The organism is Massilia sp. 9096, from assembly GCF_000745265.1.
Classification (GTDB): domain Bacteria; phylum Pseudomonadota; class Gammaproteobacteria; order Burkholderiales; family Burkholderiaceae_D; genus Telluria.
On the sequence record NZ_JQNN01000001.1, the window covers coordinates 1 to 55,846 of the forward strand.

Annotated in this window: 55 protein-coding genes and 2 pseudogenes (1 of these 57 cut by a window edge); 25 read left to right on the plus strand and 32 right to left on the minus strand. The window is 66.8% G+C overall.

The features are described from left to right. Together FA90_RS27050 and FA90_RS27055 are read right to left on the minus strand one after the other, a co-directional pair. A pseudogene (locus FA90_RS27050) lies at window positions 1-536 on the minus strand (hypothetical protein); the annotation flags it as partial. A gap of 64 nt (window positions 537-600) precedes the next feature. Continuing rightward, a pseudogene (locus tag FA90_RS27055) lies at window positions 601-858 on the minus strand (TonB-dependent receptor plug domain-containing protein); the annotation flags it as partial. Between the two features lie 655 nt (window positions 859-1,513). On the opposite strand from FA90_RS27055, the gene aroG reads away from it, so the two are divergent. The 17 genes from aroG (at window position 1,514) to FA90_RS00095 (ending at window position 23,822) form a co-directional block, all read left to right on the plus strand. Next, entirely contained in the window at window positions 1,514-2,575 is a 1,062-nt protein-coding gene (aroG, locus tag FA90_RS00015) for a 3-deoxy-7-phosphoheptulonate synthase AroG (RefSeq protein ID WP_036164518.1), read from the plus strand. A gap of 89 nt (window positions 2,576-2,664) precedes the next feature. Beyond that, on the plus strand, window positions 2,665-3,603 hold the full coding sequence (locus FA90_RS00020) for an ABC transporter permease (RefSeq protein WP_036164521.1): 939 nt from the start codon (window positions 2,665-2,667) through the stop codon (window positions 3,601-3,603). Continuing rightward, window positions 3,600-4,646 (plus strand): ABC transporter permease, encoded by a 1,047-nt coding sequence (locus tag FA90_RS00025; protein ID WP_239700456.1) that lies wholly within the window; start codon window positions 3,600-3,602, stop codon window positions 4,644-4,646. The genes FA90_RS00020 and FA90_RS00025 overlap by 4 nt, the downstream gene beginning before the upstream one ends. Window positions 4,647-4,653: 7 nt before the next feature. Next, the gene (locus FA90_RS00030; protein ID WP_036164524.1) at window positions 4,654-6,363 is read left to right on the plus strand and encodes an ABC transporter ATP-binding protein; all 1,710 of its coding nucleotides are present in this window, start codon (window positions 4,654-4,656) and stop codon (window positions 6,361-6,363) included. Window positions 6,364-6,452: 89 nt separating this feature from the next. Beyond that, window positions 6,453-7,691, plus strand: coding sequence for a Gfo/Idh/MocA family protein (locus FA90_RS00035; RefSeq protein WP_051971270.1), 1,239 nt, complete (start codon window positions 6,453-6,455; stop codon window positions 7,689-7,691). A 124-nt stretch (window positions 7,692-7,815) separates the two neighbouring features. Beyond that, a complete protein-coding gene (locus FA90_RS00040) occupies window positions 7,816-8,766 on the plus strand; it encodes a DedA family protein/thiosulfate sulfurtransferase GlpE (protein ID WP_036164528.1) in 951 nt (316 codons plus the stop codon). Between the two features lie 228 nt (window positions 8,767-8,994). After that, window positions 8,995-10,023 carry a glucokinase gene (locus FA90_RS00045; protein WP_036164531.1) on the plus strand — a complete coding sequence of 343 codons (1,029 nt, stop codon included), beginning with the start codon at window positions 8,995-8,997 and terminating at the stop codon, window positions 10,021-10,023. Window positions 10,024-10,483: 460 nt separating this feature from the next. Continuing rightward, window positions 10,484-11,164: an SMC-Scp complex subunit ScpB gene (gene scpB, locus FA90_RS00050; protein ID WP_051971271.1), complete on the plus strand. Its 681-nt coding sequence runs from the start codon at window positions 10,484-10,486 to the stop codon at window positions 11,162-11,164. A gap of 37 nt (window positions 11,165-11,201) precedes the next feature. After that, the gene (rluB, locus tag FA90_RS00055) at window positions 11,202-13,268 is read left to right on the plus strand and encodes a 23S rRNA pseudouridine(2605) synthase RluB (protein ID WP_036173424.1); all 2,067 of its coding nucleotides are present in this window, start codon (window positions 11,202-11,204) and stop codon (window positions 13,266-13,268) included. Between the two features lie 372 nt (window positions 13,269-13,640). Continuing rightward, window positions 13,641-14,129: a ribosome maturation factor RimP gene (gene rimP / locus FA90_RS00060; RefSeq protein ID WP_036164535.1), complete on the plus strand. Its 489-nt coding sequence runs from the start codon at window positions 13,641-13,643 to the stop codon at window positions 14,127-14,129. Then, window positions 14,126-15,691 carry a transcription termination factor NusA gene (gene nusA / locus FA90_RS00065; RefSeq protein ID WP_036164538.1) on the plus strand — a complete coding sequence of 522 codons (1,566 nt, stop codon included), beginning with the start codon at window positions 14,126-14,128 and terminating at the stop codon, window positions 15,689-15,691. Before rimP ends, nusA begins: the two co-directional genes overlap by 4 nt. Window positions 15,692-15,792: 101 nt before the next feature. Further along, complete coding sequence (gene infB, locus FA90_RS00070) at window positions 15,793-18,690, plus strand: translation initiation factor IF-2 (protein ID WP_036164541.1); 2,898 nt, start codon at window positions 15,793-15,795, stop codon at window positions 18,688-18,690. Between the two features lie 101 nt (window positions 18,691-18,791). Continuing rightward, window positions 18,792-19,247, plus strand: coding sequence for a 30S ribosome-binding factor RbfA (gene rbfA / locus FA90_RS00075; protein WP_051971272.1), 456 nt, complete (start codon window positions 18,792-18,794; stop codon window positions 19,245-19,247). Further along, complete coding sequence (gene truB / locus FA90_RS00080; protein ID WP_036164544.1) at window positions 19,244-20,170, plus strand: tRNA pseudouridine(55) synthase TruB; 927 nt, start codon at window positions 19,244-19,246, stop codon at window positions 20,168-20,170. The genes rbfA and truB overlap by 4 nt, the downstream gene beginning before the upstream one ends. A gap of 89 nt (window positions 20,171-20,259) precedes the next feature. Next, complete coding sequence (locus tag FA90_RS00085; protein WP_036164546.1) at window positions 20,260-20,823, plus strand: hypothetical protein; 564 nt, start codon at window positions 20,260-20,262, stop codon at window positions 20,821-20,823. A gap of 219 nt (window positions 20,824-21,042) precedes the next feature. After that, window positions 21,043-22,878, plus strand: a complete 1,836-nt coding sequence (gene typA, locus FA90_RS00090) for a translational GTPase TypA (protein WP_036164549.1) — start codon at window positions 21,043-21,045, stop codon at window positions 22,876-22,878. A 122-nt stretch (window positions 22,879-23,000) separates the two neighbouring features. Then, window positions 23,001-23,822, plus strand: coding sequence for a hypothetical protein (locus tag FA90_RS00095; RefSeq protein WP_156116520.1), 822 nt, complete (start codon window positions 23,001-23,003; stop codon window positions 23,820-23,822). Between the two features lie 10 nt (window positions 23,823-23,832). On the opposite strand, the gene FA90_RS00100 is transcribed toward FA90_RS00095, so the two are convergent. From FA90_RS00100 to flgB, 12 genes are all read right to left on the minus strand, one after another. Then, on the minus strand, window positions 23,833-24,918 hold the full coding sequence (locus tag FA90_RS00100) for a hypothetical protein (protein WP_036164554.1): 1,086 nt from the start codon (window positions 24,916-24,918) through the stop codon (window positions 23,833-23,835). A 17-nt stretch (window positions 24,919-24,935) separates the two neighbouring features. Further along, entirely contained in the window at window positions 24,936-25,847 is a 912-nt protein-coding gene (flgL, locus tag FA90_RS00105) for a flagellar hook-associated protein FlgL (protein ID WP_036164557.1), read from the minus strand. A 9-nt stretch (window positions 25,848-25,856) separates the two neighbouring features. Then, window positions 25,857-27,227, minus strand: a complete 1,371-nt coding sequence (gene flgK, locus FA90_RS00110) for a flagellar hook-associated protein FlgK (protein ID WP_036164560.1) — start codon at window positions 27,225-27,227, stop codon at window positions 25,857-25,859. A 101-nt stretch (window positions 27,228-27,328) separates the two neighbouring features. Continuing rightward, complete coding sequence (locus FA90_RS00115) at window positions 27,329-27,685, minus strand: rod-binding protein (RefSeq protein WP_239700458.1); 357 nt, start codon at window positions 27,683-27,685, stop codon at window positions 27,329-27,331. Next, window positions 27,685-28,728, minus strand: a complete 1,044-nt coding sequence (locus FA90_RS00120; RefSeq protein WP_239700956.1) for a flagellar basal body P-ring protein FlgI — start codon at window positions 28,726-28,728, stop codon at window positions 27,685-27,687. The genes FA90_RS00115 and FA90_RS00120 overlap by 1 nt, the downstream gene beginning before the upstream one ends. Before the next feature lie 154 nt (window positions 28,729-28,882). Continuing rightward, complete coding sequence (flgH, locus tag FA90_RS00125) at window positions 28,883-29,557, minus strand: flagellar basal body L-ring protein FlgH (protein WP_036164565.1); 675 nt, start codon at window positions 29,555-29,557, stop codon at window positions 28,883-28,885. Window positions 29,558-29,562: 5 nt separating this feature from the next. Then, entirely contained in the window at window positions 29,563-30,351 is a 789-nt protein-coding gene (gene flgG, locus FA90_RS00130; RefSeq protein WP_197065212.1) for a flagellar basal-body rod protein FlgG, read from the minus strand. A gap of 31 nt (window positions 30,352-30,382) precedes the next feature. Further along, window positions 30,383-31,111 (minus strand): flagellar basal body rod protein FlgF, encoded by a 729-nt coding sequence (locus tag FA90_RS00135; protein WP_036164570.1) that lies wholly within the window; start codon window positions 31,109-31,111, stop codon window positions 30,383-30,385. Continuing rightward, window positions 31,111-32,298, minus strand: coding sequence for a flagellar hook protein FlgE (locus FA90_RS00140; protein WP_036164572.1), 1,188 nt, complete (start codon window positions 32,296-32,298; stop codon window positions 31,111-31,113). Before FA90_RS00140 ends, FA90_RS00135 begins: the two co-directional genes overlap by 1 nt. A 61-nt stretch (window positions 32,299-32,359) precedes the next feature. Continuing rightward, window positions 32,360-33,055 carry a flagellar hook capping FlgD N-terminal domain-containing protein gene (locus tag FA90_RS00145; protein WP_036164574.1) on the minus strand — a complete coding sequence of 232 codons (696 nt, stop codon included), beginning with the start codon at window positions 33,053-33,055 and terminating at the stop codon, window positions 32,360-32,362. Window position 33,056: 1 nt separating this feature from the next. Further along, on the minus strand, window positions 33,057-33,461 hold the full coding sequence (gene flgC / locus FA90_RS00150; RefSeq protein WP_036164575.1) for a flagellar basal body rod protein FlgC: 405 nt from the start codon (window positions 33,459-33,461) through the stop codon (window positions 33,057-33,059). A 26-nt stretch (window positions 33,462-33,487) separates the two neighbouring features. Then, complete coding sequence (flgB, locus tag FA90_RS00155; protein WP_036164577.1) at window positions 33,488-33,865, minus strand: flagellar basal body rod protein FlgB; 378 nt, start codon at window positions 33,863-33,865, stop codon at window positions 33,488-33,490. A gap of 69 nt (window positions 33,866-33,934) precedes the next feature. On the opposite strand from flgB, the gene flgA reads away from it, so the two are divergent. Next, window positions 33,935-34,648 (plus strand): flagellar basal body P-ring formation chaperone FlgA, encoded by a 714-nt coding sequence (gene flgA / locus FA90_RS00160; protein ID WP_081933541.1) that lies wholly within the window; start codon window positions 33,935-33,937, stop codon window positions 34,646-34,648. Here flgA and FA90_RS00165 read toward each other — a convergent pair. From FA90_RS00165 to FA90_RS00245, 17 genes are read right to left on the minus strand one after another with little or no spacing between them, the layout of a single operon-like run. Next, on the minus strand, window positions 34,638-35,357 hold the full coding sequence (locus FA90_RS00165) for a glycoside hydrolase family 73 protein (protein WP_036164580.1): 720 nt from the start codon (window positions 35,355-35,357) through the stop codon (window positions 34,638-34,640). The genes flgA and FA90_RS00165 overlap by 11 nt on opposite strands. Continuing rightward, on the minus strand, window positions 35,344-35,772 hold the full coding sequence (gene flgN, locus FA90_RS00170; protein WP_036164582.1) for a flagellar export chaperone FlgN: 429 nt from the start codon (window positions 35,770-35,772) through the stop codon (window positions 35,344-35,346). Before flgN ends, FA90_RS00165 begins: the two co-directional genes overlap by 14 nt. A gap of 6 nt (window positions 35,773-35,778) precedes the next feature. Beyond that, window positions 35,779-36,075: a flagellar biosynthesis anti-sigma factor FlgM gene (gene flgM / locus FA90_RS00175; RefSeq protein ID WP_036164585.1), complete on the minus strand. Its 297-nt coding sequence runs from the start codon at window positions 36,073-36,075 to the stop codon at window positions 35,779-35,781. A gap of 29 nt (window positions 36,076-36,104) precedes the next feature. Next, on the minus strand, window positions 36,105-37,070 hold the full coding sequence (locus tag FA90_RS00180; RefSeq protein WP_036164588.1) for a flagellar motor protein MotB: 966 nt from the start codon (window positions 37,068-37,070) through the stop codon (window positions 36,105-36,107). 34 nt (window positions 37,071-37,104) lie between these two features. Beyond that, window positions 37,105-37,992, minus strand: coding sequence for a flagellar motor stator protein MotA (gene motA / locus FA90_RS00185; protein ID WP_036164591.1), 888 nt, complete (start codon window positions 37,990-37,992; stop codon window positions 37,105-37,107). Window positions 37,993-38,026: 34 nt separating this feature from the next. Beyond that, window positions 38,027-38,758 (minus strand): RNA polymerase sigma factor FliA, encoded by a 732-nt coding sequence (gene fliA / locus FA90_RS00190; protein ID WP_036164594.1) that lies wholly within the window; start codon window positions 38,756-38,758, stop codon window positions 38,027-38,029. Window positions 38,759-38,781: 23 nt separating this feature from the next. Continuing rightward, complete coding sequence (locus FA90_RS00195) at window positions 38,782-39,255, minus strand: flagellar basal body-associated FliL family protein (RefSeq protein WP_036164596.1); 474 nt, start codon at window positions 39,253-39,255, stop codon at window positions 38,782-38,784. Between the two features lie 10 nt (window positions 39,256-39,265). Beyond that, window positions 39,266-40,552 (minus strand): flagellar hook-length control protein FliK, encoded by a 1,287-nt coding sequence (locus tag FA90_RS24670; protein WP_051971275.1) that lies wholly within the window; start codon window positions 40,550-40,552, stop codon window positions 39,266-39,268. Continuing rightward, complete coding sequence (locus FA90_RS00205) at window positions 40,549-40,881, minus strand: hypothetical protein (RefSeq protein ID WP_239700460.1); 333 nt, start codon at window positions 40,879-40,881, stop codon at window positions 40,549-40,551. The genes FA90_RS24670 and FA90_RS00205 overlap by 4 nt, the downstream gene beginning before the upstream one ends. Continuing rightward, a complete protein-coding gene (gene fliS / locus FA90_RS00210) occupies window positions 40,874-41,263 on the minus strand; it encodes a flagellar export chaperone FliS (protein WP_036164599.1) in 390 nt (129 codons plus the stop codon). The genes FA90_RS00205 and fliS overlap by 8 nt, the downstream gene beginning before the upstream one ends. A gap of 13 nt (window positions 41,264-41,276) precedes the next feature. Further along, window positions 41,277-42,731: a flagellar filament capping protein FliD gene (fliD, locus tag FA90_RS00215; protein WP_036164603.1), complete on the minus strand. Its 1,455-nt coding sequence runs from the start codon at window positions 42,729-42,731 to the stop codon at window positions 41,277-41,279. A 1-nt stretch (window position 42,732) separates the two neighbouring features. Then, the gene (locus FA90_RS00220; RefSeq protein WP_156116522.1) at window positions 42,733-43,233 is read right to left on the minus strand and encodes a flagellar export protein FliJ; all 501 of its coding nucleotides are present in this window, start codon (window positions 43,231-43,233) and stop codon (window positions 42,733-42,735) included. 5 nt (window positions 43,234-43,238) lie between these two features. Further along, window positions 43,239-44,555 (minus strand): flagellar protein export ATPase FliI, encoded by a 1,317-nt coding sequence (fliI, locus tag FA90_RS00225; protein WP_036164607.1) that lies wholly within the window; start codon window positions 44,553-44,555, stop codon window positions 43,239-43,241. Beyond that, window positions 44,552-45,247: a flagellar assembly protein FliH gene (fliH, locus tag FA90_RS00230; RefSeq protein WP_036164609.1), complete on the minus strand. Its 696-nt coding sequence runs from the start codon at window positions 45,245-45,247 to the stop codon at window positions 44,552-44,554. Before fliH ends, fliI begins: the two co-directional genes overlap by 4 nt. Next, on the minus strand, window positions 45,244-46,266 hold the full coding sequence (locus FA90_RS00235; protein WP_036164610.1) for a FliG C-terminal domain-containing protein: 1,023 nt from the start codon (window positions 46,264-46,266) through the stop codon (window positions 45,244-45,246). Before FA90_RS00235 ends, fliH begins: the two co-directional genes overlap by 4 nt. Further along, window positions 46,247-47,989 (minus strand): flagellar basal-body MS-ring/collar protein FliF, encoded by a 1,743-nt coding sequence (gene fliF, locus FA90_RS00240; protein ID WP_036164611.1) that lies wholly within the window; start codon window positions 47,987-47,989, stop codon window positions 46,247-46,249. The genes FA90_RS00235 and fliF overlap by 20 nt, the downstream gene beginning before the upstream one ends. A gap of 15 nt (window positions 47,990-48,004) precedes the next feature. After that, window positions 48,005-48,349: a flagellar hook-basal body complex protein FliE gene (locus FA90_RS00245; RefSeq protein ID WP_036164613.1), complete on the minus strand. Its 345-nt coding sequence runs from the start codon at window positions 48,347-48,349 to the stop codon at window positions 48,005-48,007. Between the two features lie 376 nt (window positions 48,350-48,725). Between FA90_RS00245 and FA90_RS00250 the strand changes: the two genes are divergently transcribed. The 7 genes from FA90_RS00250 to FA90_RS00280 are packed head-to-tail and all read left to right on the plus strand — an operon-like array spanning window position 48,726 to window position 55,016. Further along, window positions 48,726-49,580 carry a flagellar motor switch protein FliM gene (locus FA90_RS00250; RefSeq protein ID WP_036164615.1) on the plus strand — a complete coding sequence of 285 codons (855 nt, stop codon included), beginning with the start codon at window positions 48,726-48,728 and terminating at the stop codon, window positions 49,578-49,580. Beyond that, on the plus strand, window positions 49,581-49,925 hold the full coding sequence (locus tag FA90_RS00255) for a FliM/FliN family flagellar motor switch protein (RefSeq protein ID WP_156116523.1): 345 nt from the start codon (window positions 49,581-49,583) through the stop codon (window positions 49,923-49,925). Between the two features lie 5 nt (window positions 49,926-49,930). After that, window positions 49,931-50,710: a flagellar type III secretion system pore protein FliP gene (gene fliP, locus FA90_RS00260; protein WP_051972059.1), complete on the plus strand. Its 780-nt coding sequence runs from the start codon at window positions 49,931-49,933 to the stop codon at window positions 50,708-50,710. Window positions 50,711-50,714: 4 nt separating this feature from the next. Continuing rightward, complete coding sequence (fliQ, locus tag FA90_RS00265) at window positions 50,715-50,987, plus strand: flagellar biosynthesis protein FliQ (protein WP_036164620.1); 273 nt, start codon at window positions 50,715-50,717, stop codon at window positions 50,985-50,987. Between the two features lie 13 nt (window positions 50,988-51,000). Then, complete coding sequence (gene fliR, locus FA90_RS00270; protein ID WP_036164623.1) at window positions 51,001-51,774, plus strand: flagellar biosynthetic protein FliR; 774 nt, start codon at window positions 51,001-51,003, stop codon at window positions 51,772-51,774. Between the two features lie 9 nt (window positions 51,775-51,783). Then, window positions 51,784-52,926: a flagellar type III secretion system protein FlhB gene (flhB, locus tag FA90_RS00275; protein ID WP_036164626.1), complete on the plus strand. Its 1,143-nt coding sequence runs from the start codon at window positions 51,784-51,786 to the stop codon at window positions 52,924-52,926. Further along, entirely contained in the window at window positions 52,923-55,016 is a 2,094-nt protein-coding gene (locus tag FA90_RS00280) for a flagellar biosynthesis protein FlhA (protein ID WP_036164629.1), read from the plus strand. The genes flhB and FA90_RS00280 overlap by 4 nt, the downstream gene beginning before the upstream one ends. Window positions 55,017-55,075: 59 nt before the next feature. On the opposite strand, the gene FA90_RS00285 is transcribed toward FA90_RS00280, so the two are convergent. Next, on the minus strand, window positions 55,076-55,846 hold the 3' portion of the coding sequence (locus FA90_RS00285; protein WP_036164632.1) for a hypothetical protein. 93 nt of this gene lie beyond the right edge of the window; only the last 771 of its 864 coding nucleotides appear in the window; its start codon lies beyond the right edge, outside the window; it ends in the stop codon at window positions 55,076-55,078.

The following is a 55,846-nucleotide window of genomic DNA, read 5'->3' on the forward strand; positions in this document are numbered from 1 at the left end:
GCAGCTTGAAGGTGGCGCGCCCGTACAGGCTGAGGTTTTCCTGCTTGGGCAGGACCTGGCCGTAGACCGAGGTGCTGTCGATGAGGCAGCCGCCGCCCGGGTCGCCCTGCGGGTGCCGGGTGAAGTTGGCGCAGGCCGCGCCGGGAAGAAGCGGGTGAAATTGACGCCGGCCGGGTCGGCGCGGTTGTAGTATTCGCTGGTGGCCGGATCGCGCACGTTGCCGTTGACGGCGCTGCCGGCCGTCGACTGGCCGCGCAGGATCGCACCGGTCCGCCCAGCGCCTCGTTGGCCGAGTAGCCCCAGGGACGCAGGTCGATCTTGCCGAGGTAGTCGCGGTCGGTGCGGTCGCGGTTCCAGATTTCGCGGAATTTCTTGTATTCGACCGAGAAGAAGGCGTTGCGGCCGTCGGTGTCCATGTCGCCGAAGCCTTTGGTGAACGCGAAGTTCCACTGCCGGCCGTCCCAGTTGCGGGCGATGCCGGTCTGGCCGCGGATCGTGGTGCCTTTGAAGTCGTGCCGCAGGATCACGTTGACCACGCCGGCCCACCGCATCCGAGCCGTAGATGGCGGAGGCGCCGTCGAGCAGGATCTCGATGCGGTCGACGGCGTCGGCGGGGATCACGTTCAGGTCGGTGAACTGCTTCTGGCCATCGTCGGCCAGGCCGTAGGGCGCGACGCGGCGGCCGTTGATCAGCACCAGGGTCGAGGCCACGCCCAGGCCGCGCAGCGAGACCCCCGAGGCGCCGGCCGCGAAGCCGTTGCCGAAGCTGGTCGGCACCGACCGGCATTGTCGACGCCAGCGTCTGCAGCAGCTCGGCCACGGTCTGGCGGCCGAACGTTCGATGTCGGCGCGGTTCACGGTGAGGACCGCGGCGCGGTCTCGCCTGGGAGCGGCGGATTTTGGAGCCGGTGTTTCGACGCGCGCGACCGGCGCCTGGGCAGGGCGGCTTCCTGGGCAAGCGTGGACCCCGGCGTGTCCTGGGCGCGGCCTCCTGGCATGGCCGGCGGCGCCATCAGCGCGATGCCGATGGCGCCGCCCCGGCGAACAGGCGGCGTATGGTTCGGGATATCGGTGTTTCAGTCATGTCCGGACTCCAGTGCGTAGATGGCTTCGATGGATTGCCTGGCCGACGCAGGGGCGCGGGTCGGCGGGCTTGCCATGACTGTTGCATCGGGAGCGGAGCAAGGCTGACATCTCTCAACCGGGATGGGTAGGCGAAACAGGCTGTCGGCTTCGCGCAACCGATTGTCTATAACGACGCTCGCACACGACGTATGACGCTTGGATAAAGCGCTTGCCAATCGCGCGGCATTGTTGTTATAGTCAGTCGGACACTTCGGAACCCACCATGCGCCAGATCGTTTTCTTCCACTTTTATTTTTGGTTCAGCCATTCCAGCCAACGGCGGTGGAGTAGCGGCAGGTTCACGCAACAACAGAACGAAGTCGACGCAAGATTCCAGAAAAACCGCCAGCGATGGCGGTTTTTTCATTTTCAAGAACGGAGAACAGCAATGCCCCGCACCGACGACCTACGCATCCGCGAAATGAAGGAACTCACGCCCCCGTCGCACCTGATCCGCGAGTTTCCGGTCACCGCGGCGGCCGAGCAGACCGCTTTCCAGGCGCGCGTGGCGCTGCATCGCATCCTGCACGGCCAGGACGACCGCCTGATGGTGGTGGTCGGTCCATGCTCGATCCATGATCCGAAGGCGGCGCTGGAGTACGCGCGCCGCCTGGTCGAGCAGCGCGATCGTTTCAAGGGCGAACTCGAAATCGTCATGCGCGTGTATTTCGAAAAGCCGCGCACCACGGTCGGCTGGAAGGGCATGATCAACGACCCGTACATGGACAACAGCTTCCGCATCAACGACGGCCTGCGCATGGCGCGCGAGCTGCTGCGCGACATCAACGAGCTGGGCCTGCCGGCCGGCACCGAGTTCCTCGACGTGATCAGCCCGCAGTACATCGCCGACCTGATCAGCTGGGGCGCGATCGGCGCCAGGACCACCGAGTCGCAGGTGCACCGCGAGCTGGCGTCCGGCCTGTCCTGCCCGGTCGGCTTCAAGAACGGCACCGACGGCAACATCAAGATCGCCGCCGACGCCATCAAGGCGGCTTCGCAGGCGCACCATTTCCTGTCGGTGACCAAGGGCGGCCATTCGGCGATCGTGTCGACCTCCGGCAACGAGGATTGCCACATCATCCTGCGCGGCGGCAAGGCCCCGAACTACGACGCCGCCAGCGTCGAGGAAGCCTGCAGGCAGCTGGCCGCCAACGGCCTGGCCAGCCGCCTGATGATCGACGCCTCGCACGCCAATAGCAGCAAGAATCCGCAGAACCAGATTCCGGTGTGCGCCGACATCGGCCGCCAGCTCGCGGCGGGCGACACCCGCATCGTCGGCGTGATGGTCGAGTCGCACCTGGTCGGTGGGCGCCAGGACCTGGTGCCGGGCCAGGCGCTGACCTACGGCCAGTCGGTCACCGACGGCTGCATCGAGTGGGACGCCAGCGTGGCCGTGCTGGAAGACCTGGCCGCGAGCGTGCGCCAGCGCCGCCTGCGCGAGGATAACTGAATGCAGCTTATGCCCTCATGACATCTTTTCCGGTCCGGCCCGGCCAATCTGGTCTATAGTCTCGACATTCCAGAATCCCGGGAAACTCGATGTTTGCTTATATCCTGCGGCGCCTGTGGCAGATGTTGCCCACCATGGCGGGCGTCGTCGTGCTGGTGTTCCTGCTGTTTAACTGGGTGGGCGGCGATCCGTCCTACCTGTTGGCGGGCAAGATGGCGGATGCGCACGCGATCGCCAGCATCCGCGCCCAGCTCGGGCTGGACCAGCCGTGGTACGTCCAGCTCGGTATTTTCGTGAAGCAGATCGTCACCTTCGATTTCGGCAACGCCTGGAGCACGGGCGAGCCGGTGTCGCACATCCTGACCAGCCGCCTGGGGCCCTCGCTGACGGTGCTGGTCCCGCTGACCGTGCTCGAAACCTTGGTCGGCATCGCGCTGGCGCTGGCCGTGGCCTTCATGCGCGGCTCGCTGACCGACCGAATCGTGATGATCGCCTGCACGGTCGGCATGTCGATCTCGATCCTGGTCTACATCATCGTGTTCCAGTATGGCCTGGCCTACAAACTCGGCCTGTTTCCGGTGCAGGGCTGGGGCGAGGGCTTCTGGGAAAACCTGCTGCGCTACGCGACGCTGCCGATCCTGATCGGCCTGGCCGTGTCGCTGGCGCCGACGCTGCGCCTGTTCCGCAGTTTCGTGCTGGACGAGGTCGGCCAGGATTACGTGCGCACCGCGCGCGCGAAGGGCTTGCCGGAGCGGCGCATCGTCTGGGTGCACGTGCTGCGCAACGCGGCGATCCCGATCATCACCTACGTCATGGCCAACCTCCCGGCGCTGCTGATCGGCGCCTTTTTGCTCGAGCGCTTCTTCGGCATCCCAGGCATCGGGCGCGAAGTCATCCTGGCGGTCGAGCGCAGCGATTTCCCGGTCATCAAGGCGATCACGGTGTACGTCGCGGCCGCCACGATGGTGTTCAATTTGCTGGCCGACCTGATGTACCAGGCGGTCGATCCGCGCGTGAAGCTGGCATGACGGACCGGACGATGGGTACCGACAGCGCGACCGCATTCCCGATGCAGGCCTCGCCCGGCCTGTGGACGCTGGCCTGGCGGCGCCTGCGCGCCGACCGCGTGGCGATGGCTTCGCTGGCCGTGGTGCTGCTGTTCCTGCTGTCGGTCGTGTTGTCGGCGACTGGGCTGGTCGCGGCCGACTGGGAAGACGAGGTCGCCGTCAACTACGCGCCGCCGAGCTTCATCGGCCCCGACCCGGCGCTGGCCGCGCTGGCACAGCCGCAACGGCCGGCCCCGCCGAACGCCTTCGATCCGCTGGCCGGCGACATCGCCGTGCTCAAGGCGCAATTGGCGCGAGAGGGGCGCGCGGTGCAAAAGCCCAAACGCACCACGCTGCCGTTCGGCGCCGACAAATGGGGCCACGACGTCATCAAGAAAACCATCAAGGGCGGCCAGACCTCGATCGTGGTCGGCCTGGTCGCGGCCTTCGTGGCGGTGGCGCTGGGCACCTTGTTCGGGGCGCTGTCCGGCTTTTACGGCGGGGTGGTCGACGATGCCTTCAACTGGTTCTACAGCGTGTTCACGTCGATCCCGTCGATCCTGATGATCCTGGCGGTGGCGGCGGTGCTGCAGACCCGGGGCGTGGCGAGCATCGTCCTGATCCTGGGCCTGACCGGCTGGACCGGACCGTACCGCCTGATCCGCGCCGAGTACATCAAGCACAAGGCGCGCGAATACGTGATGGCCGCCGACGCCATCGGCGCCTCGGACTGGCGCAAGATGTTCAGCCATATCCTGCCCAACGTCTCGCACGTGGCGCTGGTGCAGATGTCGATCCTGGTGGTCGGCTTCATCAAGGCCGAGGTGATCCTGTCGTTCCTCGGCTTTGGCGTGCCGGTCGGGACCGTCTCGTGGGGCAGCATGCTCAACGAGGCGCAGAACGAACTCATCCTCGGCAAGTGGTGGCAATTGACGGCCGCCGCCACTGCGATGGCGCTGCTGGTGACGGCCTTTTCCTTGTTTGCCGATGCACTGCGCGATGCGCTCGATCCCAAGTTGAAGTGAAAGCCGCATGAGCCAATCGACGATCCACGAGACGAATTTGCTAGAGGTGCGCGACCTGCGCATCTCGTTCAGGACCGACAAGAAAAACAAGGTCGAAGCGGTCAAGGGTATCTCCTTCCGCGTCCCGGCGGACAGCACGGTGGCGCTGGTGGGCGAATCGGGCAGCGGCAAGTCGGTCAGCTCGCTGGCCGTGATGGGCCTGCTCCCTGCTGAGACCACGATCATCGAGCCGGGTTCCTCGATCCGCTTCGAAGGGCGCGAGCTGCTTGCGTTGTCCCAAAAAGAGCGCCGGAACATCTGCGGCAAGGACGTCTCGATGATCTTCCAGGAACCGATGTCCTCGCTGAACCCGGTGTTCACGGTCGGTTTCCAGATCGGCGAAGTCCTGCGCCTGCACATGGGCATGGGCAAGCGCGAGGCGCGCGCGCGCACGCTGGCGCTGCTCGAGGAAGTCGGCATCCCCGACCCGGCCGCCAAGATCGACGCCTACCCGAGCCAGATGTCGGGCGGCCAGCAGCAGCGCGTGATGATCGCGATGGCGATCGCCTGCGAGCCCAAGCTCCTGATCGCCGACGAGCCCACCACCGCGCTCGACGTCACGATCCAGAAGCAGATCGTCGAGCTGATCGCGAAGCTGCAGCAGCGCCGGCGCATGGCGGTGCTGTTCATCACCCACGACCTCGGCCTGGTCGGCGAGATCGCCGACCGCGTGATCGTGATGCGCCACGGCGAAGTGCGCGAAGAGGGCTCGGCAAGCCAGGTGCTGCACGCGCCCGAGGACCCCTACACGCGCGCGCTGCTGGCCTGCCGCCCGACCCTGGACGCGCGGCCGCTGCGCCTGCCCACCATCGCCGACTTCCTCGGCCAAGGCGGCCCGGCCCAGGCGCGCGCGGACGCGCAGACGCAGCGCGTGCGGGGATACGCGCCCGGCGATGACAACGTGCTGGTCGTGAAGGGACTGTCGAAAAGCTTCTGGCTGCGCGAAGGCTGGTTCGGCAAGCGCGAGTTCCAGGCGGTGAAGGACGTTTCGTTCACGCTCGCGCGCGGCAAGACGCTGGGCGTGGTCGGCGAATCCGGCTCGGGCAAGACCACGGTCGGCCTGAGCCTGCTGCGCCTGCACCGCGCCAGCGGCGGCAGCGCGCTGTTCGACGGACGCGACCTGTTCGCCATGAGCGAGCGCGAGTTCCAGCCGTACAAACGGCGCATCCAGATCGTGTTCCAGAATCCGTACGCCTCGCTCAATCCGCGCTTCACGGTCGGCCAGATCCTGCTCGAGCCGATGCGCATCCACCGGATCGGCGCCAGCGACGCCGGGCGCATCGAGCATGCACAGTATCTGTTGCAGCGCGTCGGCCTGCCGGCCCAGGCCATCGGACGCTACCCGCACGAGTTTTCCGGCGGCCAGCGCCAGCGCATCGCGATCGCGCGCTGCCTGACCATGAAACCGGAGATCCTGGTGTGCGACGAATCGGTGTCGGCGCTGGACGTCTCGGTGCAGGCCCAGGTGCTGAACCTGCTGCAGGACCTGCAGGACGAGTACAAGATGAGCTACATCTTCATCTCGCACGACCTGTCGGTGGTGAAGTACATCTCGGACCGGGTGATGGTGATGCACCACGGCAGCGTGGTCGAGATGGCGGATTCGGACGAGCTGTACCGCAACCCCCGCCATCCCTACACGCAGGCGCTGCTGGCGGCGATTCCGCGCGCCGCTTGAGCCGGGCTCGAATTTTCCACAGGCAAGCTGGCGCTGCCGTTCCACGGCGCGTGCAAACATGAGCTTCCATCGAAAACAAAGGAAGCAGAATGAAGCATAGCCAGCCGCCGCGCCGGGATTTCCTGCGTTACATGGGAACCCTGGCCCTGTCCGCGCCCGCCGTCGCGGCCGCGAACGACCAGGACAAGGTAACGTTCCCGCCGATCTACGACAAGAGCGAGAAACCCGAGCAGACCGAACCGCCGGCCGACCCGTGGAACGAGCGCGTCGGTGTCGCCATCGTCGGCCTGGGCCGCATCTCCGTCAACGAGATGCTGCCGGCCTTCGCCCAGAGCAAGCACGCCAAGCCGGTCGCGCTGGTCACCGGCGACCGCGCCAAGGGCCTCAAGATCGCGCACCAGTACAACATTCCAGAAGCCAACGTGCTGGATTACCGCGACTTCGAAAAGCTGGCGCAGATTCCCGATGTGCAGGCGGTCTACATCGCGCTGCCCAACGGCATGCACGCCGAGTACACGACCCGCGCCGCGCGCGCCGGCAAGCACGTGCTGTGCGAAAAGCCGATGGCCAACAGCGTGGCCGAGTGCCAGCAGATGATCGACGCCTGCAAGAAGGCCGGCAAGAAGCTGATGATCGCCTACCGCAGCCAGTACGAGCCGATGGACCGCGCGCTGGCCAAGATGGTGCGCGAGAAGAAACTGGGCGCGCTCAAGGAATTCAGCTCGGTCAATTCGCAGGACATGGGCGACCCGCAGCACTGGCGCCTGAAACGCAAGCTGGCCGGCGGCGGGGCGCTGCCGGACGTCGGCCTGTACTGCCTGAACGCCGCGCGCTTCCTCAGCGGCGAGGAACCGAGCGAAGTCATCGGTAATACCTGGTCGACCCCGGGCGATCCGCGTTTCCGCGAAGTCGAGGAATCGTGCCAGTTCATCCTGCGCTTCCCGAGCGGCTTCATGGCCAGCTGCAGCACCAGCTACGCCGCCCACAAATCGCAGTTCTTCCGCCTGAACGGCGCCGAAGCCTGGGCCGAGATGGATCCGGCCTACGCCTACCACGGCTTGAAGCTGAAGGTGACCCGGGTGGTCGACGGCAAGGAGCAGGCCAGCGACATCCAGATCGAGGAAAAGAACCAGTTCGCGGCCGAGATGGACCATTTCGCCCAGTGCGTCAGGCAGGACAAGGAACCGCACACCCCGGGCGAGGAGGGACTGCAGGACCAGCGCATCATGGAAGCGATCTACGAATCGGCGCGCAAGGGGCGTCCGGTCAAGCTGAGCCCGCCTCAGCACACGCGCGGGCCCGAGCCGCAGGACCAGCAGGGCGGCTGATGTCGTGCGCCGGCGCGGCCGTGCGGCATGGCGGCTGTTGTGAAAACGCCATGCCGGCGGACGCGGTCGTGCATCGGCCGGCCAGGCGCCAGCCAGTCGGCTGCTTTTCCGCTAACATGGCGGGATGGCACAGCTCCCGCACCTGATTCAGACTTATGGCGTCCTGCTCGTGTTCGGCGTGGTTTTGCTCGAACAGATCGGATTGCCGATTCCCGCCTTCCCGATCCTCATCATCGCGGGAGCGCGCGCGGTCGACCAGGGCGACAACTGGCCGCTGTTCCTGGCCGCCAGCCTGCTGGCCTGCCTGATCAGCGATTATTTCTGGTTTCGCGCCGGCAAGTACTACGGCAAGCGCATCCTGCGCCTGCTGTGCAAGATCTCGCTGTCGCCGGATTCCTGTGTCAGCCAGACCGAAGACAATTTCATGCGCTTCGGTCCGAATTCCCTGGTCGTCGCCAAGTTCATCCCCGGTTTCAACACCATCGCGCCGCCGCTGGCCGGCGCGATGGGCACGGCGACCCCGCGCTTCCTGTGGCTGTCGGTAGCCGGCGCGCTGCTGTGGAGCGGCGTCGGGATGGGCCTGGGCGCCTGGTTCCACGGCAGCGTCGACGACGTCATCCATTGGTTCGAAACGCTCGGCAGCACCGCGCTGATGGTGGTCGCCGCCTTGCTGGCGCTGTTCGTGCTGCTCAAGTACATCGAGCGCCGCCGCAACCTGGGCGGGGCCGACCTGCCGCGCGTCAGTCCCGCGGAAGTGAAGGCGCTGCTCGAAGCCGGCCACGATCCGCTGATCGTCGACGCCCGCAGCGTCACCGCGCGCCAGCTGGAGGAGGGCATCCCGGGCGCGGTGTTCTACCGCGACAGCACGCCCGCGCGCCTGATGGCCACGCTCGACCGCGAGCGCCACATCGTGGTCTTCTGCAGCTGCCCGAACGACATTACCGCGGCCCAGGTCGCGAAGGAATTCGTCAGGAACGGCTTTCATCGCGCGCGCCCGCTGGGCGGCGGCCTGGACGCCTGGAACGCACATTGCGCGGACGAACCCGGGGCCGCGCTCAGGCCCAAGGCCGGCTGATCTTTCCGTCTTCTCGCGCGAGGCCGCGTCGCCGGCGCGCAGCTTTAGCGCGCCTGTCGAAAACGCTGCAATTTTCGCAGTCTTGGTAGCTCGACTACTTGGTCATCGACTGCAATTTTTGGTGAGATTATGGGCGTATGACCTGTTGATGTACCTAAACTACAATAAGCCCTTGCGTTAAAGCCAATAAATCCTTAAGCTTCGGGAATCTGCTTCCGATCCTGAGCCATGACCGCTTCGCCTTTCGCCACCGCTTTCCGACCTTCCGCATCCCGCCACGACAGCCCGCGCCTGCTCGCCGACATCGGCGGCACCAACGCCCGCTTCGGCCTCGAGATGGCCCCTGGCAGGATCGAATCGATCGACGTGCTGGGCTGCGCCAAGCACGCCACCCTGGCCGACGCCGCGCGCGCGTACCTGGCGTCGCCGGCGGTCGCGGCGGCCCTGGACGGGACGGTGCGCCACGCCGCCATCGCCATCGCCAATCCGGTGGTCGGCGACATGGTGCGCATGACCAATCACCATTGGGAATTCTCGATCGAAGCGCTGCGCGCCGAACTCGGCTTCGACACCTGTGTCGTGGTCAACGACTTCTCGGCGCTGGCGCGTTCGCTGCCGCACCTGGGCGCCGGCGACAAGTTCCAGGTTGGCGGCGGCACGCCGGCGGCCGATGCGCCGATCGGCCTGGTCGGCGCCGGCACCGGCCTGGGCGTTTCGGGCCTGGTGCCGGGCGCGGATGGCGGCTGGACCGCGCTGCGCAGCGAAGGCGGCCACGTCACGTTTGCCCCGGCCAACGAGCTGGAAGTGGCGATCCTGCAGTTCGCCTGGCGCGAGTTCGAGCACGTCTCGGCCGAGCGTTTCCTTTCCGGCGCCGGCGTCGAGCTGATCTACCGCGCGCTGGCGCACCACTTGAACCGCCCGGACGAAGGCCTGGGCGCGCCCGAGATCTCGCGCCGCGGCCTGTCCGGCGAATGCGATCTGTGCGACCTGGTCATCGACACTTTCTGCGGCATGCTCGGCACGGTCGCCGGCAACCTGGCGGTGACGCTGGGCGCGCAGGGCGGCGTGTACATCGGCGGCGGCATCGTTCCGCGCCTGGGCGAGCGCTTCGCGCGTTCGCCGTTCCGCGCGCGCTTCGAGCAAAAGGGTCGCTTCGCCGGCTACCTGGCCGAGGTGCCTACCTATGTGATCACGGCCGACTATCCGGCTTTCCTGGGTGTATCGGCAATCCTGCGCGAACGACTGGTCGGCGCGTGAGCGCTTGACTGTTTGCGCGGCATTCTGCATGCGACATGTTGTTTTCCCGGTTTTATCGGGTACAATGGCTTGCAGTTGGCAGAAACGCTGTCGTTCGTTTGCGCAGCGCGCGCTCCGGAGTCTACTCTCCCGCGTATTGCAGCCTGATTCGCAGTCTGCTTCGCAGCCAACTTTGCAGCCCCGTTTCGATTGCATCAACTCGTAGCAGTCCGCGTGCCGGCGGGCTTGCCGCCCGTTAAATAGCGGGCACGTGCGCGGGTCGAGCCCCGCACGCGGCGTCCGATGTCCGCATCGGACCGCTGTACGGCGCCGGGCCGCACGATGCGCAGCCGGGCCACGGAACCCCGCTTCAACGTTGCAGTCTCAAACGAGCATATGCGCTCGCGCTTACCGTTGAATCGGCTTGTGTTTGATATTTTCTTTGCATCCAGTTGCAAGATCCGCTGACGACGACATCGTGATGAATACGGATGAGGCCAAGAGGGTGCTCGAGACCGCCTTGTTGTGCGCGCGCGAGCCGCTGACCCTTCATGGTATGAAGAAGCTGTTCGCCGATGTGGACGGCAATGGCCGCCAGCTCGGTGTCGGCGTGGGTGCGGATACGATCAAGATTTTGCTCGAGGAATTGCGCCAGGACTGGCAGGGACGCGGCATCGAGATCGTCAGCCTGGCCTCGGGCTGGCGCTTCCAGAGCCGGCCGGAAATGAAGCCTTACCTGGACCGGGTCGCACCGGAAAAGCCGCCGAAGTATTCGCGGGCAACGCTGGAAACGCTGGCGATCATCGCCTACCGCCAGCCGGTCACGCGCGGCGACATCGAGGAAATCCGCGGCGTGGCGGTGAATTCGCAGACGATCAAGATGCTCGAGGACCGCGGCTGGATCGACGTGGTCGGCCACCGCGAAGTGCCGGGCCGGCCGGCCCTGCTGGGCACCACGCGCCAGTTCCTCGACGACCTCGGCCTGGCCGCGCTGTCGCAGCTGCCGCCGCTCGAGCAGGTGGGCGAGATGGGCGGCGGCCGTACGCTCGAGGCGCTCGAGGCGGCCCTGCAACAATTTGATGAACCTTCGACCGCTGAAGTCCCGACCGTTGAGGTCCCAATAAACACCAATCACGACCCCGCGCCCGTGTCCGACGCATGATAGCCGCGCCAGGTCAGCAAAAACAAAGAAACGAATGATGAATCCAACTGACAACAACGAGACGACCCCTGTCGAGGCAGGGCAGGAAGCGCCCGCCAAGCCCAAGCGCACGCGCGCCAAGGCGCAGGCCCAGACCGTGGGCGCGGATGCCGTGACTGAAAGCGCCCCGGCCGAGGCCGCGGCCAAGCCGAAGCGCACCCGCAAGCCGGCCGCCAAGCGCAACGAAGGCGGCGAGGGCGAGCAGGCCGCAGCCGCAGGCGCGTCCGCACCGGCCGCCGAGAGCATCGCCGCCGCCCCGGCCGATGCGCCCGCTCCCGCACGCAAGCCGCGCGCGCGCAAGCCCGCCGCCGATGGCGCCGCAGCGCCGGCGAGTGCACCGGTCGCCGCCCAGGCCGCACCCGCCGCAGCCCAGGGCGGCGCGCCGGCCGACGCGTCCGCGAATGCGCCGCGCCAGGACCAGGAACGTGGCCAGCGCAAGCCGCGCGGCCCGCGCCAGATGCGCGAGCAGCGCCAGCAGCGCGATGCGCGCCAGCACGAGCGCACCGACGGCGATGCGCCGGCCGCCGCCGCGGCGCCTGCAGCCGCTCAGGCAACCGACGCAAGCGAGACGGGCGCGCCAGGCGAGCAGCGCAGCGAGCGCCGCCGCGAACCGCGCGCCGGCCAGCAGCAAAAAGGCCAGCGCAAAGGTCAACCCCAGGCTCAGCCAGGCCAGCAGCCAGGCCAGCGCGCCCAGCAGGCGCAGGGCAAGAACGCCCGTGGCGCCAAAGGCAAGGGCGGCAACCCCGCCAAGGGCAGCGATGCCGACGCCGTATTCTCCTTCGTGACCTCGGACGCGTTCGACGCCAACGAGGGCGGCCGTGGGCAGGCCAAGCCGAAAGCGCGCCGCGACCTGACCGCCGACGACGATGCGCCGAAGCTGCACAAGGTGCTGGCCGAGGCCGGCCTGGGTTCGCGTCGCGACATGGAAGAACTGATCATCGCCGGCCGCGTGTCGGTCAACGGCGAGCCGGCCCACATCGGCCAGCGCATCCTGCCGACCGATGCCGTGCGCATCAACGGCAAGCTGATGCAGCGCCGCGTGAACAACAACAAGCCGCCGCGCGTGCTGGTCTACCACAAGCCGGCCGGTGAAATCGTCAGCTCGGACGATCCGGAAGGCCGTCCGTCGGTGTTCGACCGCCTGCCGGCCATGAAGACCGGTAAATGGCTGGCGGTCGGCCGCCTCGACTTCAATACCGAGGGCCTGCTGCTGTTTACCAATTCCGGCGACCTCGCCAACCGCCTGATGCACCCGCGCTACAACATCGACCGCGAGTACGCCGTGCGCACGCTGGGCGAGCTGGAAGAGGGCATGCGCCAGAAGCTGCTGGCCGGCGTCGACCTGGAAGACGGCAAGGCCGCCTTCAGCAAGATCGTCGATGGCGGCGGCGAAGGCGTCAACCGCTGGTACCGCGTGGTGATCGGCGAAGGCCGCAACCGCGAGGTGCGCCGCATGTTCGAGGAAGTCGGCCTGACCGTCTCGCGCCTGATCCGCACCCGCTATGGCGCGATGACGCTGCCGAGCGGCCTGAAGCGCGGCCGCTGGGAAGAGATGGAAGAAAACGACGTCCGCAACTTCATGACCGCCTTCGGCATCGAGAAGAAGGGCGACAAGGCCGGCGCCGACAAGGGCGGCAAGGGCCAGGGCGGCGGCAAGACGCAGCGCAATCACGACGACGAAGACGCGCGCTCGAACGGCAACCGCATCGACCGTGCCGACGCCAACCGCAACGTCGATCCGTTCGGCCCGCCGGTGGTGCGCGCCGGCGCGACGCGCGGTCCGGTCGGCATCCTGGGCGGTCCGGTGCCGGGTCGTGGCAATGGCGGCAACGGCGGCAATGGCGCTTACGGCGCCAAGGGCGGCGGCAAAGGCGGCAAGCCGGGCGGCGGCCAGGGCGGCCAGGGCGGCCAGGGACGCGGCGGCAAGGGCGGCGCACCGAAGGGCCCGCGCCAGCCGGATCCGCTGCAGACCACGTTCGGCTTCGCCGGCGCCGGCCAGGGCCGCCGCAGTCAGGGCCCGCGCGTCAGCGACAACGGCATGCCGCGGCGCGGGCGCCGCGGTTGATCGCAACCGATCTGCGAGCGCCGCACCGGCGCCCGCAGATCGGCGCTCGATAAGATGCCTGATACGGTGCTTGATACGGCGCCGATCGTCCTCATTTACGGGGAAGTCGGCAAAAATCCGGGCGTCGCAAGCGGCCCGGCCGTCAACGGAGTAAACTGTTGCATCCTTGTTCATTCCTCTGGGCGGCGATTGCGGCCGGCCCCGTATCGGGTTATAATTCGCAACCTGATCGCAGTTCTTACCGACGTTTTGTTTTCAGTTCGAGTCAGAACCTGCATCTGGTTGGGATACGGAAAGATGGGCAGTTGCCCATTTTTTTTTTGTTGAATCGTTTTAAGGGTCCGGCATCGGACCGTGAGCTGGAGAATATCCGTGCAGTTGTTTGATTTGATCGCCAAGACAGTCAGCGGACTGGGCTACGAACTCGTCGACATCGAGCGTGCCGAGCGAGGCATCCTGCGCGTGTTCATCGATTTCCCGGCGGCGGTGGCGGACGAAAAAGGACTGATCTCGGTCGAAGATTGCGCCACGGTGAGCCACCAGCTGTCGCACTTGTTGACGGTTGAAAATATCGACTACGAGCGCCTGGAAGTGTCGTCGCCCGGACTGGACCGTCCGGTGCGCACCCTGGCCGACTTCGAACGCTTTGCCGGCAGCGAATGCACGGTCAAGCTGCGCGTGGCCACACCCGGCAGCGCGAACCGCAAGACCTACACGGGCATCCTGCATGCCCCGCAAGGCGACAAGATCGGATTGGAATTTGAAAGCAAGGACGGCCTGGCGTTGTTGGAATTTACGCTGGCCGAACTCGATAAGGCACGGCTGGTGCCAAAGGTGGATTTTAGGAGTCGCAAAGCATGAGTCGCGAAATTTTGTTACTGGTTGATGCGCTTGCGCGCGAAAAGAATGTCGATAAAGAGGTCGTCTTTGGCGCCCTCGAGTTCGCGCTGGCGCAAGCCACCAAAAAACGCTACGAGGGCGAGGTCGACATCCGCGTGAGCATCGATCGCGACAGCGGCGAGTTCGAAACCTTCCGCCGTTGGCACGTCGTCCCCGACGAGGCCGGCCTGCAGCTGCCCGACCAGGAAATCCTGCACTTCGAAGCCAAGGAACAGATTCCGGACATCGAAGTCGACGAATACATCGAAGAACCGATCGAGTCGGTCGAATTCGGCCGCCGTTTTGCCCAGGACACCAAGCAGGTCGTGCTGCAGCGCGTGCGCGACGCCGAGCGCGAGCAGATCCTGCAGGACTTCCTGGAGCGCGGCGACGCGCTGGTCACCGGCACCATCAAGCGCATGGAGCGCGGCGATGCGATCGTCGAATCGGGCAAGATCGAAGCGCGCCTGCCGCGCGACCAGATGATCCCGAAGGAAAACCTGCGCATCGGCGACCGCGTCCGCGCCTATATCCTGCGCGTGGACCGCAATATGCGCGGCCCGCAGGTAATCCTGTCGCGTACCGCGCCGGAATTCATCATGAAGCTGTTCGAGCTGGAAGTGCCGGAAATCGAGCAAGGCCTGCTGCAGATCAAGTCGGCCGCCCGCGATGCCGGCGTGCGCGCCAAGATCGCCGTGTTCACGGCCGACAAGCGCATCGACCCGATCGGCACCTGCGTCGGCATGCGCGGTTCGCGCGTGCAGGCCGTGACCGGCGAGCTGGGCGGCGAGCGCGTGGACATCGTGCTGTGGTCGGAAGATCCGGCCCAGTTCGTGATCGGCGCGCTGGCCCCGGCCAACGTGTCGTCGATCATGGTCGACGAAGAAAAGCATGCGATGGACGTCGTGGTGGACGAGGAAAACCTGGCAATCGCGATCGGCCGTTCGGGCCAGAACGTGCGCCTGGCGTCCGATCTGACCGGCTGGAAGATCAACATCATGACGGCCGAGGAATCGGCCAACAAGTCGGCCCAGGAAGCCCAGGCCGTGCGTTCGCTGTTCATTGAAAAGCTGGACGTCGACGAGGAAGTGGCCAATATCCTGGTCGAGGAAGGCTTCTCGAGCCTTGAAGAAATCGCTTACGTGCCCATCTCCGAAATGCTGGAGATCGAATCGTTTGACGAAGACACCGTCAACGAGCTGCGCACCCGCGCACGCGACGCACTGGTGACCGAGGCGATCGCATCCGAGGAAGGCCTCGAGGGCATGGACGAATCGCTGGCCAACCTGGAAGGGATGGACCGCACCACCGCCGGCAAGCTTGGTCTCGCCGGCATCAAGACTCTGGAACAATTCGCGGGCCTGGCCTACGACGAGTTCGGCGCCATCCTGGCCTTGCCGAGCGATCGTGCCCGTGATCTGATCAAGAATGAATTTAATGATGTGACCGACGATGAGATGAAACTGGTCGATTCGAAATACGACGACCGGGCCAAGGCCTTGCAGGCGAAAGCCTGGAGCCAGGTGGAAACGGCCAAGGCATAAATAATCCGCGAAAAGACCGGGAAATAAGATTCCGGTCTTTCGCGCTTTATTAAGCAAGCAAATTTCTTTATCATCTCGCGACACATAGAAAAGAGGACTGAATGGCGAGTAACAACGTAGCCCAATTTGCCACCGAACTGAAGATGCCCGCAGATCTGCTGCTGACGCAGCTGCGTTCCGCCGGCGTCGACAAAAGTTCGACGTCAGATCCCTTGTCCAAAGATGATAAGGATAAGCTGCTGAACCATCTGCGCCGTACCCACGGCGCCGCGGACCAGGGTGAAAAGAAAAAGATCACGGTGACCCGCAAGGAAACCTCCGAGATCAAGCAGGCTGACGCCAGCGGCAAATCGCGCACGATCCAGGTCGAAGTACGCAAGAAGCGCACCTTCGTGCAGCGTGACGACCTGGTGACGACCAAACCGGCCGCAAGCGCGCCGGTGATCGACGCTGCCGAACAGGCACGCCGCGAGGAAGAGGCACGCCGTCAGCAGGAGCTGCTGGCGCGCCAGGAAGCGGAACTGCGCGAGAAGCAGGAACGCCTGGCCCGTCTCGAGTCCGAGAAAGCGGCCCAGGCCAAGGCGGCCGAAGAGCAGGCCCAGCGCGACGCGCAGGAGCGCGAAGAGCGCGCCCGCAAGGAAGCGGCAGCTGCGGCCCAGGCCGCCGCTGAAGCGACCGCCGGCGCCTCGGCCGGCGCCGCCAGCGCCGCCGAAGACGGCAAGCGTGCCGCCGCGGAGGAAGCCAAGAAGGCTGCCGCCGAGGAAGCCAAGCGCAAGGCCGACGAAGCCGCCAAGGAAGCTGCCGAACGCGCTGCCGCCACCGAGCGCGCACGCAAGGCCGTGGCCGACGAAGTGGCCCAGATCAAGGCCATGATGGCCCAGCCGCGCCGCGTCATCAAGGCGCCGGAACCCGCGCCGGCCAAGCCGAAAGCGGCGGAACCGGCAACGCTGCACAAGCCGGCCGACAAAAAGCCGGCCGAAGCGCGCGCAGGCGCGGCGGCCCCGAGCACCGACGCCAACGGCCGCGCCAAGCCGGGCGACAAGAAATCGATCAAGTCGGCCAACGTGGCCTCGACCTGGTCGGACGACAAGAAGCGCGGCGCACCGGGCGGCGGCATGAAGGGCCGTGGCCCGGCTGCGACCACCGGCGGCCGTGACGGCTGGCGGGCAGGCGGCGGCCGTGGCGGCCGTCGTAGCGGCCACGACGATCGCGAATCGAACTTCCAGGCCCCGACCGAGGCGATCGTGCGCGAGGTCTACGTGCCGGAAACCATCACCGTGGCCGAACTGGCGCACAAGATGGCGGTCAAGGCGTCGGAAGTCATCAAGCAGCTGATGAAGCTGGGCCAGATGTGCACCATCAACCAGGTGCTGGACCAGGAAACCGCGATGATCGTGGTGGAAGAGATGGGCCACAAGGCCTTCCCGGCCGCCGTCGACGATCCGGAAGCGCTGCTGACCGATCCAGCCGATCATCACGAGTTCGAGGCCAAGCCGCGTGCGCCGGTCGTGACCGTCATGGGTCACGTCGACCACGGCAAGACCTCGCTGCTGGACTACATCCGTCGCGCCAAGGTCGCAGCGGGCGAGGCCGGCGGCATCACGCAGCACATCGGCGCCTACCACGTCGATACGCCGCGCGGCATGGTCACCTTCCTGGATACCCCGGGTCACGAAGCCTTTACCGCGATGCGTGCCCGTGGTGCGAAAGCCACCGACATCGTCATCCTGGTGGTGGCGGCCGACGACGGCGTGATGCCGCAAACGAAGGAAGCGATCGCCCACGCGAAAGCGGCCGGCGTGCCCCTGGTCGTGGCGATCAACAAGATCGACAAGCCGGGCGGCAACGTCGACCGCGTGACGCAGGAACTGGTCGCCGAAGGCGTGGTGCCGGAAGAATACGGCGGCGAGTCGCCGTTCGTCCCGGTGTCGGCCAAGACCGGCCAGGGTATCGACGACCTGCTGGAAAACGTGCTGCTGCAAGCCGAAGTGCTGGAACTGAAGGCGCCGGTCGAATCGATGGCGCGTGGCCTGGTGGTCGAAGCCCGTCTGGACAAGGGCCGCGGCCCGGTCGCGACCATCCTGGTGCAGTCGGGTACCCTGAAGCGCGGCGACGTCGTGCTGGCCGGTTCGTCGTTCGGCCGCGTCCGTGCGATGCTGGACGAAAACGGCAAATCGGTGACCGAAGCCGGTCCGTCGATCCCGGTCGAGATCCAGGGCTTGACCGAAGTGCCGAGTGCCGGCGAAGAAGTCATGGTCATGGGCGACGAGCGCAAGGCGCGTGAAATCGCACTGTTCCGTCAAGGTAAGTTCCGCGACGTGAAACTGGCCAAGCAGCAGGCAGCGAAGCTGGAAAACATGTTCGACCAGATGGCCGAAGGCGAAGTCAAGAACCTGCCGCTCATCGTCAAGACGGACGTGCAGGGTTCGCAGGAAGCGCTGGTCGGTTCGCTGCAGAAGCTGTCGACCTCGGAAGTGCGGGTGCAGATCGTGCACGCGGCCGTGGGCGGCATCACCGAGTCGGACGTCAACCTGGCGACCGCGTCGAAGGCAGTCATCATCGGCTTCAACGCCCGTGCCGACGCCCAGGCGCGCAAGCTGGCCGAGACGAACGGCGTCGACATCCGTTACTACAGCATCATTTACGATGCGATCGACGAGATCAAGACGGCGATGTCGGGCATGCTTGCGCCGGAAAAGCGCGAGCACGTCACCGGCCAGGTCGAAATCCGCCAGGTCATCCTGGTGTCGAAGGTGGGCGCGATTGCCGGCTGTCTGGTCACCGACGGCGTCGTCAAGCGCACCTCTTCGGTTCGCCTGCTGCGCAACAACATCGTGGTCTGGACCGGCGAGATCGATTCGCTCAAGCGCTTCAAGGACGACGCCAAGGAAGTGCGCGCCGGCCTCGAGTGCGGCCTGTCGCTGAAGAACTACAACGAGATCCAGGTCGGCGACGTTCTGGAAGTGTTCGAAGTGCAGGAAGTGGCGCGTACGCTGTAATTACCGCGCTTCGCCAATCGGAGTAGCATCGAGGGGCCAGGAGCTCGCGCCACGGCGCAGGGCGACTGGCCCCAATTTTTTTGGCAGTAGAAAACAACAACATGGCAAAACACAGCAAAAGCATTCCCCAGCGCGGCCTGCGCGTGGCCGACCAGATCCAGAAGGACCTGTCGGAACTGATCGCCTTCGAGCTGAAGGATCCGCGCGTCGGCATGGTCACCATCAGCGAAGTCAAGCTGACCCCGGACTACGCGCATGCGAAGGTGTATTTCACTCTGCTCAAGGACGGCCCGAACGAGGTCAAGCAGACCCTGGAAGGCCTGAGCAAGGCGGCCGGCTACCTGCGCAACCTGCTCGGCAAGCGCCTGCATATCCACACGCTGCCGCAGCTGCACTTCGTGCACGACACGTCGACCAGCCGCGGCCTGGCGATGTCGGCCCTGATCGACCAGGCCAACGCCACCCGCGCGCTGGACGATGAGGAGACCCGCGCCCAGGTCGAAGGCAAGGGCGATACCGAAGCCGACGCGGCCGGTAACGGCGTAGACGCCGAGTGAACGCGCGGCCCCCGAAAAAGCCCCGTGACCTGGTCGACGGGGTGCTGTTGATCGACAAGCCGGTCGGCCTGTCCTCGAACGATGCGCTGATCAAGGTCAAACGCATCGTCAATGCCAAGAAGGCCGGCCACACCGGCACGCTCGACCCGTTCGCCACCGGCCTGCTGCCGCTGTGCTTCGGCGAAGCGACCAAGTTCTCGCAAGACCTGCTGGAAGCCGACAAGACCTACCTGGCCAAGGTGCACCTGGGCGTGACCACGACCACCGGCGACACCGAAGGCGAGACCGTCGCCACCCACCCGGTCGAGGTCACGGTCGAACAGATCGAAGCCGCGCTGGCAAAATTCCGCGGCCCGATCATGCAGATCCCGCCGATGTATTCGGCTCTCAAGCGCGACGGCAAGGCGTTGTACGAGTACGCGCGCGAGGGCGTCACGCTCGAGCGCGAGGCGCGCCCGGTGACGATCCACGCGCTCGAGATGCTCGACTACGAGGCGCCGTTCCTGACCATCCGCGTGACCTGCAGCAAAGGCACCTACATCCGCGTGCTGGGCGAAGACATCGGCGCCGCGCTCGCTTGCGGCGCGCACCTGAACCAGCTGCGCCGCATCGGCGTCGGCAGCCTGAGCATCACCGGCATGGTGACGCTGGAACAGCTGCAGGCGCACGACAATCCGCTGTCGCTGCTGGCGCCGGTCGACGCATTGCTCTCGAGCTTCCCGCGACTGGAACTCACGCCCGAGCTGGCCAAACGCTTCCAGAACGGCCAGCGCCTGGCCCTGAACCGCGAACCGGTGGCGCTGCCTGACCAGCAGGGCAGGGTGCGCGTCTATCTGGAAAACAAACTGCTCGGCACCGCCATCCTGCAGGAGTGGGGCGTGCTGCAGCCGGAGCGGCTGATCGCCAATGCGCCGCCGGCTTGACGCCACACGCCACGCATAAAAAGATTGCCCATCCGCACGGCCTGAGCCAGAATCGGAACAGTTATCCTCACGTCAACAGGAGCCGCTCCATGCAAGCGATGCAGTTCACGAAGGCCGATGCGCGGCTGGGCAACCGGGGCACCGGCGCCATGTTTTTCTCGGTATTCGGCGCCGTCTGGCTGTTCGGCTGGGCCAGCGGCGTGCATGCGGGCGCGGGGTGGTTCGCGGCGATCGTCATCGTCGCGGCGATCCTGTTTGCCGTAGCCATGCAGCGCTACCGCCGCGATGCGCCGGAGGCTGCGCGGTTCAAGGATTCACCGGAGCGGCGCCGCGCCGGCCGCGTCTTCAACATCGTGAACTCGGCACAATGGATCGCCATCGTCGGGCTCGGCCTTGTGCTGGGCAATACCGGCCATGGCGCCTGGATCATCCCGATGGCGATCGGCATCGTCGGCCTGCATTTCTATCCGCTCGCCGTCGTGTTCCGCAACCCGATGCATTACTTCACCGGCAGCGCGATGGTGGCGCTGGCGATCGGGTATCCGCTGCTGGCCGGGCCGCGCTCGCCGGTCGGCTTTTTGGGCGCCGGCCTGATCCTGTGGCTGAGCGCTGCCTGGGCGCTGCGGCCGCATGCTGTGCAAGTGGCCTCTTGAAACCGGCGGGAAACGTCCCATATTGCCGTGGAAGATGATCCGCGGCGGTCATCAAGCTTCAACATTTCGCCGCTAAGCTTGGCAAATCGTTGAAATCTCAAGACTTTTCCTTCCGCTGCAAAGCAGCATGCGAAACAAGCGTGCTATACTAGCGGGTTCCGGCATTCGGCGAGGCCGACGTCGCCGACCATCACGCAACATTCTCTGTTGAATACGCATATGTCAAACACCAAACGCGCGATTCGTAATATCGCAATCATCGCCCACGTTGACCACGGCAAAACCACTCTCGTGGACCAGCTGCTGCGTCAATCCGGCACCTTCCGTGAAAACCAGGCGGTGGACACCCGCGTGATGGACTCGAACGACCTCGAAAAGGAACGTGGCATCACGATTCTGTCGAAGAACTGCGCAGTCGAGTACGAAGGCACCCACATCAACATCGTCGACACCCCGGGCCACGCCGACTTCGGCGGCGAGGTCGAGCGCGTCCTGTCGATGGTCGACTCGGTGCTGCTGCTGGTCGACGCCCAGGAAGGCCCGATGCCGCAGACCCGCTTCGTGACCCGCAAGGCGCTGGCCCTGGGCCTCAAGCCGATCGTGGTCGTCAACAAGGTCGACCGTCCGGGCGCGCGCGCCGACTGGGCGATCAACCAGACCTTCGAACTGTTCGACAAGCTGGGCGCCAACGACGAGCAGCTGGACTTCCCGATCGTCTACGCTTCGGGCCTGAACGGCTATGCCGGCCTGACCGAAGACGTGCGCAGCGGCGACATGAAGCCCTTGTTCGACGCCATCCTGAAATACGTGCCGGTGCGTGACGACAACCCGGACGGTCCGCTGCAGATGCAGATCACCTCGCTGGACTACTCGTCCTACGTGGGCAAGATCGGTATCGGCCGTGTCAACCGTGGCCGCGTCAAGACCGGCCAGGATGTGGTCGTCCTGAACGGACCTGATTCGACCCCGATCAAGGGCCGCATCAACCAGGTGCTGAACTTCAAGGGCCTGGAGCGCGTGCTGGTCGACGAGGCCGTCGCCGGCGACATCTGCCTGATCAACGGTATCGAAGAAATCGGCATCGGTTCGACCGTTTGCGCTGCCGACACCCCGGAAGCGCTGCCGATGCTGACCGTCGACGAGCCGACCCTGACCATGAACTTCATGGTCAACAACTCGCCGCTGGCCGGCCGCGAAGGCAAGTTCGTCACCAGCCGCCAGCTGCGCGAGCGTCTCGAGCGCGAACTGAAGGCCAACGTGGCGCTGCGCGTGCTGCCGACCCCGGACGATACCGTGTTCGAAGTGTCGGGCCGCGGCGAGCTGCACCTGACCATCCTGCTGGAAAACATGCGCCGTGAAGGCTTCGAGCTGGCCGTGTCGCGTCCGCGCGTGGTTTTCAAGATGGTCGATGGCGTCCGTCACGAGCCGTATGAAAACCTGACCGTCGACGTCGAAGAAGCCAACCAGGGCGGCGTGATGGAAGAACTGGGCCGCCGCCGTGGCGACCTGCAGAACATGGAATCGGACGGCAAGGGCCGTGTCCGTCTGGAATACCTGATCCCGGCCCGTGGCCTGATCGGTTTCCAGGGCGAATTCATGACCCTGACCCGCGGTACCGGCCTGATGAGCCACGTGTTCCACGAATACGCACCGGTCGACAACAGCAAGGGCGAACTCGCCGGCCGCCGTAACGGCGTGCTGATCTCGCAGGACGACGGCGCCGCCGTGGCCTACGCGATCTGGAAGCTGCAGGACCGCGGCCGCATGTTCGTCGAGCACAACACGCCGGTGTACGAGGGCATGATCATCGGTATCCACTCGCGCGACAACGACCTGGTCGTCAACCCGATCAAGGGCAAGCAGCTGACCAACGTGCGCTCGTCGGGTACCGACGAAGCCGTGCGCCTGGTGCCGCCGATCCAGATGTCGCTGGAATACGCCGTGGAATTCATCGAGGACGACGAACTGGTCGAGATCACCCCGAAGAGCATCCGCCTGCGCAAGCGTCACCTGAAAGAGCACGAGCGCAAGAAGGCCAGCCGCGAAGCCGCATAAGCTTCGCCGGCATCCCGCCTGCGCCACGAAAAACCGCCGCCTGCGATACGCAGGCCGGCGGTTTTTTTTCGACCCGATCGGTGGGACAATGAGCAGGTTCAAGCAGCGAAACGGAAATGCAGATGAATTCGAATGACCGGACCCCGGACAAGACCCGGCTCGGCCGCCTGCTGGTCGAGAAGCAGCTGATCTCGCACGCCCAGCTCGAGGCCGCGATCCTGGCCCAGGGGCAAAGCGGGCGCCGGCTGGGCGAGATCCTGGCCGACATGAAACTGATCACCCAGGCGCAGGTGCGCGGCGCGATCCGGCGCCAGCGCAGGCTGCGCATGGCGGCGGCGCTGGCCACGACCCTGCTGGGGCCGCTGCACGCCTGCGCGGCGGCGGCCGGCGCGCCGGCGGTGTCGGCGTCCACGTCGGCGTCAGTGTCGGCGCGCGGATTCGGCGCGCAGCCATTGTCGGAACAGGCGTTGGGTGCGGTCACGGCCCAGAGGCGGCCGGACGAAGCGCCGGGGGCCGGCGCGGCGGGGGCGGCCGACGCCGCGATGACCAACGCGCTGCGCGAGCAGGCGCGCCAAGCCGAGCTGCGCCTGCAGGCGCTGGACGTGATCTCGGCGAGGGAGGCGCAGGCCGCCAGCCAGGCGGCGGTCCGGCATGGCTTGCCGGACGGCGGGGTGAAGGTGCTGGGCGACCTGGCCCAGGTATTGAATCCATTGACGCTGCTGCTGTCGGCCGACATCTCGGTCGGCAACGTCAGCTACGACGCCGGGAACTCGGTGGCGAGCGTCGGCAAGGACGGCGCGGTGACGCTCAAGGTGCCCAGTTCGATCGGCGAGATCAGCTTCCACAACATCCGCGTCGGCAGCCAGCCGGGACCGGGCTTCGGCAGCGCCGCGATCCGCGACATCGACCTGCGCGCGGCGACGCTGACGATCAAGCCGCGTTGAGCGGCATGGTCTAGCGCAGGCCCAGCAGCGCGACCACGCGCTCGCGGCTGACGCCGACCAGCGCCGAGGTCAGCGCCAGCAGCGAGTCGTAGTCGGTGTTCGATGCCGCGCTGGCGAAGTCCTGGGCGGCCAGTTCGACTTGCGGCGGCGGGGTCTCGGACGACGCCACCTCGACCGTGGCGGCGGCCAGCGCATTGCTGGCGGCGGCCTGCGACTGGCGCACGCGTTCCAGCGCCTGCACCACCTCGCGCAGGTTCTGGCGCAGCGCGTCGGTATTCGCGGTGCTCCACTGCTGCGGCGCCGGGCTGGCCGGGACTTCGTCGGCGGTGACCTTGCCGCGGCCGCTGACGGCGATGCTGTCCTTGACCGCCGGCCAGTTCGATTCGGGCGTCGAGAACACCAGCGCGCCACGCTCGTCGACGCCGGCGCGCACGCCCATCGGCGCCAGCGCGCGGTCGATCGCGCGCGCCGCCTCGTCGCTCGACTGGTCGGGCTGGATCGTCACCGAGGTCTGCGGGCCGCCGACGCCGCCGACCGAGAAAGCCAACGTCTGCGGCGCGTTCTGCTGCAGGCTGTCGAGGTCGAGCTCGCGGATGCGGAACTTCTGCACGGCCGGCTCGGGGGTGTAGCTCAGGTTGGCGTCGACGCTGCCGCCGGCGGTCTGCTTGCGCGCGTTCAGGGTCGCCGTCAGCTGGCGCACCTGGGTCTCGAGCTGCTGGCGCACATTGGAGGCCGAGGCGGAGGCGGATGCCGCGGCGGAAGCGGAGCCGGTCTGCATTGCGCTGCGGGCGCCGGTCAGCTTGGCGGTCAGCTCGCCCTTGAGCGACTCGAGCTGGCTGGCGATGCGGTTCAGGTAATCCACCGCCTGCTGGGCGCGCGCGACCTGGTCCTGCAGGCCGCCGTCGACCGAGGTGGCCTTGCTGCGCAGCGGCGCCGCCTGGGCCGCGTTGGCGGGCGATGCGGCGGACGCATTGTCCGGCGCGTTGCTGGCCGGTTGCGCCGCGGCCGGGCGCGCGGGCGCTTTGGTGGCGACGGCGGGGCCGATCGTGGCGCCGGACAAGCCGGCGCTGGTATTGGGGCGAAGTGTGGTTTCCATCGAATCGAGGGCAGCGTTCAGAGCGCTGCGAACAGGGACAGGTTGCCGATCTTGCTGTAGGCCTTGTAGCTGGCCTGCAGCGCCGTCTGGTAGCCGTTCAATTCGATCGCGGCGGCGCCGACATCGAGCTGGCCGATGTCGTTGATCGCCGTCTTGTTCGACAGGCTGACGTTTTCGTGATTCGAATCGATCGTATCCAGGATGTTTTGCTGACCGCCCAGGACCGCGACTTTGCCCGACAACAGGTTCATCGCGCTGTCGAAGCCGTTCAGGGCGTTGCCGACCACGCTGCGCACGGCCGGGTCGTTCGGGTTGACGTTCGGCTTGGACAGCGCATCGATGGTCTGGTCGAGCTGGTTGAGCAGCTTTTCCATGCCTTGCACGTTCTGGTTCGCGGTCTGGGTGATGCCGTTGCCGACCACCACGGTCTGGCTGTTGGCGTTGCCGGCATAGCTGTAGCGCGTGCCGAGCGCGGCGTTCTTGTCGTAGGCGATCGGCGCGGTTGCGGTCGCGGTACCGGAAAACGTGTAGCGGCCTTCCTGGTCGAGCGTGTTGGAGGTGTACAGCAGGCTGTCGCGCAGCGACGACAGCGAGGTCACCATCGAATTCAGGTCCTGCGGCGTGTTCGAGCCGTCGGCGGCCCAGACCAGCAGGTCGCGGCCCGAATTCATGTCGTCGACCATGTTCTGCAGGTAGCCTTCGTCTTTCGACATGCGCTGCTTGACCGCGCTGATGTTGCTGCGGTACTGGTCGATCGCGGTTTCTTCGCGCTTCAGGCGCGACAGGCGCACGCTGTCGACCGGGTCGTCGGACGGCAGCTGGATACGGTTGCCGTTGGCCATCTGCTGGGTGACGTAAGTAATGCGCTCCTGGTTCTGCGCGAGCGACTGGGTCATCAGTGCCTGGTATTGGCTGGACGAGATTCGCATGGTGATTCCTTAACCCATCATTTGCAAGGTGGCGTCGAACAGCGCATTCGCCACCGACATCACTTTCATATTGGCTTGATACATGTTCTGGTATTCGACCAGGTTGACCGCTTCCTCGTCCTGGTTGACGCCGCTGGTCGACTGCCAGTCGCTGGTGGCCTGGTCGCGCATCGATTGCGCGGTGTCCAGCGCCGCCTTGTTCTGCTGGCTGTCGACGGCCAGCTTGCCGACCAGCTGGGTGTCGGCGTCGCTGACCAGCACGTTGCCCAGGCCGGTCACGCTCAGGGTCTGGCCCTTGATCGCGACCAGCTGTTGCAGGTTGCCGGTGTCGCCCGGGGTGCCGTCGCTGGAGAAGGCCAGGTCGCCGGCCTGGAAGCCGTCGGCGACCTGCAGCATGTTCGAGGTGCTGCCCGGGTTGAACACGAACAGTGGTTTGCCGGGCTGGCCGTCCATGGTCTTGCCGGCGCCGAGCTGCGTGTTGATCTTGGCGGCCATCTGCTGGGCCATGTCGGTCACGCCCTGCTGCAGCGGCTGCAGGGTGCCCTGCAGGTAGGTCGACAGGCCGCCGAGCTGGCCGCCGGCCTTGGTCGGGTCGATGTCGAAGCTGGTGCCGGCGAAGGTCATGCTGAAGCTCTGGCTGCTGCCGCCGGTGACCGACAGCTTGGCCGCGACGCCGCCCAGCACCAGCGCCTGGCCGCCCTTGAGCGAGACGTCGCGGGTGCCGTCCGGCTGGTTGCTGACTTCCAGCGACATCTGGCTCGACAGGCTGTCGATCGCCTGGTCGCGCGCGTCCATCAGGCTCGAGGCGTTGCTGCCGGTGGCGTTGGCGTTGGCGATCTGGGTGTTGAGCGAAGCGATCGTCGCGATCGAGGCGTTGGCCTGGTCGACCAGCGAGGCGCGCTGCTGGCTGATCGACTGGATCTGGGCGCCGAACACGTTGTTCAGGCTGTTGAAGCGCTGGGCCATCAGGTTGCCGGCAGTGACCACCTGCTGGCGCAGCGGGGTCGAGGTCGGGTCGACGCCGGCCACCGCGTTGATCGCCGCGAAGAACTGGTCGATACCGCTCGACAGGTTCGAGCTGTCGTCGCCCATCACCTGTTCCAGCTGGGTCATGTAGGGCTGGGTTTGCGAACGCGCGCCCAGTTCCGATCCCGTGCGCCACAGCTGCTGGGTCTTGTAGTCATCCGAAAAACGCATCAGCGAGGTCACGTGCACGCCATTGCCGGCGCCGGCCGAGCCGGCTGCAGGCGCGACCGCGGTCAGCACCGCCGACTGGCGCGTGTAGCCTTTGGTCTGCATGTTGGCGATGTTCTGGCTGCTGGCCGACAGGGCCACTTGCGAAGCGAGGGCGCCGGTCAGGGCGTTGTTCAGGATGCTCATGGTGTTCTTTATCGTGGGGGCTGGGCAGGCGCTCTACAGGGAACGGTGCGCCTCATCAATACAAGGCGACCGTTCTTTCGGCTTTATTAAGTCCGAATTGATCAAGTCGATGTTTTCGGTTCGTGCGCCGCAGCCGAAGGCAGCATCTGCTTGAGGATGGCGTCGGCGATGCCGAAGGCGCGCTGGTTGGCGATGCTCCCGGCCAGGACGTTGTCGGCCATGTCCTGCATGTCCTGGTTGACCTTGTCCTTGTACGGGCTGTCCTCGGGCGCGATGGTGCGCTGGGTCTCGCGCATCTGGTGCAGCATGTTCGAGATGAAGAAGCTCTCGAAGTCGATCGCGGCCTTGGTGACCTTGGCGGTGGCCGGGTCCGGGACTGCCGGCGCGGCCGGGGTGATGGCTGCCTTGGACTCGTCGGCGCCGGTCTGCGGCGCCATGAAATTGAGTTTATCGAGCATCAGATCACCACCAGTTCGCCCTCGATCGCGCCGGCCTGGTCGAGCGCCTGCAGGATCGCCATGATGTCGTCGGGCGACGCGCCAAGGCTGTTGACCACGTCGATGATGGTCTGCAGCTTGGCGCCGGCCGGCCAGTGGAACATCTTGGCCGAACCCTGGTCCACCGCGACCTTCGATTGCGGCGTCACCGCGGTCTGGCCGTTCGACAGCGGGCCTGGCTGGCTGACCGCCGAGCTCTCCGAGATCACCACCTTGAGCGAGCCATGGGTGACCGCGGCCGACTTCACGCGCAAGCCGTCGGAAATGACCACCGTGCCGGTGCGCGAGTTGAACACCACCTTGGGCGTCTCCATGCCGGCTTCGACCGGCATGTTTTCCAGCTTGGCGACGAACGCCACGCGCTCGGTCGGATTGGCCGGGGCGACCACTTCGACGCTGCTGCCGTCGGCGGTGGTGGCGATCTCGCCGAAGCGGCGGTTGATCGCGTTGACGACGTTGGTCGCGGTGTCGAAATTCGGGTGGCGCAGCTGCAGGCGCACCTGCGGCCGGGTGGCGAAGTCGGTCGGGATCTCGCGCTCGACCATGGCGCCGTTCGGGATGCGCCCGCCGGTCGGGGTGTTGACCGTGACCGAGGAGCCGCTCTTGCCCGATGCCGACAGGCCGCCGATGACCAGGTTGCCCTGCGCCAGCGCATACACTTCATTGTCGGCCGCGCGCAGCTGCGTGAGCAGAAGGGTGCCGCCGCGCAGGCTCTTGGCGTCGCCCAGCGAGGACACGGTGACGTCGATCGTCTGGCCGCGGCGGTAGCCGGGCGGGAATACCGCCGAGACCATCACGGCCGCCACGTTCTTGTTCTTGGCGTCTTCGCCGTCCGGCAGCTTGACGCCGAACTGCTTGAGCAGGTTGACCACCGACTGGCTCGAATACTTGACCTGGGTCGAGTCGCCGCTGCCGTTCAGGCCGACCACCAGGCCGTAGCCGACCAGCGGGTTTTCGCGCACGCCTTCGACGCTGGCGAGGTTGCGCAGCGGCTGGGTGCGCATCTGCAGGTCGGCGGCGGCGGCGGCCGCCGCGGTGGCGGCGGCGTTCTGCTTGGGCACCGCGGGCGCGGCGTGGGCGCCGGCGGCGAGCAGCAGGGCGGCGGCGAGGGAAGCGGGACGGAAGAATCGGGGCATGTCGGTTCGGGTCAATTCGGGCTTAGAACGGCATCAAGGGACCGGTGAAGAAACGCGTCAGCCAACCCGGGGAGTTGGCGTCGGCCAGGGTGCCCTGGCCGGAGTAGGCGATGCGGGCGTTGGCCACGCGCAGCGAGGACACCTGGTTCAGGTTGTCGATGTCGGCGGCGCGCACATAGCCTTTGATGCGCAGGAATTCCTCGCCCTGGTTCAGCTGCAGGCGCTTCTCGCCGGCCACGCGCAGCAGGCCGTTGGGCAGCACTTCCTGCACCAGCACCGTCACCGCGCCGCTCAGGGCGTTCTGCTGGGTGCTGGTGGCGTCGCCCTGGAAGCTGCGGTCGGCGCTGGCGCTGACGCCGGTGCGCCCGAACGTCTTGCCGAGCACACCGAGCGGCGCGACCGAGGCCGACGAACCCTTGGAAAAGCTGGTGCCGGCCTTCTTGCTCGACTGGGTGGTCTCCTGCAGCAGCACGGTGACCACGTCGCCGGCGCGGAATGCGCGCTGGTCCGAGGTCAGCGACACGGTCTCGGCGGAGAACACGCCGCCCGAAATGCCGGCGCGCGGCGCCTGGGCTTTCGGCAGCGCCAGGGCGTCGTCTTCGACGACCGGCCTGTTGAGCGGGACGCGCGAGGCGCAGCCGCTCAAGATAAGTGCCGCAGTGATTGCATGAGCGGCCGCGGTGGCGATGCGTTTCATAGTCATTAGCGGGAAGCTTGGGACAGGTATTGCAGCATGTTGTCGGCGGCGGACAGCACCTTGGTGTTCATCTCGTAGGTGCGCTGGGCGGCGATCATGTCGACCATTTCCTCGACCACCTGCACGTTCGAGCCTTCCAGGGCGCCCTGCTTGAATTTGCCGAAGGCGCCGCCGTCGCCGGCCTTGCCCTCGTTCGGGGTGCCGCTGGCTGCGGTTTCCTGGTACAGGTTGTCGCCCAGGGCCTGCAGGCCGGCCGGGTTGACGAAGGTGGTCAGGGTCAGCTGGCCCAGTTCGGTCGGGGCGACCGCGCCCGGCACGTTCGCGCTGACCATGCCGTTGTCGCCGATCGTGACCGACAGGGCGTTGTTCGGGACCGTGATCTGCGGGACCAGCGGCAGGCCCTGGGAATTGACCAGCACGCCGTTCTGGTCGACCTGCAGTTGGCCGGCGCGGGTGTAGGCAGGGGTGCCGTCCGGACGGCGCACCTGGATGAAGCCGTTGCCGGTGATGGCGACGTCGAGCGACTGCCCGGTGGTCTGGATGGTGCCGTTGGTGAACACCTTCTGGGTGCCGACGATGCCGACGCCGTTGCCGAGCTGGGTGCCGTTCGAGACGGTGTTGTCGGCGGTCTGGGCGCCGGGCTGCTTGTCGACCTGGTAGAACAGGTCGGCGAACACCACGCGGTCGCGCTTGAAGCCGGCCGTGTTCACGTTGGCCAGGTTGTTGGCGATGGCTTGCAGTTTCGCGTCCTGCGCCTGCACGCCGGTCTTGGCAATCAACATTGCGGGATTCATGTTTTCTCTCCTTGTTCTTTACGTGGGCCGGTCAGGAACCGCTGATCAGCTTGTTGCCGGTGGCGTTCATGTCGTCGCTCGCCTTGAACAGTTTCATCTGCATTTCGAAGCTGCGGTTCAGGCTCATGGTCGCGACCATTTCCTCGACCGCCGAGACGTTGCTGCCCTCGAGCGCGCGCGGGCGCAGGGTGACGGCCGGGTCGGCCGCCAGGTCGCCGCCGTTGCGCGGCACCAGCAGGCCGTCCTGGTTCTTGGTCAGCTCGGCGCCTTCGGCGTTCACCAGCTTGAGGCGGTCGACCACCTGCATCTGGGTCGCGCCCTCGGTCAGCACCGAGATGGTGCCGTCGGCCGCGATCTCCACCGCGGTGTGCTGCGGCAGCGTGATCGGGCCGCCTTCGCCCATCAGCGCATGGCCGTGCACCGACAGCGCGCCTTCCGGGCCGATCTCGATTTCGCCCGAGCGGGTGTAGGCTTCGCCGTCGCCGGACTGCACCGCCAGGTAGCCGGGACCGGCCAGCGCCACGTCGAGCGGGCGGCCGGTCTCGCGGATCGCGCCTGCGCGCGTCGAGACGGTGTCGGCCTGCAGCGTCGACAGCTGGCGGTCGTCGAAGCCGTAGCCGCCCAGCTGCGCGGTGCCGGCCGCTTCCAGGCTGGCGCGGAAACCGGTGGTGTCGATGTTCGCCAGGTTGTTGGCGTGCACCTGCTGCGCGCGCAGCAGGCGTTCGGCGCCGGTGGCCGCGGTGAAGATCAGCTTGTCCATTACAGGGCCTGCATCAGGGCTTGCATCATCTGGCTCTCGGTGGTCAGCACCTTCGAGTTGGCCTGGTAGTTGCGCTGCGAGGTCATCAGGCCGACCAGTTCCGACGTGATGTCGACGTTCGAGCCTTCCAGCGCGCCGGTGGTCAGCTTGCCCGACAGGCCCACGCCCGGCGGGTTGTACAGCGCGGCGCCGGAGCTGGCGTTGGCGGTCCAGCTGGTGTTGCTGGTCGCGGTCAGCGCGCCTTCGTTGGCGAAGCTGGCGATGGTCACGGTGCCGACCGTCTGCGACTGGTCGTTGCTGTACTTGGCCACCAGGGCGCCGCTCTGGTCCAGCGAGACGCCGACGAACGCGCCCGAGGCATAGCCGTCGCTGCGGTTGGTGGTGGTGGTGGCGTCGCCGGCGAACATCGTGGTGCCGGTGTAGCTCAGGCTCACGTTGCCCGCGGCCGCGCCGTTGGCGGCCGGGATGGCGATGCCGGTGTTGGTGGCGCCGGTGAGCGCACCCTGGTTGTTGAAGGTCAGCTGGGCCGGGGTGGCGCTCGCGGTGGCGGTGGCGCCGTCCAGCGAGTAGTAGACGTTGACGTTGCTGGCGTCGGCCTTGACGAAATATTGCGACAGGGTGTGCTGGTTGCCGAGCGAATCGTAGACCACCGACTGCTTGACCATGTTGTAGGTCTCCGGCTTGGTCGAGTCGAAGCCGGTGGCCGGCTTTTGCCAGTCGGTCGACATGTTGCCGACGTAGGCGATGCTGGTAGTCGCCACGGCCGGGATCTGGCCGGTCGGCACCTGGATGTCGGCCATCGCGCCGAGCGCGCCGTTGACCGACTTGCCGTAGCCTTGCACGCGGCCGCCGTTGCTGTCGATCAGGTAGCCCTGGGTGTCGGTCGAGAAGATGCCGACGCGCGAGTAGCTCAGGCCGCCCTGGGTGTCGCGGCTGACGAAGAAGCCGCGGCCGTCGATGGCGGCGTCGAGCGCGCGGCCGGTGGTGGTGGTGCTGCCGTTCTGGCCGATGTTCTGGGTGATCGAACCGACTTCCACGCCGTTGGCCTTGGTGCCGGCGTAGACGGAGGCGAAGTTGGCGCGGCCTTCCTTGAAACCGTAGGTGGCGGCGTTGGCGATGTTGTTGGAGACGGTTTCCAGCTGCTCGTTGATGGCCTGGATGCCGGAGAGTGCGATGTCGAAGCTCATGTCGATTCCTGATTAGTCTTGTTGAATACTAGATAAACGGTAGGGGCACGGTCGCGGGCGCTCAGGCGCCGTCGCTCTTGCCGTTGAAACCGGTGACGGCCGAGGGATCGACCTGACCGACGTTGGCCACCTGCAGCACCACGCTGCCGTTGGCCACGCGCACGCTGTCCAGGCGCGCGGCGACTTCGATCTGGGGCGAGCCGCCGTCCGATGGCTGGGCCTGGATCGAATAGCTGCCCGGGGGCAGGCCAAGGGCCGCCGGGTCGATGGTGAAGTTCTGCGCGCCCGAGCCGTGGGCGCCGAGCTGCACCACGTGATGCTGGCCGTCGGCGCCGGTCAGCACCAGGCTGGTGGCGTCACTGGCGCTGTTCAGGTTGATGTTGCCGTTGATCTTGCTGCCGTTGGCGTCGACCTGGACGGTGCCGGTGCTGACCGTGACGGTCGAGCCGACCTGGCCGCCCATCGCCAGCGTCTGCAGGCTTTGCAGCATGCTGGCGTTGGCGGTGCTGCTCTGCGACATGTTCTGGATCGCTTCGGTCTGCGACAGCTGCGACAGCTGGTTGACGTAGGTGGTCGGGTCCTGCGGCGAGAGCGGATCCTGGTTCTGGATCTGCGCCACCAGCAGCTTGGTGAACATGTCGCGGTTGGCGTCGGTCGGCGCCTGGGTCGCGCTCTGGCCGGCGATGGCGCTGTTGTCCTGGCCGTTGGCGGCCGCGGCGGCGTTGCCGAACAGGTTATTGATGCTCGAGGTGGTCATATCAGCTTTCTCCCAGTTTCAGGACCGCCGCCTGCATCGACTTGATGCGGCTGAGGACTTCGACGTTGGTCTCGAAGGCGCGGCTGGCCGACATCATGTCCGCCATTTCCGACACTTCGTTGACGTTGGTGTAATAGACCATGCCATCGGCGTCGGCCTTCGGATTGTCCGGCTCGTGCACGCGGCGCAGCGGATCGGAACTCTGGACCACGTCCAGCACCTGCACGCCGCCGCCGGCCTCGCCGCCCATCACGGTGGAGAACACCGGCTTGCGCGCGCGGAAGGCCTCGGCTTCGGAACCGGCCGAGACGTCGGCGTTGGCCATGTTGCTGGCGATCGTGTTGAGGCGCACGGTCTGGGCGGCCATCGCCGAGCCGGCGATCTGGGAAATGTCTTTGAAACCCATGTGGACTGTTCTTTATGAAGAATCGCTTACTGGCCGTTGATGGCTTTCGCCAGGCCGCGCAGCTGCATGTTGATGAAGGTCAGGCTGGTCTGGAAATCCGAGGCGTTCTGCGCGAAGGCAGCCTGCTCGACGCCGATCTCGACGGTGTTGCCGTCGGCGCTCGGGTGGAACGGCACGCGGTACAGCGGGTCGCCGTCGCCCATCTCGAGGCCGGCGCCGGCGTTCAGGTCGCCGTTCTCGGCATCGACGCGCTGCTGCAGCAGCGCGCCGAAGTCGACGTCGCGCGCCGTGTAGCCGGGCGTGCTCTCGTTCGCGATGTTCGCCGCCAGCACCTTGGTGCGCTCGGCGCGCAGTTCAAGCGCATCGGCATGGACACCCAGTGCGTCCTTGAAATTGATCGTCATGTCGGAGGCTCCGTCGGGGTTTCGATCTGATTGGTTAAAATGAGTTTTTTACGCTGACGCTATTCTCTAATGACTGCTTTCCACCTGGCAACCCTTGTTGCGACGTCAAGTGTGCTATTTTTTGCGTCCGCTCAAGCCGCACAAGCGCCATTACCGGTGCAAATTGAACAAGCTGCACGTGCCGAATTGCAAAGGCAAATGGACGCGTCCGGGCTGTCCGAACCGCAGTTCGACATCACCGTCGTCACTGCCCGCGCCGCGCCCGCGTGTTCGCAAAATGTCGCCATCGAGCCCGTGGATACCCGTTTTCCCCAGCGGATGCGCTTTGTAGCGCGTTGTAATGACACGCCCGGGTGGAGATACGAGTACGCGGTCCGTGCGCGTATAACGGCCATGGTGGCGATTGCAGCGGCGCCGGTGGCGGCCAACGAGACCTTGACGGACTCGCAAGTTACGATCGAGCGTCGTGATATTTCGAACATCGCCGATCCGGTCGCAAATCCTTCCGAAGTTGTCGGGAAAATGTCACATCGCATGTTGCGGGCAGGAGACATTCTGCGTGCCGGGCAGCTGGTCAGCCCGATTCTGGTCAAGCGCGGCGATGCCGTCATGATGATTGCGCGGGTCGATGGCATCGAAGTGAGCACCGCCGGCGAGGCCATGGACGCCGGCGGGCAGGGCGCCGTCGTGCGCGTGCGCAACGCCGGCAGCGGGCAGGTAGTGCGCATGCGGGTCGCCGGACCGGGCACGGTCGAGCCGGTCGACGCCGGCATCAACCGCTGATGCCGGACAGCTTGCCGGCCAGGCGCGACAGCTTGGCCGCGTAAGCCGGATCGGTGGCGTAGCCGCCCTTGGCCAGGGCGCTGGCGAAGGCATGGGCGTCGTTGCCGGCGCCGAGCACGCCCTTGAAGCGTGGATTGTCGCTCAACATCTGCGCGTAGTCGCGGAAGGCGCTGGCCTGGTCCGGGTAGGAGCGGAAGCGCGCGCTGGTCTTGAGCGCGGCGCCGCCGACGTACTCGGTGGTGTTCGACTCGGCGACGTCGCCGCGCCAGGCGCTGCCGGCCTTGATGCCGAACAGGTTGTGCGAGGAGCTGCCGTCGGCGTTCTTCAAGGGGCGCTGGCCCCAGCCGGACTCGAGGGCGGCATGCGCCGACACCAGTTCCGGCGCCACGCCCAGCTTGTCGGCCGCTTCCTTGGCCCAGGGCGCGATGCTTTCCAGGAAAGCCTGCTGGTCCGGCGAAGCCTCGACATCGTCGGCGATGACACCGGCGGCGCCGGCGGCCTCGCCCGTGCGCGCGCGCCAGGCCTGGCCTTCGGCGCTCAAGCCGCCGGCGTCGAAGCCGGCGCCGTTCTGGATGAAGTCGGCGACTTCGCCCTGGACCTGGCCGAACACGTTGCCGAAGTTGCCGCCGCCGTTGCCGCTCGGGGCGGTCGGGCGCGTGGGTGCGGTCGGAGCGAGCGCCGGGATCGACGAAAATTCAGCGTGGCGCATAGGTGTCCTCCTCGCCGTGCAGCAGACGCTGCATCACGGAATATTGTTCTGCCATCAGGTTGCCGTTGCGCGCCGTGGCTTGCTTGCAATCGCGTACCAGCCGCTCGAGCTGTTCCCAGGCGGCGCTGGCGGCGCTGCGCTGGGGCGCCCCCAGGCTGGCGAACAGCGCGTCCATGGTGGCGTTGGCGCCGAACAGCGCACGCACCAGCTGCACGCGCTGCTGGCGGCGCGCTTCCATCGCGTCGAGCTGCGGCGTCAGTTCGCCGGCGAGCTGCGTCAGTTCCGCGCCGCGGTGGCGCAGCGCGGCCTGGAACTGGCGTTCCAGCAGCTCACGCACGGCGGCGCAGGTTTTCATGTCCTCCTGGACGCCGTCCAGCAGGCGGGCGACCGCCTGGTCGCGGGTAAGGCGGCTCATGCTGGATCAAGCCTTTCCTGCGCCGTGGAACTTCTGGATCAGCCCGGCCAGGCGGCCGGCGTCGAACGGCAGCTCGCCGTTGGCCAGGGCGTCGCGCAGTTCGGCCACCTTGGCGGCGTCGAAGTCGGGCATCGCGCGCAATGCGCGTTGCGCCGGCTGCAGCACGGCGGATTCGAGCACGGCTGCGCCTGCTGCCGCGACCGGTGCGGGGGCGGCGGAGGCGGCCGCGACGTCGGCGACGGCAGCGCTGCCGGCTTGCGGCGCAATGCCGATGGAAGAGGTGGAGGCGCCAGAGATCTTCATGCGTTGTCCTCGTGTTTTCGATTGAATCGTCATGGTTTTGTTGCCATTTGGCTGCGCAGCTCCGCGACCGCCGCTTCGTGCGGCGACGAGGTGGACACGTCTTGGGTCAGGGGCTCCGTCGAGCCCGGATTGCCGAACATCGCCGTCACGCCGGCGGCCTGCTTGCTGGTCAGGATCAGGAGTTCGATGCGGCGGTTGACCGGGGCATCCGGGTGTTTCGCGTCCAGCGGCGCCTGGTCGGCCATGCCGACCAGTTGCAGCACGCTTGCACTGCGCATGCCGCCGCTGAGCAATTCCCCGCGCGCAGCCATGGCGCGGTTGACCGACAGGCTCCAGTTGGAATACCCGTTCGGACCCTTGTTAGTGTACTGCAAGGAATCCGTGTGGCCTACAATCAACATCTGATTTTCCATTTTTTCGAACAATGGCGCCATCGTACGCAACAGTTTTGCGAACTTGTCAGTTGGCAAGAAGCTACCGCGCACGAACATGCCCTGATGATCGGTATCGTGCAGCATGACGCGCAGGCCGTTCGGCGTGACCACCGTGGCCAGATTCGACGACAGGCCGGCGTCCGCGCTCATCTGCTCGAGCGCGTGCGCGAGCGCCGCCAGCTCGGTCGCCGATTCGTACTTGGTGTGCACCGTCGGCGCGCTCTGAGAACCCGCGCCCGGGCCCTGGCTGCCGCCGTTCGCCTTCGGCATCTGGAATCGCTCGATCAGGCTGCCGCTCGGGTTGGTGTTGATCTCGGGCTTGCCGCCGCTGCCTTCGATCATGCCGTTGGCCATGTTGTCGCGCACGATCTTCTTGGCCTGCGAGGCGTCGCGCGAGGCGATCAGCCACAGTACAAGGAACAGCGCCATCAGCGCCATGCAGAAGTCGGCGAAGGCCACCTTCCAGGCGCCGCCGTGCTCGTCGTCGTGGTGCTTGCCGCCGCCACGCTTGATGATGGTCTCGCCGTGGTGCTTGTCGCCGCCTTTTTTATTCGCTTCCACTCGTTTTGCTCCGCTCGATACTGTCTACGCGGCGTCAGGCGCGGCGCTTGGCGCCGGCGTCCTCGCCGTCGGCCATGGCATTGATCCAGGTTTCGAGCTGGGCGAAGCTGGGCTTGGTGTTGAGCTGGATCAGGCGCCGTCCGGCGTCGATCGCCAGCAGCGGCGGCTTGCCGGCCACGTGGGTCACCAGCACGACCTTCACGGTTTCCATGGTCGAGGCTTCGGAATTGACCAGCTGCTTCATCATGCCGGAGATCGGGTCGAGCACGCCGTAGCACATGAAGATGCCGATGAAGGTGCCGACCATCGCCGCGCCGATGTGTTCCGCGATCTCGGCGGTGTCGGCGCCTTCGCCGACGGTGTTCATGGTGATCACGATGCCCAGCACCGCAGCCAGGATGCCGAAGCCCGGCATGCCCTCGGCCACCTTGTGCAGCGACTTGGACGGCTGGGTGAGCTCCTCGTGGATGGCTTCGAGTTCCTGCTCGAGCACGCCTTCCAGCTCGTGCGCGTTGATCTTGCCCATCGCCATCAGGCGGAAGTTGTCGACGATGAAGGCCAGCAGTTTCGGCTCTTCCAGGATCAGCGGGTAGCGCTGGAACATCGGGCTTTCCTTGGGCGCCTCGACGTGGGCGTCCAGGGCCTTCAGGCCGCCGGCGGCGGTCTGCAGCAGCTCGTACATCAGCAGCAGCAGCTGGCGCTGGAACTCGGAATCGTGCTTGTGCTTGCCCGCGACCTTCTTCATCTGGCCGAGCAGTTCGACCAGCACGTGTTTCGGGTTGGCCAGCACCAGGGCGCCGAGGGCGGCGCCGCAGATGACGATGATTTCGTTGGGCTGCCAGATGGCGCCGGCGCTGCCCCCCATCATCATGAAGCCGCCGAACACGGCGCCCAGCACGATCAGGATGCCAATGATTTGCATGGTTTTCTCTCTTTTGTTGTTGTGGCCGGGCGCGTCAGGCGTTCGCCAGCGCCGCCTTCATCTTGGCCAGCGCGCTCTTGTTGAGCTGGCAGACACGGGCGTCGGACAGGTCGAGCACGGCCGCGATTTCCTTGTAGCTGAGCTCGAATTCATAAATCATCTGGATCACGCGCTGCTCCTTCTCGTTGAGGGCATTGAGTGCATGCTCCAGGCTGCGGCGCACCATGTACTGCTGTTCCGGCCCCGGTGCGCTGTGGGCTTGTTCGGTCGCTTCCTGCAAAATCTCGTCGAAGCTGAGCAGCTCCTCGGCGCTGTCGTCGAGCAGGAACTGGCGCCATTCTTCCTGGCTGATGCCGAGCGCGTCGGCGGCTTCCTTGTCGTTCGGCTCGTGGCCCAGCTTGCGCGTCAGGGCGCGCACGGCGTCGCGCATCTTGTGGCTGTCCTGGCGCACGGCGCGCGGACGCCAGTCCTGGCGGCGCAGCTCGTCCAGGATCGCCCCGCGCACGCGCAGGCCGGCGTAGCTGGCGAAGCCGGCATCCGGCGTACCGTAGCGGCGCAGCGCTTCGAGCAGGCCCATCAGGCCGATCTGCTCCATGTCTTCGCGCCCCATCGAGCCCGACACCTGCGAATTGAGCTGGCGCGCGACGCGCTTGACCAGCGGCGCGTAGGCGAGCAGGTGACGCTGCTCGTCCTTCGCGCTCATCTCGGCGTGCAAGGCGGCGCCGGCGTATTCGTTGCTGGCGTAGCTGTCGGCGTAGTCGGTCATATAACCCACGATATCCCCGGCGATTATTCGATGATGAGCTTGCCGATCATGACTTCGACGAACGGCTTTTCGGTGTGCTCGTGCTCATAATTGGCATTGAAGGCCTTGTTCAACTCGGCCGCGTATTTGTCGACCGTCATCGCGGAGGCATCGGCCATCGTGTAGCTCGACAAGGTGCGCACCGCCAGGCTGCGCAGCAGCGGCAGGTTTTCCTTGGTTTCCTTTTCCTTGGCCGGCTCGGAAGCCAGCACCAGGTCGGTCGACAGGTAATGGGTGTCGGCCTCGTTCGGACCACGGCGCAGCATCACGATCACCTTGTCGAGGGTGACGTACTTGACCGGCTTGCCGTCCTTGGGCTTCTCGGCTTCCTTCTTGGCTTCCTTGGCCCCGGCCGCGGCCGGCTTGGGCATGAAATACCAGACCGCGCCGCCGGCGCCGGCCGCGCTGACCACCACGGCGGCGGCAATGGCGACGATCATCTTCACTTTGCTATTCATCCTTGATTACTCATGCTCGGTCGCGGCCGCCCAGCGAAAACGCGGACGCGGGGTTGCCGGCCTCGGCCAATGCGCGGCCGGGCTCGTAGTCATCCTGGTCGCGGCCCTGCTGGCGGCCACGGCCTTGCTGTTGTTGCGAATCGTTCGAGAACGGCGTGGCGCCGCTCTTCGGGGTCGGCGTCACCGTCACCGCGACCTCGCTGAACTGGCGCTGCGACAGGTCGCTGCGCAGGTTGTCGCTGACGGTCTGCAGCTGGCGCAGCACCTCGCCGTTGGTGGCCGAGATGTTCACCTCCAGCGAACCGGCGCTGTGGCGGATCGCGATGTCGATGCGGCCCAGTTGCGGCGGCTCGAGGCGGATCACGGCCTGCTCGACGTTGTTGCCGACTTGCAGATGCAGACGATCGCCGAGCGCTTCCTGCAGGCTCTGGCGCCATGCGGTCGGCGGACCGGCCAGCTTGACCGTGTCGGCCGCCGGCTGGGCGGCGCCCGGCGTCGAGACCAGCGCGACGCCGGCTTGCGGGACGGCCGGGGCTGGTGCGCCCTGGTCGGCCTTGGCATCCTGGCCGGCGGCATCGCCGGCGCCGGCGGCCGCGGGCTGCACGGCGAAGCGCGCACCGGCCGCATCGGCGGACGTTTGCGCCGGCTGGGCCGCGGCTGCGGCTGCGGCCTGGGCCGGCTGCGCCGCCTGCGGCGGCTGCTGGGATGGCAGCGCGGGCAGGGCGTCTTGCGGCGCGGCGCGGCGCGCGCCATCCTGGCCCACCGCGGCCACGGCCGGCGCCGGTGCGGCGTCGTTGGCGGCGGGCTTGCCGTTGCCTTGCGCGGCCGGGCCATTGCCCTGTGCGGCCTGGACCGCCTGCGCGACCTGGGCCGGCGACAGCGGCATCAGCGGCATCGCCATCGCGGCCAGCAGCGCGCCGTCCGGGGCCGCGGCGGCGGCTTTGGTGTCGTCGGACTTGGCGCCGGCCTGCGCGTCGGCATCGGTGCTGGCCGGTGCGGCGGGGCTGGCGGCGCCGGACTGGGCCGGCGCGGCGGCTTGCGCGCCATCGGCAGCCTGGGCGCCGGCGGCCTGCTGGCCGAGCCACAGCGCGAACGACTGCGGATTGGCGCTCGGCGCGGCGGCGGCGGACTGGCCGGCCTGGACCGGCTGGGCGGACTGGCCCGCGGCGGCGCTGGCCGCGCCGTTGTCGGCCGGCTGCGCGGCTGCGCTGACCGGGCCGGCGGCCGGGCCGTTGCCGGCCGCGCCGTTGGCCGAAGCGGAAGTGGACGTGGTTACGGTATTGAGCATCATCTTCATGGGCGGCTTGCGCCGGATTCGGTTTCGCTGTGCATCGCGTAGGCGACCCAGCCTTCTTGGTTGCTGCGGATGCCTTCCAGGCGCGTGCCGAGCGCGCGCGCGGCATCGCTCGCGGCGACGGCGGCGTCATCGTGCTGGCGGCGCAGGCGGGTCAGGGCGGCGCGCTCCGGCGCGCTCCATGGACCGAGCCGGGCCAGCGCCTGCAGCTGCGGGCCGAGCGCGCGCACCTGGTGGCCGAGGCTGTCCCAATCGGCGCCGCGCGCGGCGGCCTGCAAGGCGTCGCCCATGCGCAGCAATTGCGCCTGGCGGTTGCGCAGCGTGTCAGCCATTGCGCGCCTGGACGCCGGCCCAGCCCTGGCGGATCGTGGTCATGACCTTGACGACCTCGTCGACCATCTTCGGGTCCTGCTTGACGCCGGCGGCGTGCAGGTGGCGCGCGCAGAATTCATACAGGTCGGCGAGGTTGGCGACGACCTGGCCGCCGCTCTCGAAGTCGAGCGAGCTCGACAAGCCGTTGATGATCTCGACGCACTTGTTGATGCTGGCGGCGCGCAGTTCGTAGCGCTTGCCGACGATGTGGGCGCGGGCGCGCGCCAGCTCGTCGAGCAGGCCGTCGGTGAGCAGGAGCACCAGTTCGATCGGCGAGGCGCGCGAGGTCTGCGCGTCCAGACTGGTGGCGTGGTAGCTGCTGTAGGCTTCTTGATAGGACATCGTGATTTCTCTCTCAGGAGGACTTGTCGCTGCCGAAGATGGCGTCGAACATCGAGACGTTGTTGTTCATCTGCGCCTGCAGCGTCTGCAGGTCGGTAAATTGCTTCAGGTAGCGGTTGTAGGCGTCGTTGTACTGGGTGGTCAGGTTGTCCTGGCGCTTGCTCAGGTCCGACTGGAGCTTGGTGTTGGCGCTGGTGCGCTGCTGGATCTGGCCGTTGGCGCTGTCGGTCCACAGATTCAGGTAGCTGTTCAGGTTGCCCATCACGCCGCTCGGGCTGCCGGTGCTGGCCGAACCCATCAGCTGGTCCAGGCCGCCCGGATTGAGCGCCAGCTGCTTGTTCAGGCGCGTCGAATCCAGCGTCAGCGAACCGTCGCGGCTGGCGGTGATGCCGTAGCTGGCCAGCGACAGGCCGCCCGTGGCCGGACGCAGAAGGTCGACCAGGCGCGTCTGCAGCGCTTTGACGCCGGAATCGTTGGCGAAGGCGCCGGCGGCCTTGTTGTTGGTCGTGTCGCCCGGGTCGAGCATGCCGTCGACCGCGTTCTTGAGTTTGTTGTAGGCGTCGACGAAGGCCTGGGCGTTCGCCGCCGTGGCGTTGCTGTCGGTGCCGACCGTGAGCGTGATCGGATCGTCGCCGGTCGCCTGGGCGCGCGTGGCGGTGAACGCGACACCGTCGATGTTGGTGAAGGTGTTCGAGGCCTGGGTGACCTGGGTGCCGGTGAGCTGGGTGGTCGTGGTGTTGGTGCTGGGGTCGGTGACGGTCTTGTACTGGGCGTCGAGCAGGACGATGGCGTCCTTGCCGGCGGTCGTGCTGGTCGGTTGCGAGCCCAGCGTCGATTGCAGATCTTGACTGGTGGTGCTCAGGCTGATGTTGCTGGCAGCGCCGGTGTTCTTCGACGTCAGCACCAGGCGCATCTGCGAGCTGGTCGTGCCGTCGCCGTTCACGACCGGCACCGTGATCACGCCGGCCGAGACCAGGCCGGTGTTGCCGCTGGCATTGTTGATCGCGGCGGCGATTTCGCGCACGCTCAGGGTGCCGCCATCGGTGTTGGCGGCGGACAGGTCGATGTTGATCGGCGTGGCGCTACCGACGTTCACGGTCAGGGTGCCGCTGGCCGTCGTGGCGTCGGGCACGTTGTCGTACGAGACCTTGCCCGCGGTCGCCACCTGCTGCACGAACAGGCTGTAGGTGCCGGCGGCGGCGCTCGACTTGGCGGTGGCGCTGCCGAAGGCGCTGTTGGACAGCGTCGCGCTCTGCGCCAGGATCGACTTGCCCACGCTGCCCAGCGTAGCCAGGCTGTTCTGGAAAGTCGAGATGGCCGAGCCGAGCTGGGTCAGCGCGGTCGCCGTGGCATTGGCCGCGTTGGTCTTGTTGGTCAGCGTCTGCTGCGCGTCGGCGGTGGACTTGGTGGCCAGCGATTGTGCGGTGCTGGTCGGGTCATAGGTTGGGGCGGTAATGGCGCTCGACATATTATTCGTTCCTCGTTGTAGGGCCTTGTTCGGCCTGTCCTGCCAGCCACGACTGGGTGGCGATTTCGTCTTCGCGCTTGCGCTGCAGGCGGTCCTGCGCGCGCGCATGGTCGGCCTCGTGCTGTGCCAGCACCTTGCCCAGCAGCTCGCGCCGGGTCCAGGCCTGGGCCAGGTTGCGCTGCGAGACTTCCATGTTCGCCTCGTGCAGGTGCAGGTCGATGCGGTGGGTCTCGGCCAGCGCGAACACGGCCTGTTTGTAATTGCCGACGTTGACCGCCAGCGCGGCCGAGAATCCGGCGCTGCGTGCGGCCGCCGGCGTGGCCGCGGCTTGCCCCGAGGCGCCGCAGCCTTCGGCCAGCGCGGTCAGGCGCTCGACGCTGTTGCGGTAGCGCGCGCGCACCGCTTCCTGCTTGGCCAGGTCGGCCTGCAGGCGTTCCACGGTCGTGCTGCGCAGCTTGACCAGCGTATTCAAGCTGTCGATGGTGTCTTGCTTGTTCTTCATGCTGGTCATGCCATCATCGCCTTGAGTTGTTCGATGCAGGGCCCGATCGGCGCGTCTTCCTTGGTGCCCTGGCACAGGAAGGCTTCGATGTGCGGCTGCAGCTTCACGGCGCGGTCGGTCTCCGGATCGGCGCCCGGTTGATAGGCGCCGAGCGGGATCAGGTCGCGCACGCGCGCGTGACGCGCCAGCGCGGCCTTGAGCTTGCGCGCGGCCTGCGCGTGCTCGGGGGCGACCACCTGGGCCATGCAGCGGCTGATCGATTGCGCCACGTCGATGGCCGGGTAGTGGGCGCGCTCGGCCAGCTCGCGTGTCAGCACGATGTGGCCGTCGAGGATCGCGCGCGCGCTGTCGACCACCGGGTCCTGCTGGTCGTCGCCTTCGGCCAGCACCGTATAGATGGCGCTCATGCTGCCGTGCGGGTGCTCGCCGTTGCCGGCCGATTCGCACAGCTGCGGCAGGTGCGAGAACACCGACGGCGGGTAGCCGCGCGTGGCCGGCGGTTCGCCCAGCGACAGCGCGACTTCGCGCAGCGCCATCGCGTAGCGGGTCAGCGAATCGCACAGCAGCAGCACGTTCTGGCCGCGGTCGCGGAAGTGCGCCGCGATCGAGTGGCACAGTTCGGTCGCCATCACGCGCATCATCGGCGATTCGTCGGCCGGGGCCACGACCACCACCGCGCGCTTCAGGCCCTCGGGGCCGAGCGACTTCTCGACGAACTCGCGCACCTCGCGGTTACGCTCGCCGATCAGGCCGACCACGATCACGTCGGCCACGGTCTGGCGCGTGATCAGGCCGAGCAGCACCGACTTGCCGACGCCGGAACCGGCCATCAGGCCGACACGCTGGCCCTTGCCGATCGTGAGCATCGAATTGATCGCGCGCACGCCGACGTCGAGCGGTTCCTCGACCGGCGCCTTGCGCAGCGGGTTGACCTTGGGCGGCGTGGTCGACAGGATCTGGTCGCCGCCCAGGCGGCCCAGGCCGTCGATCGGCTCGCCCAGGCCGTTGACCATGCGGCCCATCCATTGCGGACCGATCTGGATGCTGGACGGCCCGGTGGCAGGCAGCACGCGCGCGCCCGTGACCAGGCCGTCGGCCTGCTTGAACGGCATCAGGTAGGTCACCTTGTCGCGAAAGCCGACGACCTGTGCATCGAGCCAGGAACCGTCGACCAGTTCGACGCGGCAGCGCTGGCCGGTGTGCAGCTTGCAGCCGACCGATTCGAGCAGCAGGCCTTGGACCGCGACCAGGCGCCCGGTCGGGGTGGCGACCGGCACCGCGCCGATGTCGAGCGAACGCAGGGTCTCGGCGAGCGCGCTCATGCGGACTGCCCTCCGGCTTGATTCTGCAGATCGGCGGTCAGCGCCTCGTTGACCTGCTCCATGCAGGCGGCCAGGCGGCCCTGGCAGCCGGCGTCGACTTCATGGTCGCCGGCCTTGACGCGGCACTCGCCCGGCGCCAGGCTCGGGTCGGGCAGCAGTTTCCACTTCTTGGCGCGCTTCGGATCGAGCTCCTGGATGCGCTTGAGTTCTTCGGGGTTGAGCAGCACTTCGACCTCGTCGCGGGCAGGGGGCATCGCGGCCAGCGCCTCGTCGACCAGGTTCAGCATCTGGGTCGGCTGCAGCGCGAGCTCGGCGCGGATGACCTGGCGTGCGATCTTGCCGACCAGGTCGACCACTTCGGTGCGTTGGGCGTTGCGGAATTCGGTTTGCATCTTCTTCAGCGCGCGCAGGGCGGCGTCGAGCGGCTTGGACATCGCCTCCAGCTCGGCCAGGGCCTGCTGGCGGCCTTCTTCGTAGCCGCGCGCGACACCTTCCGCATGGCCGGCCGACTGGCCGTCGGCGCGGCCCTGTTCGAGGCCGGCGTCGTAGCCGTCGCGCTGGCCCTGGCGATAGCCGTCGGCCACCGCGCCCTGCCAATCTTCGGCGGCGGACGACGAGGCGTTCGCATCGCCGCGGCCATTGGCCACGACCTGCGTGAGCGGCGGGAAGTGATAGGGCCGGAACTGCTTCATTCGGCAGTGGCCTCAGCGAACAGCTGGACTTCGATCTCGCCGCCGTCGACCAGCTCCTTGACCTGGGCCATGATCTCGCGGCGGGTCTGCTCGATGCGCGACATCGGCACCGGACCGGAACGCTTCATCAGGTCTTCGAAGCTTTGCGCCTGGCGCTTGGGCATCGCGGCCAGCAGGGCGTCGCGCAGCGCCGGCTCGGCGCCCTTGAGCGCGATCGCCCACTGCTCCAGCGGGATCTCGTCCAGCAGGCGCGTGATGGTCTGTTCGGTCTGCTTCGACAGGATGAAGAAGTCGTACATCGACATCTCGATCTGCGACACCACCTCGGGGTCGTGCGCGCGCAGCAGCTCGACCATCTCGGCGCGGTTGTTCGGCAGGCGGTTGAGGATCTCGGCGGCCTGGCGCACGCCTTCCACGGCGGCGCTCTGGGTGTCGAGCGCGGACAGGCAGCGCGCCACCAGGTCTTCCAGCTCGCCCAGCAGGTCGCGGTCGATCTCTTCCAGGCGCGCCAGGTTCAGCAGCACCAGTTCGCGGCCGTCTTCCGGCAGCGCGTCGATGATCTGGCCGGCCAGCGCGGCCGGCAGGAAGGCGAGGAACACGGCCTGCATCTGCACGTGCTCGGCGGCGATGTACTCGGCCAGCCACTTCGGCGAGGCGTACTGCAGGCGCGCCATCATCGGGCGGATCGCGTCGCCGTAGATCGTGTTCAGGACCGAGTTGGCGATCTCGCTGCCCAGCGCCAGGTCGAGCGAGCGCTTGAGGTAGCTGCGCGAGGCGCCGTGCAGGCCGCTTTGCTGGCGATAGTCGTCGAAGAACTTCTGTGCCGCGCTCTTGACGGCGTCGACCTTGATGCCGCTCATCCGGCTCATCACCTGGGTCAGCTCGATGAGTTCTTCGCGCTCGAGGCAGCGCAGCACGGCCGCTGCCGGCTCTTCGCCGATCGAGAGCAGCACGATGGCCGCCTGCTCGACCGGGGTCAACGTCACTTCTTGCATGTCGTTACTGTTCAGATCCGGCATTTTTCTTCTGCACCCATTGTTTGACCACTTCCGCCACCCGCTCCGGCTCTTTGCCCGCCAGGACCTTCAGGTGATCCACCATCACATCCACCGCCGAACCGGCCGGTGGCAAATCATAGTTTTCCAGCAGCGGCTGGACCGTCTGCGTGCCGCCCAGGCCCAGGGCCGGCGCGCCCGCCGCCACGTTTCCCGCGGCGCCCGCCGGGCCGGCCAGCGCGCCGGCCGGGGCGTTGGCGCCCAGGGCGCGGTCGGCGCCGGCCTGCATCGTGGCCAGGTTCGGGCCTTTGGCCGCACCCGCAGCGCCACCGCGCTGGGTCAGCATGCGCATCAGGGGACGCAGCACCGCGAACCAGGCGAACAGCGCGCCGATCGCATACATCGCATAGCCGGCGAAATCGACCACGTTGTCGCGCTGCTGGTACCACGGCTCGACCGGGGCCGGGGCCGGGAAGCTCAGGGCCGACACCGCCAGCACGTCGCCGCGGTTGGTGTCGATGCCCAGGCCGCCGCGCAGGATCTTCTCGATGTTGGCGATCTCGGCCGGGGTCCAGCCGGTCTTCGGCGAAGCCGCCTTGGCGTTGTTCAGCACCACCGCCACCGACAGCTTCTTCAGGCGGCCGCGGGCACGCTTGATCTGGGTGATGGCGCGGTCGTAGGCGTACTGCTTGCTGCTCGCGTTCTTGCGTGCGCTGCCGTCGTCCTGCTTGGCGCCCGGATTGGCTGCGCCGTTGGCGGCGTTGGCGGCGTTCGGATCGGCCGGGTTGGCGGCCACCGGCGGACGGTTCGACAGGGTGCCCGGCACGCCCATCGCCATGCGGCTCTTTTCCTGCTCGTCGCGGCTGGCTTCGCTGGTGATCTTCGGATCGGCGCCGTATTTTTCCTGCGTCTCTTCGATCTTGTCGTTGTCGACGTCGGCGGTCACGCTGACCTTGAAGTTGTCGGCGCCGAGCACCGGGCCGAGCAGCTCGGCGACGTTGGCGTGCACCTCGTCCTGGTAGCGCTTGGCGGCGGCATCGCCCTGGGCGGCGCCGTCGAAGCCTTCGGTCAGGTCGACGCGCGAGGACAGGTAGTTGCCGTTCTGGTCGACCAGCGACACGCGGTTCGGCGCCAGGCTGGAGACGCTGCCCGAGACCAGGTTCACGATCGCGGCGATCTGCTCGTTCGACAGCTGGTGGCCCGGCTTGACCGCGACCATGACCGAAGCCGACGACTTGTCGCCGTCGCTGGCGACGAAGGAGGTCGACTTGGCAATCGCCAGGTGCACGCGCGCCGACGAGATGGCGTCGATGGTCATGATCGACTGCGCCAGTTCGCCTTCCAAGCCGCGGCGGAAGCGCACGTCCTGCACGAACTGCGACACGCCGAGCGGGTCGTTCTTGTCCATCAGCTCGAGGCCGGCCGGCAGCTGCGCGGTCACGCCCTTGGCGGCCAGCAGCATGCGTACCTTGCCCAGCTGGCCGGACGGGACCAGCACCTGGCCACTGTCCGGGTGGATGCGGTAGGAGACGTGCTCGGCGTCGAGCACGGCCATCATGTCGGTGGAGGCGACCTTTTCATGGGCGCCGAACACCGGCTTGTAGCCGGCGGCGTCCTTCCAGGTGTACAGCATGACGGCGGCGGTGATGGCAATGGCCAGCACCAGCATCGGCGTCAGGTTCTTGGCCAGCGCCGGCGGCAGGGTCAGGCGCTTGTCGCCGATGGCGTTCTTGAGAGCGGCAATCACTTCGGTTTATTCCTGTCAGACGGGCAGTTTGAGCAGTTCGTCCATGGCGCCCATCACCTTGTTACGGACCTGCATCAGCATGGAGAAAGAAAGGTTGGCCTGCTGCGACGACAGCATGGCGCCGACCAGGTCGTCGCTCTTGCCGCTTTCGACGGCGGCCATCTTCTCGCTGGCCACCTGCTGGTCCTGGTCGACGCTGGTGACGGCGTCCTTCATCGTTTGTGCGAACGAAAAGCCGCCGCTGGGGGCAGCCTGGCCGATCCGGCCGGCGTCGATTGCCGGCGCCACTGCGAGGCGGCTGGCATCGTTGGTCAGTGCGGCGAGATCGGCGCGGATCAGACCAGCAAGTTCAGTTCCCATCGTGTTACATGCTCCCATGCTGAAATGTTGCGTGGATGTGACGAACAGTCGCGAAACGGTGGTCAAATGTGAAATTTGGTCGTTTGCTTTTCGTGAAATATTGCGTGCTTTGCGGAAATTGTAAAATTGCTAGCACCCGTGTCCGGCTTGGACTCTAGTGAGGAAGCGGGGAGAATATCAGTCGTTCCCTGCCGCTACGATCATGATTTTCCATAACTTCCTGAGCCGATGACGCCATCTTACCGTACGGCAATCGTTAATTCAAAGGGTAATATCAAATCTCGGGATACACGTCGCGATACACTTTACACGGTATAATAGTTGCCTGATGGAATGAAAAGAAAGCATCTCCGCTTAACAATTATTTAACTGAAACATGTCTTTCGCCACCCCTGCCAACCCTTCCCAGCACCAGGTCCTCGACCCCCGTCTTCTAGGGCGTCCGGTCCATCTGCTGCCCCAGTTCGCCACTCTCCTGGGAGACGACTTCGACAGCGCCATGCAGGGCAGCGCCCGCCGCTACTGGGCTGGCTGGCGTCTCGATGGCGCCGAATTCGGGCGCGCGCCGCAGCTCGACGACCTGCGCTGGATGGCCGTAAACGGCCCTCTGGGTAAGGTTTCGGTCGCTTTCGAGCGTGGTTTATTACTGACACTGTTGGAGCGGCGCTACGGTGGGCGTAGCGCCGGCGCAACTCAGCGGGACCCGAAAGCCGAACGTGTAACGGCGACCGAAGACCGTTTGACCGTCGTATTGACGCAACAGATGATCGACTTGTTGTATTCGCGCGTCGCTGCCAGCCTGGGAATGGAGGTCGCACCGCAGCCGGTGCCTGCCGGCGCGGTGGCCGCAGCGACCATGCCGGGCGCCAGTAACTGGGCTTTGTGCGTGTGTGTGCGTGACATCAATGACAATCCCGGCCAGTTCTGGATCGCCCCCGACCAGACGCTGATGGCCGCGATCCTGAGCACCCTGCGCGCGGACAGCCCTGTTCCGCGCGCGCCGCAGGGCCCGGCCGAACCGCTGGTCTCGAAGCTGCAGGTCAAACTCGAAGGCCGCCTGGTGAGCAAGGAAATCACCCTGGGCGAGCTGTTCGACATCAAGGTGGGCGACGTCATCCCGGTCAGCGTAGGCCGGGCCGACGTCCTGCTCGACGAGGCGCGCTTGTTTACAGCAGCGGTCGCCGAGCACAAGGGCAAGCTGTGTTTAACCTCTTTTGAAGATGCCGAATAAATGGACATGAACCTGAACGACCAATTCACCGCTGGCGACATCATCATCGACGACGCCGCCGCCGTAGCGCCTGCCGCGCCCGGCGCAGCCCGCCTGCCGCAGATGATGCGCCGCATCCCCGTCACGCTGACGCTGGAAGTGGGCTCGGCCCGCATCTCGCTGCAGGAGCTGATGGCGATCGGCCCGTCCAGCGTGATCCCGCTCGACATACTGGCCGGCGAGCCGCTGGTCATCAAGGTCAACGGCGCCGCGATCGGCCGCGCCGAAGTGGTGGTGGCCGGCGAGCAGTACGGCCTGAAGGTGATCGACCTCGAAGGTCTCAACCTGGACCTGATCGCACCATGACCTTGATGTGCCGCGGCGCCGTCGCGCGCCGCCCGGCGCCGGCCCGCTACCGATGGTTCGCCGGCGCCGTTCTTTTATTGGCCGGCGCCGGCGCCATGGCCGCACCGGCCGGGCAGGACCTGCTGGCCGGCGTGATCCCCGGTTCGAGCAGCGGCCTGACCGTGAAGTCGCAGATCCTGGTCCTGATGACCATCCTCGGGCTGCTGCCCGTGATGATCATGATGATGACCAGCTTCACCCGCTTCGTCATCGTGCTGTCGCTGCTGCGCCAGGCGCTCGGCCTGCAGCAGGGCCTGCCGAACCGGATCGTCACCGGCGTCGCGCTGATCCTGACCCTGCTGGTGATGCGCCCGGTCGGCCTGCAGGTCTGGAACGAAGCCTTCGTCCCGTACGACAAGGACAAGATCTCGCTCGAGCAGGCCTTGAAGACCGCCGAGGTGCCGCTGTCGCGCTTCATGCTGGCCCAGACCAGCAAGACCGCGCTGGCCCAGATCGCGCACCTGTCCGGCGAGCCGGAACAGATGGCGCCGATGGAGCGCGCCTTCACGGTCAAGCTGGCGGCCTTCGTGCTGTCCGAACTGAAGAGCGCCTTCCAGATCGGCTGCATGCTGTTCATCCCGTTCCTGATCATCGACCTGGTGGTGTCGTCGGTGCTGATGGCGATGGGCATGATGATGCTGTCGCCGCTGGTGATCTCGCTGCCGTTCAAGCTGCTGCTGTTCGTGCTGGTCGACGGCTGGACGCTGACCGTGAACACGCTGGTCGGCAGCATTCACGCATGGTGACACTATGATGACGCCCGATATCGCCGTCGACATCGTGGTCGAGGCCCTGCAGCTGGTGATGCTGCTGGTGATGGTGATGGTGCTGCCGGGACTGGTAACCGGCATCATCGTCGCGCTGTTCCAGGCCGCCACCCAGATCAACGAACAGACGCTGAGCTTCCTGCCGCGCCTGCTGGTGACGCTGCTGGCGCTGATCCTGGCCGGCCACTGGATGACCGGCAAGCTGATGGACTATTGCGTGACGGTGTTCCAGCGCGCCGCGCAGCTGGTCGGATGAGCGCGCAGGCCAGATGCTGGAAGTAACTCATCTCCTGCTGCCGCTGATCGGCGCGCTGTGGTGGCCGTTCTGCCGCATCATGGCGCTGCTGTCGACCGCCCCGGCGATCGGCGACGCCGCCGTGCCGGTGACGGTGCGCGTGCTGCTGTCGGTGGTGCTGGCGTTCCTGATGCTGCCGCTGACGCAAGGCGGGGCGATGCCGGATCCGTTCTCCTTGGCCGGCGTGCTGGCGATGGCCGAGCAGGCCGTGATCGGCGGCGTGATCGGCCTGGCCATGCAGCTGACGATGGCGGTGGTGAACATGCTGGGTTTCCTGGCCTCGAGCCAGATCGGCTTTTCGATGGCGCAGATCAACGACCCGATCAACGGCCAGCAGTCGGACGTGATCACGGCGCTACTCGGGCTGGTGGCGACGCTGGTGTTCTTCTCCGTCGACGGCCACCTGGTGCTGGCCGGCGTCCTGGGCCAGAGTTTCAGGGCCTGGCCGGTCGGGGCGGGGCAGGGACCGATGCTGCTGCAGGCGGTGGCGCTGAACGTCGGCTGGGTGTTCTCGGCCGCGATCCTGCTGGCGCTGCCGATCGTGTTTTCGACGCTGGTGGTGCAGATCGGGTTCGGTTTCCTGAACCGCGTGGCGCCGTCGCTGAACCTGTTCTCGCTCGGGTTTTCGCTGGTGACCGTGTTCGGCCTGATGATGCTGGTGCAGGTCGTGCGCTTCGTCCCCGAGCACTACGTGCAGATGACCAACCGGGTGCTGGAGATGATCCAGCAGCAAATGAGGCTTCGTTGAGGATTCGACATGGCGGGTAGCGACACCGGTGGCGACAAGACAGAAAAGGCCTCTGCGCAGAAGCTGAAAAAGGCGCGCGAGCAGGGCCAGGTGGTGCGTTCGCGCGACCTGGCGACGGCGGTCGGCATCCTGGCCAGCCTGAAGCTGTTCGTATTCCTGCTGCCGGGCTACCTGGAGTCGTTCCGCGCGCTGTTCCACCTGGTGTACGTGCCGCTGGGCGCGGCCGGCGACATCGAGAACGCCCTGTCGGTGGTGTGGGGCGCGGCCGGCATGCTGCTGGTGAAAATGGTGCTGCCGCTGCTGGGCGTGCCGGTGGCGGTGCTGGCGGCGAGCATGGTGCCGGGCGGCTGGGTGGTCTCGACCCAGAACCTGATGCCGCGCCTGGACCGTTTTTCGCCGATGCGCAACCTGGGCCAGCTCGGCACCGCCAAGCACTGGAGCGGCGTGGCCACCTCGGTCGCCAAGGCTGCGCTGCTGGCGGTCGTGCTGGTGCACGTAGTGCGCTCGACGGTCAACGCCTGGGTCGACCTGCAGCGCCTGCCCCTGAACGACGCGCTGCTGCGCGGCGCCGGGCAGATGTTCGACGGTTTGATGGCGCTGATCGCGGTGTTCTTGATCTTCGCCCTGATCGACGTGCCGCTGCAGGCTTTCCTGTTCGCGCGCGGCCAGCGCATGAGCAAGCAGGAGCAGAAGGAAGAGTACAAGAGTTCCGAGGGCAAGCCCGAAGTGAAGCAGCGCATCCGCCAGCTCCAGCAGCAGCTGGCGCGCCGCAACGTGAACAAGACAGTGCCGGGCGCCGACGTGGTGATCGTCAACCCCGAGCACTACGCGGTCGCGCTGAAGTACGACGTCAACCGCGCCGAGGCGCCGTTCGTGGTGGCCAAGGGCGTCGACGAGATGGCCCTGTACATCCGCGCGGTCGCGGCCAAACACAAGATCGAGACGGTCGCGCTGCCGCCGCTGGCGCGCGCGATCTACAACACCAGCCAGGTCCAGCAGCAGATCCCGGCGGCGCTGTACCAGGCGGTATCGCAGGTGTTGAACTACGTGCTGCAATTGAATGCTTTTCGTGCGGGCCGGCGCCAGGCGCCCCCGCGGTTTCCAAATGAAGTGGCCGTGCCGGCCCATTTGAGTGAGGTTTCTTCGACATGAATGTGATCCAGAGCTTGCTGCTCGAGCTGCGCCGCCAGAAGTTCGCCACCCCGGCGTTCCTGGTGACGATCCTGGCCATGATCATGCTCCCGCTGCCGCCGGTGCTGCTGGACGTGCTGTTCACCTTTAACATCGTGCTGGCGCTGATCGTGATCCTGGTCTCGGTCTCGAGCCGGCGCCCGCTGGACTTCTCGGTGTTCCCGACCGTGATCCTGGGCACCACGATGATGCGCCTGACGCTGAACGTGGCTTCCACCCGCGTGGTGCTGCTGCGCGGCCACGAGGGCACCGGCGCCGCCGGCTCGGTCATCGAGGCCTTCGGCAACGTCGTCATCGGCGGCAACTTCGTGGTCGGCCTGGTGGTGTTCGTGATCCTCATGATCATCAACTTCGTGGTCGTGACCAAGGGTGCGGAACGCATCTCCGAAGTGTCGGCGCGCTTCACGCTGGACGCGCTGCCGGGCAAGCAGATGGCGATCGACGCCGACCTGAACGCCGGCCTGATCAACCAGGAAAAAGCCCAGCAGCGGCGCAAGGACGTCGCGCTGGAAGCCGACTTCTACGGCGCGATGGATGGCGCCTCGAAGTTCGTGCGCGGCGATGCCGTCGCCTCGATCCTGATCCTCATCATCAACCTGGTCGGCGGTGTCGCGATCGGTTCGCTGATGCACAACCTGTCCTTCGGCGACGCCTTCCGCCAGTACGCCCTGCTGACCATTGGCGACGGCCTGGTCGCGCAGATTCCGGCGCTGCTGCTGTCGGCCGCGGCCGCGATCCTGGTCACCCGCATCAGCGATTCGGGCGACTTCGAACAGCAGATCGGCGGCCAGCTGCTGGCCCAGCCCCAAGTCCTGTATTCGGCCGCCGGCGTGATGGTGATCCTGGCCCTGGTGCCGGGCATGCCGTGGTTCTTCTTCATGGTGTTCGCCGGCGTGCTCGGCTACGTCGGCTTCCGGCTCTCGACCCAGGTCAAGGCGCCCGCCGACACCAACGTGGCGGCGATCGAGGCCGCGCTGCGCGACGAGAAAGTCCCCGAACTCGACTGGCAGCAGCTGCCGGTGGTGCAGCCGATCACGGTGGCCGTCGGCTACAAGCTGGTGCACCTGGTCGACAAGGCCCAGGGCGAGACCTTGCCGAAGCGGATCAAGGGCGTGCGCCAGAGCCTGTCCGAGCAAATGGGCCTGCTGCTGCCGCCCATCGGCGTGCGCGACGACCTGACGCTGCGCCCGAACCAGTACGCGATCTCGATCAATGGCACCACGGTCGCCGAGGGCGAAGTGCAGCCCGAGTGCCTGATGGCGATCCCGTCGCCCAACGTCTACGGCGACCTCGACGGCATCCCGGCGATCGAACCGGCTTTCGGCATGGCCATCACCTGGATCGAGCCGGACCAGAAGGCGCACGCGCTGGGGCAGGGCTACCAGGTGGTCGAAGTGGCGAGCGCGATCGCCACCCACACTTCCAAGATCGCCAAGGACTACATGGCCGAGCTGTTCCGCCACGAGGACGTGCCGGCGTTGATGGAGCGCCTGACCGCGCTGTCGCCCAAGCTGGCATCGGCGCTGGACAAGGCGCTGAGCCACACCCAGCTGCTGCGCGTGTTCCGCGTGCTGCTGGCCGAGAACGTGTCGCTCAAGGACATCGTGGTGATCGCCACAACGCTGCTGGACAGCTCGGAGACCACCAAGGATCCGATCCTGCTGGCGGCCGAGGTGAGGTGCGCGCTGCGCCGCCAGATCGTCACCGGCCTGTGCGGCAAGAAGAAGGAAATGCCGGCGTTTAACCTGTCGGGCGAACTCGAGAACATGCTGCTCGGGTCGCTGAACCAGGCGCGCCAGAACAACGGCGGCAAGGTCGCGCTGGACAACTACCCGATCGACCCGCAGCTGCTGTCGCAACTGCAGCTGAACATGCCGGTCGCGCGCGAGCAGATGAAGCAGCAGCACGCCGCGCCGCTCCTGCTGGTGCTGCCGCAGGTGCGTCCGCTGCTGGCGCGTTACGCGCGCCTGTTCGCCCCCGGCCTGAATGTGCTGTCGTATAACGAGATCCCGGAAAACCGCGAAGTCTCGATCGTCGGCACCGTGGGCTGATCCGCAGCCGAGGTCTGGACAACGGCGCCCGGGCTTGTTCCCCGGGCGCCGTTCTTGTTTCAGTCGCCCGCGTGCGCCGGCTGTGGCAGCAGCAGCGCCAGTTCGGCCATGGCGCGGAACACCGGCAGGCTGAGCGCCGCCGCCGCGTCGGCCGACGGCAGGCGCAGGTGGGCGCGCGCCTCGGGCAGCACGTCGCGATAGCGCCATTCGAGCACGCGCAGCCCGGCGCGGCGCACCGCCGCTTCCAGCTGCGGTTGCAGCGCCTTCAGGCGCTCGAGCGCGTGCGCGTGCGGCGCGCACAGTTCCAGCTTGATCCCGTCGAACACCGGTTCGGCCTGCAGCGTGACCACGCTGCCGTCGTCCAGCACCAGCTCCAGGCGCAGCGCCGCGCGCGCGCGGCGGCGGCGTTGCTGGCGCTGCTGTTCCGGCTCGCCCTCGACCACGCGCAGATGCTGGGCCTGGGCGCCGCCGGCATGCACGGTGAAGCGCCAGGCGTCGAGCGGACCGCCCGGCCAATCCTGCTGGCGCAGGGCCGGCAGGTTGCCGTCGTTGCGCTGGCCGGCCTGCACCAGCGCCGCGGCGGGCAGCGGATTGGTGCGCGCCTGCAGGTCGCGCGTGACGACCTGGGCGCCGTAGTTGCTCACCATGCCGCGCCAGGCGGCGGCGAGACTGCCGCCCTCCGGCGCCGGCCAGGTCAGCTGGCGCGCCATCATGAGCTGGTCGGGACGCATCGCGGCGGCATCCAGTCCGTCCGGCTGCGGCAGGACCGGCGCCGCCTGCGCGCCCGGCGCCGGCGTCGGCAGCGGCAGCGCATCGAGCTCGGCCTGCAG

Coding starts and splice junctions, on each gene's coding strand:
- aroG (WP_036164518.1), top strand. CDS start 1,514: ATGCCCCGCACCGACGACCTACGCATCCGCGAAATGAAGGAACTCACG.
- FA90_RS00020 (WP_036164521.1), top strand. CDS start 2,665: ATGTTTGCTTATATCCTGCGGCGCCTGTGGCAGATGTTGCCCACCATG.
- FA90_RS00025 (WP_239700456.1), top strand. CDS start 3,600: ATGACGGACCGGACGATGGGTACCGACAGCGCGACCGCATTCCCGATG.
- FA90_RS00030 (WP_036164524.1), top strand. CDS start 4,654: ATGAGCCAATCGACGATCCACGAGACGAATTTGCTAGAGGTGCGCGAC.
- FA90_RS00035 (WP_051971270.1), top strand. CDS start 6,453: ATGAAGCATAGCCAGCCGCCGCGCCGGGATTTCCTGCGTTACATGGGA.
- FA90_RS00040 (WP_036164528.1), top strand. CDS start 7,816: ATGGCACAGCTCCCGCACCTGATTCAGACTTATGGCGTCCTGCTCGTG.
- FA90_RS00045 (WP_036164531.1), top strand. CDS start 8,995: ATGACCGCTTCGCCTTTCGCCACCGCTTTCCGACCTTCCGCATCCCGC.
- scpB (WP_051971271.1), top strand. CDS start 10,484: ATGAATACGGATGAGGCCAAGAGGGTGCTCGAGACCGCCTTGTTGTGC.
- rluB (WP_036173424.1), top strand. CDS start 11,202: ATGAATCCAACTGACAACAACGAGACGACCCCTGTCGAGGCAGGGCAG.
- nusA (WP_036164538.1), top strand. CDS start 14,126: ATGAGTCGCGAAATTTTGTTACTGGTTGATGCGCTTGCGCGCGAAAAG.
- infB (WP_036164541.1), top strand. CDS start 15,793: ATGGCGAGTAACAACGTAGCCCAATTTGCCACCGAACTGAAGATGCCC.
- rbfA (WP_051971272.1), top strand. CDS start 18,792: ATGGCAAAACACAGCAAAAGCATTCCCCAGCGCGGCCTGCGCGTGGCC.
- FA90_RS00085 (WP_036164546.1), top strand. CDS start 20,260: ATGCAAGCGATGCAGTTCACGAAGGCCGATGCGCGGCTGGGCAACCGG.
- typA (WP_036164549.1), top strand. CDS start 21,043: ATGTCAAACACCAAACGCGCGATTCGTAATATCGCAATCATCGCCCAC.
- FA90_RS00095 (WP_156116520.1), top strand. CDS start 23,001: ATGAATTCGAATGACCGGACCCCGGACAAGACCCGGCTCGGCCGCCTG.
- FA90_RS00100 (WP_036164554.1), bottom strand. CDS start 24,918: ATGGAAACCACACTTCGCCCCAATACCAGCGCCGGCTTGTCCGGCGCC.
- flgL (WP_036164557.1), bottom strand. CDS start 25,847: ATGCGAATCTCGTCCAGCCAATACCAGGCACTGATGACCCAGTCGCTC.
- flgK (WP_036164560.1), bottom strand. CDS start 27,227: ATGAGCATCCTGAACAACGCCCTGACCGGCGCCCTCGCTTCGCAAGTG.
- FA90_RS00115 (WP_239700458.1), bottom strand. CDS start 27,685: ATGCTCGATAAACTCAATTTCATGGCGCCGCAGACCGGCGCCGACGAG.
- FA90_RS00120 (WP_239700956.1), bottom strand. CDS start 28,728: ATGCGCACCCAGCCGCTGCGCAACCTCGCCAGCGTCGAAGGCGTGCGC.
- flgH (WP_036164565.1), bottom strand. CDS start 29,557: ATGAAACGCATCGCCACCGCGGCCGCTCATGCAATCACTGCGGCACTT.
- flgG (WP_197065212.1), bottom strand. CDS start 30,351: ATGAATCCCGCAATGTTGATTGCCAAGACCGGCGTGCAGGCGCAGGAC.
- FA90_RS00135 (WP_036164570.1), bottom strand. CDS start 31,111: ATGGACAAGCTGATCTTCACCGCGGCCACCGGCGCCGAACGCCTGCTG.
- FA90_RS00140 (WP_036164572.1), bottom strand. CDS start 32,298: ATGAGCTTCGACATCGCACTCTCCGGCATCCAGGCCATCAACGAGCAG.
- FA90_RS00145 (WP_036164574.1), bottom strand. CDS start 33,055: ATGACCACCTCGAGCATCAATAACCTGTTCGGCAACGCCGCCGCGGCC.
- flgC (WP_036164575.1), bottom strand. CDS start 33,461: ATGGGTTTCAAAGACATTTCCCAGATCGCCGGCTCGGCGATGGCCGCC.
- flgB (WP_036164577.1), bottom strand. CDS start 33,865: ATGACGATCAATTTCAAGGACGCACTGGGTGTCCATGCCGATGCGCTT.
- flgA (WP_081933541.1), top strand. CDS start 33,935: ATGACTGCTTTCCACCTGGCAACCCTTGTTGCGACGTCAAGTGTGCTA.
- FA90_RS00165 (WP_036164580.1), bottom strand. CDS start 35,357: ATGCGCCACGCTGAATTTTCGTCGATCCCGGCGCTCGCTCCGACCGCA.
- flgN (WP_036164582.1), bottom strand. CDS start 35,772: ATGAGCCGCCTTACCCGCGACCAGGCGGTCGCCCGCCTGCTGGACGGC.
- flgM (WP_036164585.1), bottom strand. CDS start 36,075: ATGAAGATCTCTGGCGCCTCCACCTCTTCCATCGGCATTGCGCCGCAA.
- motA (WP_036164591.1), bottom strand. CDS start 37,992: ATGCAAATCATTGGCATCCTGATCGTGCTGGGCGCCGTGTTCGGCGGC.
- fliA (WP_036164594.1), bottom strand. CDS start 38,758: ATGACCGACTACGCCGACAGCTACGCCAGCAACGAATACGCCGGCGCC.
- FA90_RS00195 (WP_036164596.1), bottom strand. CDS start 39,255: ATGAATAGCAAAGTGAAGATGATCGTCGCCATTGCCGCCGCCGTGGTG.
- FA90_RS24670 (WP_051971275.1), bottom strand. CDS start 40,552: ATGAAGATGATGCTCAATACCGTAACCACGTCCACTTCCGCTTCGGCC.
- FA90_RS00205 (WP_239700460.1), bottom strand. CDS start 40,881: ATGGCTGACACGCTGCGCAACCGCCAGGCGCAATTGCTGCGCATGGGC.
- fliS (WP_036164599.1), bottom strand. CDS start 41,263: ATGTCCTATCAAGAAGCCTACAGCAGCTACCACGCCACCAGTCTGGAC.
- fliD (WP_036164603.1), bottom strand. CDS start 42,731: ATGTCGAGCGCCATTACCGCCCCAACCTATGACCCGACCAGCACCGCA.
- FA90_RS00220 (WP_156116522.1), bottom strand. CDS start 43,233: ATGAAGAACAAGCAAGACACCATCGACAGCTTGAATACGCTGGTCAAG.
- fliI (WP_036164607.1), bottom strand. CDS start 44,555: ATGAGCGCGCTCGCCGAGACCCTGCGTTCGCTCGACATCGGCGCGGTG.
- fliH (WP_036164609.1), bottom strand. CDS start 45,247: ATGAAGCAGTTCCGGCCCTATCACTTCCCGCCGCTCACGCAGGTCGTG.
- FA90_RS00235 (WP_036164610.1), bottom strand. CDS start 46,266: ATGCCGGATCTGAACAGTAACGACATGCAAGAAGTGACGTTGACCCCG.
- FA90_RS00245 (WP_036164613.1), bottom strand. CDS start 48,349: ATGGGAACTGAACTTGCTGGTCTGATCCGCGCCGATCTCGCCGCACTG.
- FA90_RS00250 (WP_036164615.1), top strand. CDS start 48,726: ATGTCTTTCGCCACCCCTGCCAACCCTTCCCAGCACCAGGTCCTCGAC.
- FA90_RS00255 (WP_156116523.1), top strand. CDS start 49,581: ATGGACATGAACCTGAACGACCAATTCACCGCTGGCGACATCATCATC.
- fliP (WP_051972059.1), top strand. CDS start 49,931: ATGTGCCGCGGCGCCGTCGCGCGCCGCCCGGCGCCGGCCCGCTACCGA.
- fliQ (WP_036164620.1), top strand. CDS start 50,715: ATGATGACGCCCGATATCGCCGTCGACATCGTGGTCGAGGCCCTGCAG.
- fliR (WP_036164623.1), top strand. CDS start 51,001: ATGCTGGAAGTAACTCATCTCCTGCTGCCGCTGATCGGCGCGCTGTGG.
- flhB (WP_036164626.1), top strand. CDS start 51,784: ATGGCGGGTAGCGACACCGGTGGCGACAAGACAGAAAAGGCCTCTGCG.
- FA90_RS00280 (WP_036164629.1), top strand. CDS start 52,923: ATGAATGTGATCCAGAGCTTGCTGCTCGAGCTGCGCCGCCAGAAGTTC.